Here is a 56,482-nt window from a genome sequence, read left to right as displayed (position 1 = left end):
AGCACGCGTCGCAGCTCCTCCACAAGCCGGGGTGCAAGAGCTTCCGCCATCGGAGCGGACAGGTGGTGCGCGTCCCTGTAGGCCAGGATGTCACCGATGATCACGGGACAATCGTCTGTGCACAGGTACTTGTTCAGGTCCACAAAGAGTGCGCCGGATTCTGCCGCCACTTTCCGCTCGGATGCCGTCCGCACCGGGTCAATAGCATCCCCGCGTTCAGCATCGCAGCTGTCGGCCTGTTCAACATTGCGCGATAGGCAGGAAGCCGGCGCCGAATCATGCGACGGGGTGTCAGCGAGGACAACCACCTCGGTTCCTTCCGGCATAGCGTCGATGGTGTCCTTGAGGCCTCGCTCCCACTGGGTGCGGAGGTCCTGTGATCGGTCGACCGGACTCACTCGGCCGTAATTACTGAGGACAACGAGTCGCGGTGCCAGGTCACGGATTTCTCGCAGCGCGTTTTCGCGCCATTGGTCACAAGCGGTGTATGGCGATCCGTCATTCTCGACCGAGATGGACACCGACGGACAGGAAGACTTGGTGAACGTGTGCAGTCGCAGCGAAGAGTCCTGCGCCAGCAGTTCCACGCCGGCGAACCATTGCTCGGCGTGGGAATCCCCGAAAAGTACAACGTCCCCGGAGGCCTCGGAAGCTCCATAGATGCATTGTTTCTGCAGTTGGGTCTGCTCCGCCTGCGCATGGCAACCGTCCCCGTTGGTGGGCGGCGCGCTTGTGGAAGCGTCCTCAAGCAACGGAGTGACGTTGGACGGTACGAAGGTGGTGCCTGTCGGGTAGGGCGTGCCGGCTTCCCGCTGCGCAGGTTCGCTCGCGGTGATAGGCACACGGTCAATATGCACCCCCATGCCATACGCCGAACCCGCGATCGCAAGCGAACTCGCCGTTGCCAACGCAATCGCCGGAATCCCGCGGTGGGATGCCGTATGCGGTGTGGCCGGGCCGTCAACCCCGGTGACCTTCGGACGGCGGAAAGGATCCTCCACGAATCGATGAAGAACGGCAGCAAGCGGCACACTGAGTACGCCGAGCGCGAGAGTGAGGGGAAGCGGCAGCTCATTCTCAACCCCGACAGCGAGTTGGGGAATCGTCAGCAGGGGCCAGTGCACAAGATAGATCGAGTAGGACCAGCGACCGAGCGCCTGCATCGGCCGGTTGGTAAGCACCGGCGGGTGGAGGCCGCCAATTCCTCCCACCACAACAGCGGTGGTCGAAAGGACCGGAAGCAGTGCTGCCACCCCTGGAAAGGCTGTCGACGATGTCAGGAGCACGAAACTTGCGAGAATGCCGGCGAGGCCGCCCCACACGAGAAGCCGCTCCGCCCATACCGGAGGTTTGCGGGTGGCGCTGTGCAGAGCGCACGCTGCGAGAGCGCCTGCGCCCAACTCCCAGGCCCTGCTTGGCAGTGAGAAGAATGCCCAGGCAGGGTAAACCCCGAGGAGCGCCAGACTGCAGATGAACGACGCAACAACCGCCACAATCAGAACGACATGGAACCGTTTCCCCACCCTCCTGGCGAGCAGGAAAGCTCCCAGCAGTACCAGCGGCCAGAGGAGGTAGAACTGCTCCTCGATGCCGAGAGACCAGTAATGCTGGAATGGCGAGGGAGAGGTTTCCGCCAGGTAATCCGTTCCCTGAACAGCGAAGAGCAGGTTAGGTACGTAGAGGGCTGTCGCAGCGGCATCGTGCAACGCCCCGGGTATATCGACCCGGGGCACGAATAACAGCGACGCCACCGCCGTCAGGATCAGTACTGTCAAGGCTGCCGGAAGAATCCTGCGGATACGCCGCGAGTAGAACTGCGCAAAGTGGACCGTGCCATCGGTGCGTAACATCGCCACCAGATGGCTGGTGATCAGGAATCCGGAGATGACAAAGAAGACGTCGACGCCAGCGTAGCCGCCCGGCAGAACGGAAACTCCGGCGTGATAGAGGACCACAGCCAGTACGGCCACCGCACGCAACCCCTGGATGTCCGGCCGGAAGCTGGGCGCGCCTCTTTTCGCCGGAGCCTTCGCGGAGGTTAGTTCTGAGATAGCAGACATTCTATCGAAGATATCAATTCGGTAACGGTGCGCGCATCTTTCCGATCCACGCCTCCGGTTGCGAATGTTTCGACGGATTACCTCAGCCCGCAGGCGTCGTCTGGCTTCGGACGTGACCCCGGTAATAGGGTGGGAGGGCCAAGGCGCACAGGGGCGTCGCTAAGTGATGTGCCCCTGACCATGGGGGCAACCTGCAGATGGAGACTTGATGAGTGCACAAATCGGCGTGACCGGCCTTGCCGTCATGGGAGCAAACCTGGCCCGAAACCTCGCACGGAACGGGTACACCGTAGCCCTTCACAACCGATCAGTTGAGAAGACCGACGCCCTGCTTGAGAAGCACGGTGGCGAGGGCGATTTCATTCGGACGGAGTCCCTCCAGGAACTCGTTGACTCGCTGGAGAAGCCACGCCGGGTGCTCATCATGGTGAAGGCGGGCGCTCCCGTGGACTCCGTCATCGAGCAGCTCGAACCGCTGCTGGAAGCGGGGGACATCATTATTGATGCCGGCAACTCGCACTACGAAGACACGCGCCGCCGGGAAGCGGCGCTTGCTGAGAAGAATCTTCACTTCGTTGGCGTCGGTGTCTCCGGCGGCGAGGAGGGAGCGCTGCTCGGCCCCTCCATCATGCCCGGTGGCTCACGTGAGTCCTATGACTCCCTTGGTCCTATGCTGGAGAAAATCTCAGCCAAGTACAACGGCGAGGCATGCTGCCGGTGGATCGGCACGGACGGCGCCGGACACTTCGTGAAGATGGTGCACAACGGCATCGAGTATGCCGACATGCAGGTTATTGGCGAGGCCTACGATGTTCTTCGCACTGCTGCCGGGATCGAGCCTGCTGACCAGGCGAAGATCTTCACCGAATGGAACACCGGAACACTCTCGTCGTTCCTGATCGAGATCACGGCCGAAGTCCTCGCTCACACCGACGATCGCACCGGCAAGCCGTTCGTCGACGTCGTCGTCGATTCGGCAGGACAGAAGGGTACCGGCCGCTGGACTGTCGTTTCGGCACTTGAACTCGGCAGCCCCACCTCGGGCATCGCGGAATCCGTATTTGCGCGCGGCCTTTCCTCACAGCGGGGCCAGCGTGAGCTTGCACAGGGCATTCTTGAGGGACACGAAGGCACAGTTGAACTGCCCGAGGGTTTCGTCGAAGACGTCCGTCTCGCGCTGTACGCGTCGAAGTTGGTGAGTTACGCGCAGGGCATCGACATGCTGACAGCGGCTGCAACGGAGTACGGCTGGGACCTCAAGCTCGACGAGATCGCTTCACTATGGAGGGCCGGTTGCATCATTCGTGCCGAGCTGCTCGACGACATCATGAAGGCCTACGCGGGAGATGCAAGGCCGGCCAACCTGCTCCTGGCTCCGGCGTTCGCCGAGTCCATTGCCGGGGCGGTTCCCGCATGGCGCCGTGTCGTTGCAACAGCCGTCCAGCTGGGCATCCCGGTTCCGGTCTTTTCCTCATCACTGGCCTACTACGACGGGCTCCGCCGCAAGCGACTGCCTGCCGCACTCACCCAGGGCCTTCGGGATCTCTTCGGGGCCCACACCTATAACCGCGTGGATGCTGAGGGCACATTCCACACTCTCTGGGGCGAAGACCGCTCAGAAGTCGAAGCAGTCGACACGCACTAGACACCTGAACGAAGAAAAAGCGCCTCGGCGGAGCAATCCGCCGAGGCGCTTTCTTGTGTTCTCTGCAGTTCCAGCTAGATGTACAGGGCCGGGTCGATGTACTCGGCGGGATCCACCGCAGGCAATGTCTCCCGTGCGGAGTCGCGGTGCCGGAAGGTAGCGGGGATGCCTGTGATGATCGAGTCCGGCGGCGTGTCCTTCACGACGACGGCGTTGGCACCGACCGCGCTACCCGCGCCGATGGTGATTGGGCCGAGGACCTTGGCGCCGGCTCCGATCGTGACGCGGTCGCCGATGGTTGGGTGCCGCTTGACCTTTTCCAGGGAGCGCCCGCCGAGGGTCACCCCCTGATACATCATGACGTCGTCGCCGATTTCAGCGGTGCCGCCGATGACCACACCCATGCCGTGGTCTATGAAGAACCGTCGGCCGATCGTGGCCTGCGGGTGTATCTCGATGCCCGTAAGGAACCGGGCCGTCTGGGCAAGGATCCGGGCGGGAAACCTCAGCGGGGGAACCTGCCACATACGGTGCGTCAGCCGGTGTACCCAGATGGCGTGCAGCCCTGAGTAGACGATGCCGTTCTCGACGTCCCCGCGGGCTGCCGGATCATGCGCGCGGGCGGCCTCGAGGTCTTCTCGCATTCTCGCTAGGAAGCTCACAGACCACTCTCTGTTGAAGGAATGACTAACCGCGGATGTCGTCGAAGAGCACGGTGGAAATGTAGCGCTCTCCGAAATCGCAGACAATGGCAACAATGAGCTTACCTGCGTTCTCCGGACGCTTGGCCAGCTCCAGGGCGGCCCAGACAATGGCTCCGGAGGAGATGCCGCCGAGAATGCCTTCCTGGGTGCCCAACGCCCGCGCCACGCGTACGGAATCTTCGACGCTGGCGTCCATCACTTCGTCGTAAACGGAGGTATCGAGGATCTCGGGAACGAAGTTGGCGCCGAGCCCCTGGATCTTGTGGGGACCTGGAGCGCCGCCGTTGAGGATTGCGGAGTCAGCCGGTTCCACGGCCACGATCTGCACGCCCGGCTTCCGTTCCTTGAGCACCTGCCCGACGCCGGTCACGGTGCCTCCGGTCCCGACGCCGGCGACGAAGATGTCCACCTTGCCATCGGTGTCATTCCACACTTCCTCGGCAGTGGTTTCACGGTGAATCGCAGGATTCGCTTCATTCGCAAACTGGCGCGCCCAAATGGCATTGTCGCTCGCGGCGACGATTTCCTTGGCGCGATCGACAGCTCCGCGCATACCTTCCGAGCCAGGCGTCAGAACGATCTCAGCACCATAGGCCCGCAGCATCACCCGGCGCTCGGTGGACATGGTCTCCGGCATCGTGAGGACAACCTTGTAGCCGCGGGCAGCACCCACCATGGCCAGCGCGATGCCTGTGTTACCCGAAGTACCCTCGACGATCGTGCCGCCCGGCTTGAGCGCGCCCGCCTTTTCAGCAGCGTCGATGATTGCGACGCCGATGCGGTCCTTGACGCTGTTGGCGGGGTTATAGAACTCAAGCTTGACCGCCACCTCCGCATCCAGTCCCTCGGTCAGGCGGTTCAGGCGCACCAGCGGAGTGCGGCCTACCAACTGGGTGACGTCGTCGTAAATCGGTGCCATGAGATTCCTGTCTAGGGTAGGTAGGGAGTGAAGCAAAACTGTGCTCAGCCTAGCCAGCGGCCAGAAGCAGAACTATGCGGTGAGCCATTCAGCGTAATATTTCCGTGCCTTGGCAAGCTTCGGATTGATAATCACCTGGCAGTATCCCTGCTCCGGGTGTTTGGCGTAGAAGTTCTGGTGATACTCCTCCGCCACGTAGAAGCGCGGAAGGCGCACCACTTCGGTCACGATTGGGTGTGCCCAGTCCTCCTGATGCCGCTCGATGGCACGCTCAAACAGCTCCTTCTGCTGGGCATCCTGGTAGAACATCGATGAGCGGTACTGAGTGCCGACGTCGTAACCCTGACGGTTGAGTGTGGTCGGGTCGTGGGAAGCAAAGAAGATCCCGAGAATCACTTCGACGGGTACGACCGTCTCATCGAAGGTGACTGCAACGACCTCGGCGTGGCCGGTGATACCGGAACACACAGAATCGTAGTTCGGGGCGGGGTCGTGGCCGCCGGTATAGCCCGACACCACCTCCGTTACACCCTGGGTTTTTTGGTAAACGGCATCGAGGCACCAAAAGCAGCCCCCGCCCAGCACGAAAGTCATCATGGTGTTAACAATGCTTCGACCAACGCGATGATTCCCGGCGGGCAGAACCGGACCACAGCGAGTTGTCCCAGGAACCGGACTGAGCTTTTGGAAGCTGGTAGAACTAGGGCTATGGAAGCTGATGAACAACACGCCCCGGCTGTGGACGAGGCGGGTGCATCGATGCCTACGGTCGGCGACGTCCTGCTCGCGATCGAAGAACTGTGGCCTGAATCCCTGGCGGAGGGATGGGACGCGGTCGGCCTCGTGGTGGGTCGTCCGGATCGGGAGGTGTCGACGATTGTCTTTGCTGTGGACCCGTCGGAAGCGGTGATCGCCGATGCCCGTGACTTGGGCGCGGACCTCATCGTCGCGCATCACCCGCTCATGCTGAAGCCCGTGAATTCGGTCGCGGCCACCCATGCGAAAGGTGCCGCCGTGCACGGTCTCATCGAGGCCGGCTGTGCTCTGGTCACTGTGCACACTAACGGGGACAGCGCGGTTGGCGGCGTCTCCGACGTCCTTGCGGACGCATTCGGTCTGAATGACGTGGAGCCGCTCGCGGGCTCAGCGGACGGGCTGCCCGAAGAAGGTATCGGCCGGGTCGGCGATCTGGCGGAGGTGACATCGCTGGGAGAATTCGCGGAACTCGTCTTCGGTCTGCTGCCCGCCGTAGCCGGCGGGATGCGGGTGGCCGGTGATCGTCACGGTCTTGTCCGGCGGGTGGCGGTCTGTGGTGGGGCGGGGGACAACCTGTTCGACCAGGTGCGTGCGAGCCAGGCGGATGTCTACGTCACGGCGGACCTGCGGCATCACCCCGCGCTTGAAGCGCGGGAAGCAGCAGTGAACGGCCGCCCGTACCTCATCGATGTCTCCCATTTCGGGAGTGAATGGCTCTGGCTGACCCCCGCGGCGAACGCGCTGTCCAATGTCCTGTCCGACCAGGGGTTCACCGCTGATGTCCGGGTCAGTACGGTCAATTCAGACCCTTGGGATTTCGTACTCACGCCGGGTGGAAGCTAGCTGGCAATGAAGCCGTTCGACGTGCCTCGTCCTCCAGCGCGTGCCATAAGGTAGACGGACAACGAAATTCGGCGACGGCGGAGGACCATCAGTGGCAAAAGCACCTCAGGCGGAACAACTACGGCTTCTTGACCTGCAGGCCAGTGATTCGAAACTCAATCAGTTGCAGCGGCAGGCGGCCGTCGTCAGTGCTAATCCTGAGTTGGTCGCGCTGTCCGCCCAGGTAGCCGGAGCTGAGTCCGAACTGGTGACCGCAGCCACGAACCTCGGCGACGCTGAGCGGGATCTCACGCGCGCCGAAGATGACGTTCAGGCAGTTGTCACGAGGCTGGAGCGCGATGAGCAGCGTTTGAACAGCGGATCCGGTACGTCCAAGGACCTCACAGCGCTGCAGAGCGAGGTCACATCCCTCACCCGGCGCCGCTCGGATCTCGAGGATATCGAACTCGAGGTGATGGAGCGGGTCGAAACGGCGAAGGCAGCACGGGATGATGCCCGGAAGAGGTCGGAATCGCTCCAGAGCCGGCTCGGCGAACTGGAGGGCGCACGGGACGAGGAACTGGCCCGGATTGACGCCGAGCGCGCAGAGGTTCAAGCAACACGGAATCAGCTTGCCGCTTCCTTCGAGCCGGCCCTTCTCGCAATCTACGAAAAGACCCTGGCCAAGCGCGGGGTCGGTGCCGCCCGGCTCTTCCATGGCCGGTCCGAGGGATCGGGCATGGAGCTCAGCCCCGGTGATCTCGCCGACATCTCCCGCGCCGCGGCGGACGACGTCGTGTTCTGCCCGGACTCCGGGTGCATCCTCGTGCGTTCGGCTGAGTGGGGAAGCTGAGGGTGCACGACTCCGCTGGAACACTGTTCGACGACGCATCGTCCACCGCTATGGAGGAGAACCCTGCAAAATCGGCCCGAGATCTGTTGATCGTCGAAGCTGACGGCGGGTCCCGGGGGAATCCCGGGCATGCGGGCTACGGGGCTCTGGTCCGCGATCCGAAGACCGGGGCCATCCTCGTGGAGAAGGCCGGCTACATCGGAATTGCCTCCAACAACGTCGCGGAATACTCAGGGCTTCTCGCGGGCCTCGAATTAGCGAAGGAAATTGACCCGGACTCCCGGATCCTCGTCAAGCTGGACTCGAAGCTTGTCGTCGAGCAGATGAGCGGACGCTGGAAGATCAAGCATGCGGACATGCAGAAGCTCGCAGCCCAGGCCCGTCGCATCGTGGATTCCCGCCGCGTCCGGTATGAGTGGATTCCCCGCGAGAGAAACAAGGACGCGGACAGGCTCTCCAACGAAGCCATGGATGCAGGAATGGCAGGGGTTGAGTGGGAGCCTAAGACATCCCCGGGCCCCAAGGGACTTGCGAAGCCGAGTGAGGATGGCGCCGTCGATGCTGCCCCGGCAGCTACGGGGATGCTGCACCATGTTGAGCTTTGGGTTCAGGATTTGGATGACGCGCGCAGCAGTATGGGATGGTTGTTCGAGCGGCTGGGATTCCTTCCCAAGGACAGCTGGGAGAACGGCGCGAGCTGGGAAGGCAACGGTACCTACCTTGTGTTGGAGGCCGGCCCGGATGTTCTGCCCGGCCCACACGAACGCCGTCGGCAGGGCGTCAACCATCTCGCCTTCCACGCCGGTACGCGCGCGCAGGTGGACCTGCTTGCGCGTCGGGCTGCAAGCCACGGATGGACCCTGTTGTTCGGCGACCGGCACCCCCACGCAGGTGGGCAGGAGCATTACGCGGCCTACCTCGAGAACGACGAGGGGTTCGAGGTTGAACTCGTTGCAGGCGCGGGCGCCTGAAAGCCTCGCAGGAGGCATACTCAGTCAGGCATCTGCGAGGACGACGTTCAGCTGAGCCGCCTTCCTGCCGGTCGCGGGCACGAGTTCGCAGCTCCACCGTTCCGATGCCGCCCGGAGTAATTGCCCGGCTGTCGCCGGCTGCTTTCCCCTGCGGGTCAACAGATGACGAGCCAGTTCGCCGCGGGTGTGCTTGGCGAAATGGGAAACAACCGTTCGGACTCCGTTCCGTTCCTGGAACACATTCACAGCGACCGTTCGCTCCGGCACTCCGGACCACACCGTGGCGTAAGTGCTTGAGCGGCAGTCAACGATGAGCGAATCGCCGGCGCGATCATCGAGGACGGCGGCCAGCCGCTGCCGCCAGAAGGGTGCCAACCTGCCCGTGTCGGGCAGTTCCACCGACATCGAGAGCCGGTAGGCCGGCAGGGGATCGGCGAACCCGACCGCACCCCACAGTGCTGAAACGACGACGACGGCGGCATCGGCCTTGCGCTTTTGCGTGGGCGTCATGCTGCGGTATCCCAGGGCGTCGTACAGCACTCCGGAGTATATCGCATGTGCCGGGGCGGCGGGAGTTTCGTGCAGTTCGGTGTTGCGGCGCACTTCCTCCGCCAGCGAATCTCCCACTCCGAGAACAGCGTGTGCGTCATGGTGAGCGCTGGCCTTTGCGAGTGCGGCCAGCACTTCCGATCGGGCATCAGTCAACCCGGGAAAGGCCAGCGAAGCCAAATCGAGCCGGCGCCCTTTGACTGCAGCCGTTTTTCCTTCAGAGGGCGGAAGCAGAATAAGCACCTCAACACTTTACCCTCGAAGTGATCAGCGAAGTCCCGCATGCACAGACCATGCCCGCCGCACACCGTGCTTCCTCCGGCACGTAGAATCGGTGTGGATGGGTTGGCCAGGCGGCCGCGTGGGAAGCGCTCTTCGTGCTTCTCCCGAGGAACGTCCGGGCTCCGCACGGCAGGGTGGTGGGTAACGCCCACTCGGGGTAACCCGCAGGCAAGTGCCACAGAAAATAGACCGCCCCGCTGGTTCGTCCAGACGGGGTAAGGGTGAAACGGTGGTGTAAGAGACCACCAGCGCACCGGGTGACCGGAGCGGCTAGGTAAACCCCACCCGGAGCAAGGCCAGACAGGGCACGATCGAGGGCTGCCCGCCCGAGTGTCCGGGTAGGCCGCTGGAGGGCGTCGGCAACGGCGTTCGTAGATGGATGGCCGCCACTGCAGGTCCTCACGGATCCGCAGGACAGAACCCGGCGTATCGGCCAACCCATCCACTTCCCGCAGGTTTTGTTCCGCCGGCTCGGCATGGTCCATCGGTCGCGGTGTTTCGTCAAGAGTGAATGTCCCGTTCCCCACAGGTCATCCACAACCGGGCTTATCACCAGAGACGTTCCATTACGCTAAGTGAATGGCCGAGACGACTGCACCCAGAGGCTCCCTGGTGCGTCGCAATCCGAACTTCAGGGCCCTGTGGTTATCGGCCACGGTCGGCGTGTTCGGCACTGCCGTTGCAGCTGTAGCCCTGCCCATCATCGCCGCGGTGGAGCTCGCCGCCAGCGACTTTGCGGTGGCCGCCCTCGCCGGCATGGCATTCCTGCCCTGGCTGCTCTTCGGGCTGCCCATTGGAGTATGGGTTGACCGCTGGAAGCGCAAGCCTGTCATTGTCTGGTCCCTTGTGGCACGGATAATGTCACTTGCGACGCTGCCTGTTGCCTACTGGTTCGGAATGCTTACGGTCACCCACCTGTTCGTTGTTGCATTCATAGCCGGGTTGTCATCGGTCTTCTTCAGCCTGGCGGATCAGGCGTTGGTGCAGCAGGCGCTCTCCGGGGACGAGCTGGTGGAGGGAAACGGCATCATCACGGCGTCCGGCGCCTCCGCGGATGCCGCGGGAAGGGGCATCGCGGGGTGGCTCGCTGTAGTGATGGGAGCCTCCAACACACTTCTTGTGCAGGTGGGGGCGTCGTTCGCCTCACTGGCGGCAATCTCGTCCTTGCGCATTGAGGAGAAGCCCATCGCTGCGGGGGAGCGGCGCATCTTCGCGGAGATGGTGGACGGGCTGCGGTACACCTTCAGCACGGCGCCGCTTCGGGCAATCCTCTTCAACGCAGCGCTATGGAACCTCGGCGGCAGCATGGTCGCCTCACTGATGGTGCTGTTGGTTGTTCGGGTGCTGCAGGAGTCGGAGATCTGGCTCGGCCTGCTGATGGCTGCAACCTCAGTGGGAGGGGCTGTGGGCGGGCTCAGCGCCAAACGGCTCACCGACCGATTGGGTTCCGGACCGGTGTGGCGGTGGTCAATGGTCCCTGGCGTACTGGGGTACGCGTCGCTGCTCATCATGACTCCGGGTCCGGGAATGGTGATCGGACTGGTCGGGATGTTTGTTATGGGCGTATCGATAGCGCTGAACATCGTCGTTGGCACAAGCTTTCGTCAGCGTGTCTGTCCGCCGGCGATGATGGGACGGCTGGGAGCTGCAACGAGGATGGTCAGTTGGGGCATGCTCGGCGTCGCCAGTATCCTCGGCGGAGTCCTTGCCGAAGTGTTCGGCATAACATCAGCCGTGCTGGTGGGTGTCCTGCTGGCTGCAACAGCACCGATTGTGGCGCTCTTCGGGTCGCTGCGTTCGGTGGATCGCCTCGAAGACCTCGCCCGCGAGCCGCTGCCGGCTGACTAGTGGCCGAACGGGTCCGGATCGACGCCCGGCATCCAGGTCAATCCAGGCTGACCCCACCCGTTGACCTTGGCGGCTTTCCTCGCCTTCCGCGAGTACTGTGCATTCAACCGGTCAACATAGAGCGTGCCGTTCAGGTGATCGAACTCGTGCTGCATGACGCGCGCAAACCATCCGGTTGCCTCGAACTCCACCGGGTTGCCCTCGCCGTCGAACCCGTTGACCTTCACCCACTCTGCACGCTTCAGCGGAAAGGACTCTCCCGGGAAGGAGAGGCATCCCTCCGACTCTTCCTCGTCCGGCTCGGCGCCGGAAACCTTCGTGGAGACCAGTGTGGGATTGACCAGGACCCCACGAGCGGGAACGTCGTCGTCGTTCGCCATGCCGTAGACGAAGATGCGCAGGCCCACCCCGATCTGCGGTGCGGCGAGACCAACACCATTAGCCTCGTCCATCGTCTCGTACATGTCTGAAATGAGGGAGCGCAGCTCATCGTCAAATTGTTCGACGTCGACGGCCCGCTGATGCAGCACGGGTTCGCCGGCGATGGTGATGGGACGGACAGGCATAGGGGACTCTTCCTTGCTCCGGTGACTAGCGGGCGATATGACGGCCGACGGTTTCGCGCATGATCTCACTCGTACCGCCGAAAATGCTCAGGAGACGGACAGCGAGGAACGCCTGTGCGATCGGGTATTCGAGGATATAGCCGTACCCACCGTGCAGTTGGAGGCAGCGATCCGTGATCAACTTCACCCGTTCGCTGGCCCATAGTTTCACCCGGGCGGCGCTGACGGCATCAAGCTGACCTTCATTGAACGTCACGACGGCCCGATCGACATAGGTTTCCAGGACCTCGACCTCGGTCAGGATGTCCGCGAGTTCGAACCGTGTGTTCTGGAAGTCGATGATTCGCTCGCCGAAGGCGTTGCGTTCCTTCGTGTAGTGCACGGTCGCCTCGTACATGGTCCGCGCCACGGCCGAGGATGCGACGGCGATGGCCAGGCGCCCCTGCGGCAACTGTTCGGCCACGTACCGCAGCCCCTGCCCTGCCTGGCCCACGAGGTTCGATTCCGGAACGCGCACGCTGTCGAAGAAAAGCTCGGACGTATCGGAGGCCTTCAGGCCCATCTTGTCCAACTGCTTGCCGGTCTCGTATCCCGGTCCCTTCTCCACCATGAACAGCGAGAAGGAATCCCTGCCGCCGCGACCGGTGGAGCCGTCCGTGCGGGCCAGGACCAACGACGCGTCTGAGCTGATTCCGTTTCCAATAAAAGTCTTCTGTCCGCTGATCAGCCAGTCTTCGCCGTCGCGCACGGCCTTGGTCCGTACTCCCCGCAGGTCGCTGCCGGCGCCAGGCTCGGTCCACGCTACGGAAGTAACCTTCTCCCCGGTGACCATACCGGGCAGCCACTGCTGCTTGAGCTCGTCCGAGCCGTACGCAAGCAGGTGAGGAAGGACCATGTCGTCGTGCAGGTGCAGGGCCAGCCCCGCACCGAGGTGGTTGGCGCGGGCAAACTCTTCGTCGAGGATCACGCGGAAGCGGTAATCGGGCATGCCTGCCCCGCCAAATTCCTCAGGCACAGCCAGCCCCAGAAGTCCCTGTTGCCCTGCGGCGATCCACATGCTGCGCGGCATGATGCGTTCCCGGTCCCACTGGGTGTAGTGCGGGGCGATCTCGCGGGCGTTGAACTCCTGCGCCACGTCGCGGAACAGTTCGTGGTCCTCCTCGAACAACGCCCGTTTCATATGGTCTTCCCTTCTGCTGATCTTCGTTCCGCAAACCTCTGAACGAAGTGAGAAATGCCAATGGCCGCCCCGGGATTCCAGGACGGCCACCGAAGCCTGCGGCTAGTGCCGACGGGCCAAATGGGGTGAGTAACGGGGTTTGAACCCGCGACCTCCTGGACCACAACCAGGCGCTCTGCCAACTGAGCTATACCCACCATGCGACTCGAATAAGCAACCCGTGCGCGGACCGCTCGGAGGCGGGCTTGCTGGGGCTGAACGAGGCAGCGCAGACAATTCTACACACTTTTCAGTCCACTTTTTGCAAGCCCCCGGCGCTCAGGGTCCGTGACCGGTGACCCTCAGCTTTCGGGGAGCAGATCCCGCGCTGCTGTCCGGCTGGTCTCCGAATCGGGTCCGGGAACTGGAACGAAGATGGTGCTGCGGTAATACTGCAGTTCCCGGATCGAATCCCTGATGTCGCCCAGAGCCCTGTGGTTGCCGCGCTTCTCCGGGGACTGGAAGTAGGCCCGTGGATACCAGCGGCGAGCCAACTCCTTGATGGTCGAAACGTCTACCACCCGGTAGTGGAGGTGTTCAACCACCTGGGGCATGTCGCGGGCGAGGAAGACCCGGTCCGTCCCAACCGAGTTGCCCCCCAGTTGAGCGCGCCGCGGTTCCGGAACGTGCGCAGTGATGTACTCCAGGACGCGGTCCTGGGCTTCCTGCATGGTGACTCCGGACGGCAGCTCTTCCAACAGGCCGGACGCGGTATGCATGGTGCGCACGAAGTCGCCCATGGACTCCAGTGCGCCGGGAGGCGGTGCAATGACGACGTCGACGCCCTCGCCGAGCATGTTCAGCTCGGAATCGGTGACTATGACCGCCACCTCAATCAGGGCATCGGCGACGGGATCCAGGCCCGTCATCTCACAGTCGATCCAGACGATGGGTTCACTTGTTATCGGCACCCGACAAATGTACCGGGTTATCGGCGGCCGCCCGTTTACGCTCGCGAAAGGCCGGTTCGGTTCATGGCGTTCTTGTCAGCTGCTGCCCGTCCGCGCCATGCCGCGGCATCAGGGTGCGTGAATGATAAAATCGAGCGACCTCGATTCTTTATTGCACCGCCCTGTCAGACTGACGATCGGACCCACCCGTAATGACCGCCCCCGCGCCTGCTTCTGTTGTGACCGCGCATATCGGGCGCCCCAGGATTGCGATTATCCAGGGCTTCATTGGTTCCATGCTCATGCTTGTTGGATCGTTCGGCGTTGGCTGGCTTTCGCTGGCTTCCAGGGAGCTCCGTCAGGTGCCGGCGATCATCTGGTTACGCTTCGAACCGGTTGGCGCAGTCCTTTCCGTCCTCCTGCTTGCTGTGGGCGGGATGCTCCTCGTCAGGTCATGGCTGAGACTCGGTCAACGCCTGCAGGGATGGGGACCGGAGACGCACCGGACAATTCTGGCGGCAACCCTCGCCTGGGCCGCGCCTATGTGCTTCGCGCTTCCCCTGTTCAGCAGGGATGTTTTCGCGTATATCGCCCAGGGCCAGGTGATGGTCGCAGGGCTCAACCCCTACGAGGACGGCTATTCCCAGATCTCCAACTATCTGCAGATCGGAGCGGATGACCTGTGGGCACAGAGCCCAACTCCGTACGGTCCCATCTTCCTTTGGCTGGAAGAGCTGGTGGTTCGTGCAACCGGAGGGCAGCCGGACCTGTCCATCCTGCTCTTTCGCCTGCTCGCACTCATCGGTGTTGCGTTGTGCGTGTACTACGTGCCGCGGCTCGCCGAACTGCACGGCGTCAATCCGAACCGGGCGTTGTGGCTCACCGTTGCCAACCCGCTCTTCCTGACGAACTTCGTGGCCAGTATTCATAACGACTCCCTGATGGTGGGTCTCGCCGTGGCCGGCCTCTACTTCGCAGCGAAGGGACGTTACGTCACGTCGATCCTGCTGGTCACACTGTCCATCGGCATCAAGCCAATCACGCTGATATTCCTTCCGTTCATCGGACTGATGTGGGCCGGTCGCGACGCGAGTTGGCCACGCAAGTTCCTCTACTGGGCCATCACGGCAGGGATGTCCCTGGGAATCCTGTGGATACTCGGGATCCTGAACGGTTTCGGCTTCGGGTGGGTCGGCGCGCTCAGCACCCCCGGGAGTGTGTGGATCTGGTATGCGCCGGTCGGGTTCCTCGGCATGATCGTTGCTCTCACCGGAGACGCCCTCGGTTTCGACGGCTGGTCGTGGGCGGATGTCGTCCACAGGATCGGCACGGTGGTGTCGCTGGTACTGATCGCCTGGTTCGTTCTCAGGGGGGACCATGCCCACCTGATCCGTCGGCTGGCGCTGTCGCTCACCGCCGTCGTGCTTCTGGCCCCGATGATCCAGTCCTGGTACGTCGTATGGCTGATTCCGCTGTTCGCCGTGACCGGGATCAGGGACGACTGGCAGGTGAAGGTGCTCTACTTCCTCGTCTCCTTTTTCATGATCTACGCGATCTCCGACCAACTGGACATATTCCCCTACATTGAACTGGATCTCGGCACGGCACGTCAGATTGCCGCGGTGGTAGGGGTGGCGTTTGCGGCCTATCTCGTGCTGCTCGATCCGCGGACGAAGACGCTCTTTCGAGGGTCACGGCCAACGGATCAGCTCCCGCTTAGCCGATAGACACCGGTCTCGCGAACATGCGCAGCGCGCCTGATGCCGCAATACTGGGAGGATGAGCGAACTGCAGGAACAGGTTGTACGGGCGGCATTCGATATTTCGCAGTGGGAACCTGAGTCATATTCGGTGGAAGGTGTGGACAGTGAATTGACGCGCGTCCGTGCCACCAAGGAGTTCGCCGGCGATATCGAAGGTTCTTCGGTCGCTGAACTGCTCATGGCCGGCAATAACAGGGGAGCCGGTTATGTGGCATCAGAAGTATTCACTGGCAGCGTGCTTGGCCGGCGCGGAAGCGTGATCGTCCAGCACTGGGGGCTGGCTGAAGGAAACGCAGCGGCCAGTTCCGGACACATCATCCCTGGGTCAGGGACTGATGAGCTGGAGGGAATCGCTGGCCGCGTGGAATACTCGCAGGATGTTGCGGGCCAGCATTATCTTGAACTGCGAGTGACATTCCCGGGATGATCCGGTGCCCCCGGCGCGACTCGAACGCGCAACCTACGGATTAGAAGGCCGTTGCTCTATCCATTGAGCTACGGGGGCCTGGGCGGGCGAACTGCCCACACAAGTTTAGCGGTTCTTAGTCTGCGTTATCTCCTCCACAGCGGACAAATTGCACTGCGGTTTCCCACATAGCCGCATTTGCAGGCTCTGCCTTTTTCAGACCGTCAGAAACTGGACCTAGCCGACGCACCGGTGTCGGTCCTCGTTCTTTGAAGGGATGAATGATGAGCAACTATGTGACCATCCGCGGTTTCGTGGGAACCGAAGTCAAGTGCGCGGTAGCCGGCAGCGGACTGCCGATCGCCAAATTCAGGCTGGGTAGCACTGATCGCTACTTCGACAAGAAGACCAATGCGTGGGTGGATGGCGACACCAACTGGTATTCGGTGTCAATGTTCCGGCAGTTGGCCACCAACGCGGGAGTGAGCCTGCAGAAGGGCGACCGCGTCCTCGTCACGGGCAAGCTTCGGGTTCGAACATGGATCAATGACGAGGGAAAGAGCGGTACTACCGTTGAGATCGATGCAGATTCGGCTGGGCATGATCTCTTGTTCGGCACAGCCAGTTTCCGGAGGTCAAGTGCAGACCGAAATGATCCTGCGGTGCAGGCTGGTGCAGATGACGAGATCGACGGCGTGAACTACGCCACTGGCGAGATGTCCACGCCGGGTTACGGCGCACCGGGAACGGCCGTTGAGGCGTCGCCTGACCCCTCGGATGACCCGGCCGACGCAGAAGCCGGCGGGGAGAGGGAACTGGCCTCGGTACCCTTCTAGATGGTTTCCGGCAGCGTCGTGGCAGAATTACCGCATGCGGGGACATCAGGGAGCGGCGGGGATCGACATCCGGAGAGCACGTTCAGCTGCACTGCTGTGCTTCCTCTGTGTGGGCATCGTGCTCGCCGCGGGTGGCTGCGGCACTGACGCTGCCGGAAGCCCGTCTCAGGCTCTACGAGTGGCACCGGTGGTGCAAAGCCCGGATCCTGCAGTATCGGCTGCTCCCAATCCGTCCACAGTTGATGCTTTCACTGCCGGTCTTGAGGATTCCCTGACTTTGTTGGCGGCCGAGACAGCCAATCCGGAGGCGGAAGCGCTGCGGGCTGCCTTCGAGTCGGCGGGGGCGGACCCGGATTCCGTCGAGGTGTCCATTGACACCACTCCAACTGGTCTTGAGGTGGACGCAATGACTGCGGCCGCGCCGTTTGGAGAGACCTGCGTTTTCGGGCACATCCGTAGCGGCGCCTCGACAGTCACGCAGCTTCCTGTTCTTTCCAACGGCCTGTGCTTCGTCGGGGATCAGCGGTAGCAGCCCCAAGCCGCGGTCAACACCGGGAGCGGTCGAATATGTTCTAGGCGTCTTCACGCCGTAGCCTTGTAGTATGGCGGAATTTATCTACACAATGACCAAGGCCCGCAAGGCTGTTGGCGACAAAGTAATCCTCGACGACGTAAGCATGTCCTTCTACCCGGGCGCCAAGATCGGTGTGGTGGGGCCCAACGGTGCGGGTAAGTCCACCATCCTGAAAATCATGGCTGGTCTGGATACTCCCTCAAATGGCGAGGCGAGGCTGAGTCCTGGGTACACAGTTGGCATCCTCCTCCAGGAACCGCCCCTGAACGAGGAAAAGACGGTTCTCGGGAACGTGCAGGAGGGCGTCGGCGAAATCTATGCCAAGATCCAGCGTTTCAACGAGATCTCCGAAGAAATGGCCAACCCCGACGCCGATTACGAGAAGCTGCTCGACGAAATGGGCAAGCTTCAGGAAGCCATCGATACCGCGGACGCCTGGGACATCGATTCACAGCTGGAACAGGCGATGGATGCCCTCCGCTGCCCGCCTCCGGAGGCCGACGTGTCGATTCTCTCCGGTGGCGAGCGGCGCCGCGTTGCGCTGTGCAAGCTTCTGCTGCAGAAGCCGGACCTGCTGTTGCTGGACGAACCGACCAACCACCTCGACGCCGAGAGCGTGCTGTGGCTCGAACAGCATCTCTCCGCCTACCCCGGTGCAGTTCTCGCGGTTACTCACGACCGCTACTTCCTCGACCACGTTGCTGAATGGATTGCAGAGGTGGACCGCGGACATCTGTATCCCTATGAAGGCAACTACTCCACCTATCTGGAGAAGAAGCGTGCACGCCTCGAGATTCAGGGCAAGAAGGACCAGAAGCTTTCCAAAAGGCTTACTGAAGAGCTTGAATGGGTGCGGTCAAACGCAAAGGGCCGGCAGACCAAGTCCAAGGCGCGCCTTGCCCGTTACGAGGAGATGGCATCCGAAGCGGAGCGAACCAGGAAGCTGGACTTCGAAGAGATCCAGATTCCACCCGGCCCCCGACTAGGCAGCCAGGTCATCGAAGCACACGATCTCCGTAAGGGCTATGACGATCGCATCCTCATCGACGGACTGTCTTTCTCCCTGCCCCGCAATGGGATCGTGGGCGTCATCGGCCCGAACGGCGTCGGCAAGACCACGCTCTTCAAAACAATCGTCGGCCTCGAACCGCTCGACGGCGGAGAACTGAGAATCGGCGACTCCGTCAAGATTTCCTACGTTGACCAGTCCCGAGGCGGAATCGATCCCAACAAGTCGCTGTGGGAAGTGGTGTCCGACGGCCTCGATTACATTCAGGTCGGCCAGGTTGAAATGCCGTCGCGTGCGTACGTCTCCGCGTTCGGATTCAAAGGACCGGACCAGCAGAAGAAGGCGGGAGTGTTGTCCGGCGGTGAGCGTAACCGATTGAATCTCGCCATGACGCTGAAACAGGGTGGCAACCTCCTTCTCCTCGACGAGCCCACCAACGACCTCGACGTCGAGACCCTCTCCAGCCTGGAAAACGCGCTGCTGGAGTTCCCCGGCTGCGCGGTTGTCGTCTCGCACGACCGGTGGTTCCTGGACCGGGTAGCTACCCACATCCTCTCTTACGAGGGCACTGAGGAAGACCCGGCGAACTGGTACTGGTTCGAGGGAAACTTCGAGGCGTATGAGGAAAACAAGATTGAGCGGCTCGGCCCTGATGCGGCCAAGCCCCACCGTGTGACACACCGGCGTCTCACCCGAGACTAGGAGCGGGATACACCACTGACTGAGGGAGCGTGCGGACTGCGCGTTCCCTCCGTCAGTTAAGGCACGGACGTCAGTTCTTCCAGCGACGCATTTTCTGATCCATCAGCTTCTTTTGCACCGCGCCCTTCAGTTTGCTGCCGGCGTCGTCAGGCACGCGGATCATGCCCTCCTGCGCAACAGTTGCAACGAGATCTCCGGTCCGGTTATAGATCTTCCCGAGCGCCAGCCCACGGGCACCCGATGCGCTAGGGGAGGCCTGCACGTACAGCAGCCATTCATCGACGCGCACCGGGCGATGCCACCACATCGCGTGGTCGAGACTCGCCACACTCATTCCCGGATGGATCCAGGTGAGTCCGTGCGGGCGCAGAATCGATTCGAGCAGCGTGTAGTCGCTCGCGTAAGCGAGAGCAGCCTGGTGCATCGCGGGATCGGTGGGCATCGCCCCGAACGTCTTCATCCAGACGGCGTTCACGGGTTCATTCGATCCTGTGTTCTCGACATAGAGCGGGGAGTCGATATGGCGGATGTCGAAAGGGCGATCATAGGCCCACGCTTTCGCGACCGGATGATCGAAACGGCCCAGGAGATCCGCCGTCGAGGGAAGAGACTCCGGCTCCGGAATGCCGGCCGGCATGAGCTCCTGGTGTGTGATTCCGTCGTCTGGTTGCTGGAAGGAAGCGATCATTGACAGAATGGGCACGCCGTTCTGGTACGCGTGGACCCGTCGCGCGGAGAATGAGCGTCCGTCACGCAGTCGCTGGACCCCGAAAGTGATCGGCAGGGTGGCATCGCCGGCCCTCAGGAAGTAGCCGTGCATCGAGTGTACGAAGCGGACCGATTCCACAGTCCGGATCGAAGCCATCAAAGCCTGGGCGAGCACCTGCCCTCCGAAGACGCGCTTGCCCGGCTGCTTCACCGGAGTCGCAACGAAGATCTCCTCATCCGTCTGGGCTCCTGCGGCACCGTCCAGGTCGAGAAGGCTCACAAGGGCGGCGGTGGGATCCTGCGCGGGCTGGACGGACATGGTGATGGTTGGCTCCTTGTACTACACGGCGCTGTGCCTGGGCGGTTCCCGCCTCATCCGGCAGCATGCCTTCAGTGGGACCATCACCGACATTAGACTGCGCGGCGTTCAGCCTCAACCGGGCGGATGAGGGAAGAAGCGTGCGGATGAGAGAATTGCACCATGTCTCAACATTCCACCATGTCCCGCGAACTCTCACTCGCCGATCCGCAGGTGATGCTGGACCTGCGCACTTATGTGGGACGCGCACGCGCTGCCCAGGACGGCGCAGTTCGCCTCCAAGCCAACGGACAGGTACTTGCGGCGTACGTGTGCATCCTCGCCCCGCGCATTCTCGGCGAGGCGACGCCGACGGTCCTCGGCCTGCGCACCATTCCGCTTGAAGAACCGGCACAGTTGGACACCACGGTGGCGCTGGCGTCGGTGTCCGACCGCCTGGCCCGCATGGCCGGGAACGACGCCGTTCTGCCGGTTCCGCCCACAACGGTCACCGAAGTCTGGGCTGGAGTCCTGCCGCCGCGGACCGGCTGGGAATCGAAAGGGTCAGTTCCGACCGATCTCCTGCTCGCCGCTGCCTCGGAGGGCATCCGGGAAGTGGCTCAATCCGTGCCGCAGTCCCCGGGCGCGATCGTCGTCAACAACGCACGCGGCATCATCTGGGGACGCCCGGTTGCAGATGCGCCTGCGGATCTGCCCGCAGGGGCAGCTTTTGGTGCATTCGCCCTCGGCTTCCTGACACCGGGCGAGCGGGCCAGTATCTTCACCAACAGCCGCTGGACGCGGCTGAGCACCGGAACCGGGCACGTCCTCGTGCGTCAGGCCGCTGTTCTCTAGGCCTCCGCAGCGGCGTACTGCACGTCTTAGGCCGAGTTGACCATGGAATGCGCCGCCCGCTCCAGGTAGTCCCATAGCGTTGCCTCGTGCAGGGGTGAAAGCTCGAGGGAATCGACGGCGTCGCGCATGTGCGTCAGCCAGCGGTCGCGGGCAACCGGTGTGACGAGGAAGGGCTGGTGGCGCATCCGCAGACGGGGGTGGCCGCGAGTCTCACCGTAGGTTTTGGGCCCGCCCCAGTACTGCTCAAGAAACAGCAGGAGGCGTTCCTTGGCTGGGCCCAGATCCTCTTCCGGGTACATGGGACGCAGCAGCTCATCGGACGCCACGCCGGAATAGAACACATCGACCAGACGGACGAAGGTGTCGTGCCCGCCGACGGCCTCATAGAAATTGTCGGTATACGAGGGCTGATCGAAGCGCGGCCCCACGGGTGTCAACTGCGCAATGGGTTCACCGAATCTCGACGGGATGGGGATCGGGCCGGGTGTATCACTGCTCATTGGCTTGTTCCACCTTTTCGTCGTCTGCTGCGGGCGGTACATAGTTGCCCTGTGTCCGGTTGCCTACCTTCATGATGTCACCGTTGCGGATATACCAGATCGCACCGTTCTCATCCACCATGCGGGTGATTCGCAGCCCGACCGACTGCACAACCCCGACGGTATCTCCCACCTCGATGACATCGCCGATGCCGTACTGATCTTCAATGGTGATGAAGAATCCCAGAAATGCGTCCCGGATCACTTCCCGGGCTCCGAAGCCAATGGCAATACCGACGATCCCCACGCTTGCGAGGATGGGACCGATATTGACTCCGAGCTGCTCAATTGCCGTCATGAGCGCAATGATCGCGATCGTGACCGCCGTGGTGCTGCGCAGTAGCGCACCGATAGTCTCAGCGCGTTGCATGCGGCGCTTGTGGTCAAGTGTGCGCAGTACCGGCTGAGCCCACCGGAAATGCGGTTTCTTGAACATCTCATAACCGTTCTGCACACGCTTTACCATGCGGTTGACCAGTGCGCGGAGTATGAGCCAGAGGATGAGCGCGGCCAGCAGGATCAGTGCGGCGGCAATGATGTTCCCGCCGTAACCGAGCTGGTCAAGGAACTGCATGAGGGATACCTTTCATCGGGCTGTACGCGTCATCGGCCTGTACGCGGCCGGGGACATTCAGGGCTCGTCGGGCAGCTCAAGATTACCCGTCGTCGACAGGGCGTGAGCGCTGACTTGTTCCCGGCGGCCATTTCGCGCCGTTATTGAGACCTGGCTGGTCAGGCCGTGGCCTTCTCGCGAGGAGGTTCGGCAAGTGGGTTTGCCTTCCCGCCGACCACCACAACCGGCTCATGCAGGACAGGAAAATTCACTGACCGTCCGATGAAGCAGGCCGCAGCAGCGTCGGCGTGGATTGACTGGGCCGTATGTTTGACGGTGCTGTCGGTGATGGTGACGCGGGGCTTCAGCGTCACGCCGGTGAACTCGCCGCTGCCGTCCGCGTTGAGCCGCATGGTGCCCTCAGCCGCGTCTTCATAGGCAGTCACGATGATGCCGCTCTTCACTGCCATATGGAGATAGGACAGCATATGGCACTGCGAGAGCGCAGCGAGGAGGAGCTGCTCCGGGTTCCAGCGATCGGGATTGCCGTGAAAGGTCGGGTCTGCGGACCCGAAGATGACTGGGACGCCGGCTGATGCCACCTCGTGATCGCGGGTGTAGGACCGGTAGGAGGAGGTGCCGTCACCCTGGTTTCCGGTCCACACCACGCGCACCAGATAGTGATGCTCAGAGAGGTTCATAGGCACAAAGTACACCCGTTGGCCAGTAACCGCAGTGTGCGGAGCGGCCAACGGGTGCGACCGGCACAACAGCAGCTACTTGTCTGCTGCCTGTGCCCTGAGAGCGCGTGCCACGCCGTCCCGGTTTTCCAGGGTAAGCCGGCGAAGCGAGGCAAGGTCCGGGTCCAGTGCTGCCAGGAACTCATCGGTGGCGGCAAGGGTGGCTTGCGTTGTCAGGCGGGTCGGGTACAGGCCGACGATGATCTGCTGGGCGATCTCGTGGGTCCGGCTGGCCCAGACATCCTTCGCTGCAGCGAAGTACTTCCCGGCGAAGGGCTCCAGAATTTTCGTGTCATGAACCCGTGTGAAGCCGGCGATCGCCGAACGCTGTGCAGCGTTGGGCATGTCGGAGCGCTCAACGATGGCTCTCCAGGCTTCCTCTTTTGCTTCGGCGGTAGGAATGGCCGCCTTCGCCTGCGCGGCGGCAAGCGCGCCGGTGGCCGTGGCGTCCTGCTCGAGTTCAGCTTCGATGTCCCGCTGGAGTTTCCGGCCGCCGACTACGAGGCTGGTTAACAGCTCCCACCGCAGGTCAGCATCGACAGCGAGGCCCTCCGGTGCTGCTGTTCCGTCAAGGATCCGTTCGATGATGTCCAACTGTGGGCCGGTCTGAGCATGCACAGCGAAGGCCTTCACGAATTGCAGCTGTGAGTCAGACCCGGAGTCAGCGCTTTCCGCCAGCTCCCAGAGGCTGTCTGCGGCAGCGATTTCCATGGGCTGCCGGTCGTCCGGAGTCACATAGAGCGCCAGGGTGGTCGCGAGCTGCCGCAGGAGCACCAGAACCACTGAGGAGTCAGACTCCGAGGCGATGTTCTGAAGGATCAGCTCGACGTAGTTTCGCGCGGGAGTTTCTCCGTCGCGGGCTGCGTCCCAGGCGGATGCCCACACCAGCGTGCGCGGCAGCGATTCGCTGAAGTCTTTCAGGTGCCGTGTAGCGGTTCGCAGTGACCGTTCGTCCAGCCGGATTTTCGCATAGGCGAGATCGTCGTCGTTGAGCAGTACAAGATCCGGCTGCTGCAGCCCGACGAGTTCCTCGACCGCCGTGTGTTCTCCCGCAATATCGAGTTCCACCCGATGGGACCGTTCAAGCTGCCCGTTGCCTGCCAGGTTGTAGAAACCGATCGCCAAGCGGTGGGAACGGATGGTCGGGAAGTCCTCCACCGCAGACTGTTGCACAGCGAAGGAGGTGATGGCGCCGTCGTCGTCGGATTCAATCTCCGGACGGAGCGTGTTGACACCGGCCGTCTCCAGCCACTGGGCTGACCATTCCTTCAGGTCACGCCCGCTTGCTGTCTCAAGCTCGACCAGCAGATCGGAGAGCTCGGTGTTGGACCAGGCGTGCTTGCCGAAGTATTCGCGTACCCCCTGCATGAACTTGTCCTGGCCCACCCACGCCACGAGCTGTTTGAGCACGGAAGCGCCCTTGGCATAGGTGATGCCGTCGAAGTTGACCTGCACATCCTCCAAATCATTGATCGGAGCCACGATGGGGTGGGTGGAGGGCAGCTGGTCCTGGCGGTATGCCCAAGCCTTCTCGAGGGATGCGAACGTAGTCCACGACTGTGTGAACTTTGTTGCCTCCGCGGACGCCAGGGTGGACATGAACTCGGCGAAGGACTCGTTGAGCCACAGGTCGTTCCACCAGCGCATGGTCACCAGGTCACCGAACCACATGTGAGCGAGTTCATGCAGGATCGTGATTGCGCGGCGTTCGACGGTGGCTTCGGTCACCCGCGAACGGAACACATAGCTCTCAAGGAAAGTCACCGCGCCGGCGTTTTCCATCGCCCCAGCGTTGAACTCGGGAACGAACAGCTGATCGTACTTCTCGAACGGATAGGGGGCGCCGAACTGCGCTTCGAAGAACTCGAAGCCCTGGCGGGTCAGCTCGAAGACGTTCTCGGCGTCGAGGTGCTGCATGAGCGACTTGCGCGCAAAGACGCCGAGCGGGATGGTCCGGCCGTCCGAGCTCGTGAGTTCACTGCGCACCGACTGGTAGGGGCCTGCGATGAGGGCCGTGACGTAGGACGAGAGCACTGGCGTCGGCTTGAAGGCCCAGGTGGAGCGCGCCCCGCCGTCGTCCGCGGAGCCGGCTGCCAGCGGCTCAGGGGTGGGGGAGTTGGAGATGACGTCCCAGTGCGACGGCGCTGTCACGGTGAAGCGGAAGGTCGCCTTCAGGTCGGGCTGCTCAAAGACGGCAAAGACACGGCGGGAATCCGGAACCTCGAACTGGGTATAGAGGTACACCTCATTGTCGACTGGATCAACGAAGCGGTGCAGGCCCTCGCCGGTGTTCATGTAAAGCATGTCAGCATCAACGACAAGCTCGTTGGACGCGGCGAGGTTGTCCAGACGGATCCGGATGCCGTCGGCGACTTCCGCCACATCGAGGTCCACCCCGTTGAGCGTCACCCGGTGGACGGACGCGGTGACGGCGTCGATGAAGGTGGACGAACCCTGCTCGGCGTCGAAGGACACTACGGTGGTTGACCCGAATATCGAGTCGCCGCGGGTCAGGTCGAGATTGATGGCGTAGCTGTGGACGCTGACTATGGCCGCGCGCTGGCGTGCTTCGTCCCGCGTCAGGTTCATACCTGGCAAGGTGATGCCTCCGAGAGTGGGGAGTGGTACCGCGCGGTAACGCGGTGTGATCCACCTTACGCAGAACGGTGCGCCTTCACCATTTCGTCGATGACCGCAGCACAGTACTCTGGATCCGGCAACCACACTCTCGGAACGGACCCTTACATGCGCGTTCATATCGCAACCGACCACGCCGGCATGGAGCTCAGCGCGCACCTCGTCGCGCACCTGAGCACGAAGGGCTATGAACTGATCGACCACGGTCCCTCCGTCTACGACGCAGAAGACGATTACCCTTCCTTCTGCATCAATGCGGCGCTGGCAGTGGTTGACGATCAGCTTTCGGGTGCCGAGGCGCTCGGCATTGTGCTCGGCGGTTCAGGCAACGGGGAGCAGATTGCGGCGAACAAGGTCCGTGGGGTACGCGCCGCACTGGCCTGGAACCTGGACACCGCGAGACTCGCGCGTGAACACAATGACGCGAACGTCGTGGCGCTAGGCGGGCGCCAGCACTCCCTCGAGGAGGCCACCGCCATCGTCGAAGCCTTTCTCGAGGAGCCTTTCAGCGGTGCTGAGCGGCACGTACGGCGCATCAGCAAGATCGCTGTCTACGAGACCACCGGCGAGATTCTTCCGTAGTGCCGGAGGGCCATTCGATCCACCGGCTCGCACGCCAGTTCACATCGGTCTTCGCCGGTGAGGCGCTGAGGGCGAGCAGCCCGCAGGGCCGTTTCGCCGAGGGTGCGGAACGGATCGACGGAGCTGTCCTGACGCGCGCCCGCGCGCACGGCAAGCAGTTGTTCCTCGAATTCGACAATGACCTGGTAATGCGTGTCCACCTCGGTCTGTACGGTGCCTGGAGCTTCGGCGGCGACAGCCGGTTCCGGGGAGCGTCCAGCATCGGCGCACCCCGGCGCGTGGGGGAGAGGGAAACCGCCGACGACGACGACCCCGCCGCCTATGCCGGCCCACCACCGCCCGTGGGAGCGGTACGGGTGAGACTGGTTGCCACGCACGGCTGGGCAGACCTGCGCGGACCGACAGCCTGCGAAGTCATAACGGCTGCGGAGCGGGATGCGATCATCGCCAGGCTTGGACCGGATCCGTTGGACGCAGACACCGCTCCGGCGGAATTCGTCGCACGGCTGCAGCGGACCCGGACCGCCGTCGGTCTCTCGCTGATGAACCAGGCGGTGATCGCCGGAGTCGGCAACGTCTACCGCGCCGAGGTGCTCTTCCGGCGTCGGGTGCACCCGTGGCGTCCGGGCGTTGCGCTCGGGGACATTACCGCGCTGGCACTGTGGGAAGACCTCGTCCTCCTGATGAACGACGGAGTGCGTATCGGGCGCATTATTACGACGACGCCTGATCACCGGTCTCCCGGCGTGGGGAACGGCTCCGCCGTTCCGGTGGAGGAGGCACACTATGTCTACAAAAGGACCGGCCAGGAATGCCGGATCTGTGGCACGGCGGTGGCGATGGCAGAGATGGGTGCACGCAAGCTGTACTGGTGTCCGTACTGCCAGGCGGCCTGATTCAGGCGAGCACTACTGTGCGGAAGGGCAGTGTCGGAGAAGTGGAGGGGATGACGGGAATCGAACCCGCGTAATCAGTTTGGAAGACTGAGGCTTTACCATTAAGCTACATCCCCGCGACCAGCCGAAAGCGCGTCCCGGTGGAACCGCGCGATTCCCGGCTGGGCTGGAACGCATATAACTACACCATAAGGGCGTCGAATTCTCAAAATGTGCAACCTTGCGGTTTCTTTCGTAGACTTGCCTCTGCACTCAACGGGGTGTAGCTCAGCTTGGTAGAGCGCCTGCTTTGGGAGCAGGAAGTCGCAGGTTCAACTCCTGTCACCCCGACTCTGTGATCAACGGTGCAGAAACCTGTATCAAACGGTGCAGACATGATCCTTCGCGGGATACGTATACCCGGTGCAGAACCGATCCCTATCATTCAGGAGAACCAGGCTGTGAAGAGCGCTGTCGAAAACCTCACTCCCACGCGAGTGAAGCTCAACGTGGAGGTCCCTTTCGAGGAACTCAAGCCGAACATCGAAGCTGCCTACAAGACCATCGCCACCCAGGTGCAGGTTCCGGGTTTCCGTAAGGGCAAGGTTCCCAACAAGCTGATTGACCAGCGGGTAGGGCGCGGTTACGTCATTGAGACAGCCATCAACGACGGCCTCAACGGCTTTTACCAGAGCGCTGTCCAGGACACGAAGATCCGCCCGCTGAGCCGGCCCGAGGTGGAGATCACCGAGGTTCCCGATCCCGCCGCGCAGGATGGCCAGCTCCTCTTCACGGTTGAGCTCGACGTCCGTCCCGAAATCGACCTTCCGGAGTACTCCGGCCTCGAAGTGACCGTTGAAGCTGCGAAAGCCTCTGACGACGACGTCGTGAAGTCACTTGACGAGCTGCGCGGACGCTTCGGCACGCTGAAGGATGTGGACCGCCCCGCCACCGACGGCGACTTCCTCACCCTCGATCTGACTGCGAAAGTCGACGGCGAGGAAGTGGACTCCGCTGTTGACATCTCTTACCAGGTGGGCTCGGGCACCATGCTGGAAGGCATGGATGAAGCGGTGACCGGCCTGAGCGCTGACGAGTCGTCGACCTTCGAGACCACGCTCGCCGGCGGCGAGCACACGGGCAAGGCTGCCGAGGTCACGGTTTCAGTGAAGGCAGTGAAAGAGCGCGAGCTTCCTGACGCCAACGATGATTTCGCTCAGCTCGCAAGCGAGTTCGACACCATTGATGAGCTGCGCGCCGATCTGGCCAAGCGGTCTTCCGAGGACAAGCTCGTTGAGCAGGGCGTGGAAGCGCGCGACAAGGTGCTTGAGAAGCTGTTGGAGCTCGTAGAGGTTCCGGTGCCTGAGTCCGTCGTCGAGGAACAGTTGGAGCAGCACTTCAATTCGGAGAGCAGCCATTCGGCCGGTGCGGACCACGACACCGAAGAGCACCGTGCAGAAGTTCGCGGGAACACCGAGCAGGCATTCCGGAACGAGATCGTTCTGGACGCTGTCGCCGAGAAGGAAGAAATCGGTGTCAGCCAGAACGAGCTGATCGATTACATCGTGACGTCCGCAAGCCAGTACGGCATGGAACCGAACCAGTTCGCGCAGATGCTCGACCAGAGCGGTCAGGTGCCGATGATTGTTGGTGAAGTTCGCCGTCGCAAGGCTTTGGCCAAGGTTCTGGAGCTCGCAGTGGTCACCGATACCAACGGCGAAACAGTCGACCTTTCGGATTTCGTTCGCCCAGCCGGGGACGTCGAGCAGGCAGAGAGCGACGCACCCGTTGAGGACGCCTCCAGCGAGGCGGTCGACGCGTCGGGTGCCGGCTCCGATGCTCCCGCTGCAGGGACCGGGGAAGCGGACGCGGAGTCCACGAAGGCGTAGTTCCTCCTAGCGTGAACAGATGCCGTCAGCAGCTTGCTGGCGGCATCTGACGTTAAGCCTCCTGCTTCCTAACGCCGTCAGCGAACAGCTCACGGCGCGGGAGCAAAACAGTACGCAAACAGGTTAGTGTCCAGTGAGAGAAAAACCTGAGTGAGAGGTCAATCAGCAATGGCATCCGAATCCACCACACCGACCATGGCAACCGTTGATCCTGCCAGCCGCGACGACTACATCTACAACCGGCTCCTGAAGGAGCGGATCATCTGGCTCGGCTCCGAGGTTCGGGACGAGAACGCGAACGCGATCTGCTCGCAGCTGCTCCTGTTGTCGGCGGAAGACCCTGAGAAGGACATCTTCCTCTATATCAACTCTCCCGGCGGCTCGGTGACTGCGGGCATGGCCATTTATGACACCATGCAGTTCATCCCGAATGACGTCGTTACTGTCGCCACAGGCCTCGCAGCCTCGATGGGCCAGTTCCTTCTGTCCTCCGGCACCAAGGGGAAGCGCTACGCCACCCCGCATGCCCGCATCCTGATGCACCAGCCGTCCGGTGGAATCGGAGGCACCGCCTCTGACATCAAGATTCAGGCCGAGCTGATCCTGCATATGAAGCGCGTCATGGCCGAGCTCACCGCCGAGCAGACCGGGCAGTCGGTCGAGACTATCCTCAAGGACAATGACCGGGACAAGTGGTTCACGGCGCAGGGTGCCCTGGAATACGGCTTCTTCGATCACATTTCGGCGCATGCAGGATCCGTCTCCGGCGGCGGCGGAACCCAGCGCGACTGACCCGCACCAAGCCCACTCCCATAGACCTGCCCACACAGGAGGCACCATGAACCACGATTTTCAGGCCGCGGCCGGCGGCCGGGCTCCCCAGCTGCCGACAAACCGTTATGTCCTTCCCCAGTTCGAAGAGCGCACACCCTACGGTTTCAAGCGCCAGGACCCATACACAAAGTTGTTCGAGGACAGGATCATCTTCCTTGGCGTCCAGGTTGATGACGCCTCCGCGGATGATGTGATGGCGCAGCTGCTCGTTCTTGAGTCCACCGATCCCGAGCGCGACATCACGCTGTACATCAACTCTCCCGGTGGGTCGTTCACTGCGATGACCGCCATCTACGACACGATGCAGTTCATTCGTCCCGAGATCCAGACTGTCTGCCTCGGTCAGGCTGCCAGCGCGGCAGCCGTGCTGCTGGCCGCCGGTGCACCCGACAAGCGCCTCGCGCTCCCCAATGCGCGCGTGCTTATTCACCAGCCGGCGCTCGGCGGTGGCCAGGGCGGCCAGGCCTCGGACCTCGAGATCCAGGCCAACGAAGTCATGCGTATGCGGGCCTGGCTTGAGGACACCCTCGCACTGCACAGCGGAAAGACGTCCGAGCAGGTCAACATTGATATCGAGCGGGACAAGATTCTGACCGCCGAGGATGCAAAGGCCTACGGCCTCGTGGATGAGGTACTCACCTCACGCAAAATCACCCCGCCGAAGATCAACAAGCCGTAGCTGGTGCCATCGGCGCCCGTGGTCCCTCCACACGGGGCAGGACCACGGGCGCTATATTGCTGATTCAGGGCACCAAGTGGCCTAGAGTGGAACGTAGTCGACGCATGGAGACCGTCCCATTGCAGCAGTTGGCAGCGGCCGAATACTCAGGCGGAACACTCCAGGACCACGTTAGGGGACTGACACATGGCTCGCATTGGTGAGAGCACCGATCTACTCAAGTGCTCTTTCTGTGGCAAAAGCCAGAAGCAGGTCCGGAAGCTCATCGCGGGCCCGGGCGTGTATATCTGCGACGAATGCATAGAACTGTGCAATGAGATCATCGAGGAAGAGCTCTCCGAAGTCGCCGACCTCGGTACGTTCGAGCTGCCGAAGCCCCGTGAGATTTTCGACTTTCTGCAGGAATATGTCATCGGACAGGAGCCTGCCAAGCGATCGCTCGCTGTGGCTGTCTACAACCACTACAAGCGGATCCAGTCCGGCCACACGCCGCGGGCATCGGCCAACCTGTCGGACGCGTCTCCTGCTGAAGACGTCGAGATTGCCAAGTCGAACATCCTGCTGATCGGGCCTACGGGTTGCGGCAAGACCTACCTTGCGCAGACCCTCGCGCGGCGGCTGAACGTGCCGTTTGCTGTTGCTGACGCCACTGCACTGACCGAAGCCGGCTACGTCGGTGAAGACGTAGAGAACATTCTGTTGAAGCTCATCCAAGCAGCTGACTATGACGTCAAGAAGGCTGAGCAGGGCATTATCTACATCGATGAGATCGACAAGATCTCGCGTAAGAGTGAGAACCCATCAATCACCCGGGATGTCTCGGGTGAGGGTGTTCAGCAGGCGCTGCTGAAAATACTGGAGGGAACGGTCGCGTCCGTACCACCGCAGGGTGGACGGAAACACCCTCACCAGGAGTTCATCCAGATAGACACCACCAACGTCCTCTTCATCGTCGCAGGCGCTTTCGCGGGGCTGGAAGAGATCATCGGCTCGCGGGCCGGGCGGAAGGGTATCGGCTTCGGCGCACCGCTCAGCTCGCTCACAAACGAGGAAGTCAGTTACGGCGACGTCATGCCGGAGGATCTCCTCAAGTTTGGCCTGATCCCCGAGTTCATTGGACGCCTTCCGGTAATCACCACCGTCACGCACCTCGACCGGCCGGCGCTGATGCAGATTTTGACGGAGCCCAAGAACGCACTGATCAAGCAGTATCAGAAGATGTTCGCGCTGGACGGTGTGGAACTCGTCTTCGAACCTCAGGCACTGGAGGCGATCGCCGACCAGGCACTCGAGCGCGGAACCGGCGCCCGGGGACTACGTGCCATCATGGAGGAGGTCCTGCTTCCAGTGATGTTCGACCTTCCAAGCCGGGAAGACATCGCAACCGTGGTCATCAGCGGCGCTGTCGTCGACAAGACGGCCGAGCCCACGCTGATCTCGCACGACGTCGTGGCCAAGCGCCGCAACAAGTCCGCGTAGCCCGAACCAAGGAGACTGTTTATGACTGCTGCCATCGAACCCGGGAAGAAAGCCGACTTCTGGTTTGACCCCGTGTGCCCGTTCGCTTGGATCACCTCTCGCTGGATGGGAGAGGTCGAGAAAGTTCGCGAGGTTTCAGTCGATTGGCACGTGATGAGCTTGTCCGTACTCAATGAAGGCAGGGATCTGCCCGAGGAGTATAAGGAGGGCATGAAGCAAGCATGGGGCCCTGTCCGCGTAATCATCGCGGCCGCCGAACTGCACGGCCCCGAAAACATCAAGAAGCTTTATGATGCGATGGGCGTGCGTATTCACAACGGTGGAAACGATGACTACGTGGCAGTCATCCGCGAGGCGCTTGAAGAGACGGGGCTGCCCACTTCTCTTGCTGATTACGCCACCACTGATGAGTACGACGCGCAGTTGCGGGCATCGCATCAGGAAGGCATCGACAGGGTTGGCGACGAAGTCGGTACCCCGGTGGTTGCATTCGACGGAACGGCCTTCTTCGGCCCGGTTCTCACCCGCATTCCCCGCGGCGAGGAAGCCGGACGCATCTTCGACGGTGCGGTGATGATGGCGGAATTCCCCGAGTTCTTCGAGCTGAAGCGGTCCCGCACATCCAGTCCGTCATTCGAGTAGGGCTAGAACCAAGGATCAGCAAAAGGGAGCCCCATCAGCGCGATGCTGATGGGGCTCCTTTTTCTGCCGTTGAGTCAGGACGGGGTGACGGGCTCTTCCGGAGGCGCCAGACGGACGTCGCTCACCAAGAGGTCACCGTCCGAAACCCGGAGCTCAAGGCCGCTGGCATTGCCGGCAGCGCTCAGATCGGAAAGTGCTGCCTCAAGCTGTCGGACCTGCGCTTCTGAGCCGCTGATGACCGCCGACAGCACCTGCGTGCGCTGCTTGACCTTTGCTTCCGACTTGGCCTTCCGAAGACCACCCAACGCAGCGCCGACGGTTCCGAGCATTCCGGTATCTGCGTCAAGGGCCGCGGAGGTCAGCATGCCTGTTGCGGGCCAGGCCGACCGGTGGACGGATCCGTGACGCCACCAGCTCCACACCTCCTCTGTGGCGAACGGAAGAACTGGGGCGAAGAGGCGAAGCAGCCGGTCAAGGGCTGTTGCCAGGGCAGCGAGCACCGATGCTTTCTCGGATTCTCCCGCACTACCGTACGCGCGGTCCTTGATGAGTTCGACGTAGTCGTCGGTGAATGACCAGAAGAACGTCTCGGTGAGCTGCAGAGCCCGAGCATAGTCATACTTCTCAAAGGCAGCTGTGGCCTGTTGAACCACGTCATCGAGGGAGGCGAGGAGTGAACGGTCGAGCGGATTGGTGACCGTCGTTACGTCCTCCGAGATGATGTCTGCTTCCGTGGCACCAAGGTTGAGCACGAACTTGGACGCGTTCAGCAGCTTGATGGCGAGTCGGCGGCCGATTTTCATCTGCGCGATTTCATAGGCGGTGTCCGCACCGAGCTTGGCCGACGCTGCCCAGTAGCGGACGGCGTCCGAGCCAAACTGATCGAGTGCATCCGTGGGAACAACGACATTGCCCTTGGACTTTGACATCTTCTTACGGTCAGGATCGAGAATCCAGCCAGAAATGGCGGCGTGCTTCCACGGCGCGGAGTCGAGCAGCGCGTCCGCGCGAACCACGGACGAGAACATCCAGGTGCGGATGATGTCGTGTCCCTGCGGGCGCAGATCGAAAGGATAGACCTTGGCGAACAGATCCTCGTCCCGTGACCAGCCCCCGATGATCTGCGGCGAGAGCGACGACGTCGCCCACGTGTCCAGAACGTCGGGATCTCCCATGAAGCCGCCCGGCTGGTCCCGCTGCGCTTCGTCGAACCCCGGCGCCGGCTCTGCGGCCGGATCAACCGGCAGCATGTCATCGGACGGGATGACCGGGTTTTCGTAGTCAGGCGTCCCGTGCTCATCCAACGGGTACCAGACCGGGAACGGCACACCGAAGAACCGCTGGCGGGAAATCAGCCAGTCACCGTTGAGGCCCTCGATCCAGTTCTCATACCTGCTGCGCATGAACGAGGGGTGGAAGTCGATCTCGCGGCCGCGTGCAATGAGGCGTTCACGGCGGTCGGCATCCCTGCCGCCGTTGCGGATGTACCACTGTCGGCTGGTGACCACTTCGAGTGGCTTGTCGCCCTTTTCGAAGAAGTTCACCGGGTGGGTGATCTTCTTGGGCTCGCCGTCGAGCAGGTCTGCCTCGGCGAGCATCTCCGCTACCACTTCCTTCGCGGAGAAGACCGTCTTGCCGGCGATGCGGGAGTAATTGTCCCGGCCCGCCGTCGTCGTAATCCAGTCCGGGGTGTCCGCAAGGATGCGGCCGTCGCGGCCCACGATCGCGCGGGTCGGCAGTTCGAGCTCGCGCCACCAGGTGACGTCGGTGAGGTCGCCGAAAGTGCAGACCATCGCAATGCCGGCGCCCTTGTCCGGCTTGGCCAGGGGATGTGCCTTGACCTCGACATCCACACCGAAGAGGGGAGAGGTGACCGTTGTGCCGAAGTACGGCTTGAAACGCTCATCATCCGGGTGGGCCACCAGAGCGACGCACGCGGCGAGAAGCTCGGGGCGGGTGGTCTCGATGTGGATCTGCGTGCCGTCCTCGGCCGCGAAGGGGTAACGGTAATAGGCGCCGGGAACCTCGCGGTCCTCGAGCTCGGCCTGCGCAACCGCGGTACGGAAGGTCACATCCCAGAGCGTGGGCGCCTCAGCGAGGTAGGCGTCGCCCTGCTTGAGGTTGGCGAGGAAGGCACGCTGGGAGACGGCCCGGGAGGTTGAATCGATGGTGCGGTACGTCAGGTTCCAGTCCACGGACAGGCCGAGGGACAGGAAGAGGTTTTCGAAGACCTTCTCGTCCTCGACGGCGAGCTCCTCGCAGAGTTCGATGAAGTTCCGGCGGGAGACGACGTCGAAATCGCGCTGGTTCTTCGCGGGCTGGGCAGGCGCGCGGTAACCGGGGTTGTACGGCACGGATGGATCGCAGCGCACGCCGTAATAGTTCTGCACGCGCCGTTCGGTGGGCAGGCCGTTGTCATCCCAGCCCATCGGGTAGAACACGTTCTTGCCGGTCATGCGCTGATAGCGCGCCAGGACGTCGGTCTGCGTGTAGGAGAAGACGTGGCCCACATGCAGGGAACCGGAAGCTGTTGGCGGCGGCGTGTCGATGGAGTAGACGTCTTCGCGAGACGTCTCAGGATTGAAGGTGTATGTTCCCTCGGAGCGCCAGCGCTCGTTCAGCGCGGCTTCCAGGCCCTCAAGGGCGGGCTTGTCGGGAACATTGATGGGGGCCGGTGTGGGCGTGTCTGTACCCTCGTTGATGTGTGCCATGAATCGATTGTTTCATGCTGGCCGGATGCACCTGCTTCGGGGGCTCCATGGGCTAGTTTGGGTCAATGACTTCTCGACAGCACAGGGCCGCGGTTGTAACAGGAGCAAGCTCCGGCATCGGTGAGGCAACCGCACGCCGGTTGGCGGCGGATGGCTGGCGTGTCTGGGCGGTTGCCCGCCGTGAGGATCGACTGGCGGCGCTCGGCGAGGAGACCGGAGCAGTGCCGGTAGCGCTGGACATCACCGACGACGACGGCGTTGCCCGCCTGGTCCGCGACGTCACCGAAGCAGGCGGCATCGACACCCTGATCAATATTGCCGGCGGCGCACGCGGCACAGACTGGGTGGCGGATGCGCGCACCGAGGACTGGGAGTGGATGTACGGCGCCAACGTTATCGGCAGCATGTTGCTGATCCGAGCGTTCCTGCCGATGCTGCGCGCGCACGGTGAGGGCACCGTCGTGAACCTGACATCAACGGCGGCCCTGGTTGCCTACGAGGGCGGCGCCGGTTACAACGCCGCGAAAGCAGCCCAGCGCGCCATGACCCGGGCGCTGCGCCTTGAAGAGGTTGAGCACAATGTGCGCGTCGTCGAGGTTCTTCCCGGCATGGTGCAGACAGAGGAGTTCTCGTTGAACCGGCTCGGCAACGAGGAAGCGGCAGAAAGAGTGTACGCCGGTATCGAAAAGCCGCTGACGGCTGCCGACGTCGCGGATGTCGTGTCCTATGCCGTGTCAGTGCCGCACCACGTGAACCTTGATGAAATTGTGGTGCGACCGCTGGCTCAGGCCGCGGCGCACAAGGTGATCCGCCGAAGCTGAGCGGCGGGAGGCTGTGCAGGTGCGGGATGGTTCGCCCAATTGAGCGCCGCCCGTTAGAATTGGTGCAGCAGCAGTGACCCGGCTATCACCGGTGAGCTTCCGGAAGAACACCAGCATCCGCGGGTCAGTAGAACCGGACGGGTAAGCCCGTGACAGCAGACATGAAGCGGCCTGTACTGCTCCGCCCGTATCCGGGTGGTGGAGGGCAGGCAAGCGAGGTGGTACCGCGGATTTTCTCACCGGGCTTTCATCGCCGGCGAGGAACTCGTCCTTGCAGATTGATAGTCACTGCCCGCCGAACCCGCCAGCTTCAGGACACACCTCATGTCACAGATCTATCCCAAGGCCTCCGCCGCGGATCCGGCTGTCTCCGGCTCTGCCTCGCCCAGGTTCCCCGAACTCGAGGAACGCGTCCTGTCGTACTGGGACGAGGACGGCACTTTCCAGGCATCCATTGATCAGCGCGACGCCGGTGAGAATGGGACCAACGAGTTCGTGTTCTACGACGGACCCCCCTTCGCCAATGGCCTGCCGCATTACGGACACCTGCTGACCGGCTACGCGAAGGATCTCGTGGGTCGCTACCAAACCCAGCGCGGCCGCCGTGTTGAGCGGCGTTTCGGCTGGGACACGCACGGGCTCCCCGCTGAGCTTGAGGCCATGAAGCAGCTCGGTATGAGCGACAAGCAGCAGATCGAAGCCATGGGCATCGACAAGTTCAACGACGCCTGCCGGGCTTCAGTGATGAAGTACGCGGGGGAGTGGCGTGACTACGTCACCCGCCAGGCGCGCTGGGTGGACTTCGAGAATGACTACAAAACCCTGAACGTCGAGTACATGGAATCGGTGCTCTGGGCCTTCAAGACCCTGCACACAAAGGGCCTGACCTACAACGGGTACCGCGTGCTGCCGTATTGCTGGAAGGACGAGACTCCGCTGTCCAACCATGAGCTGCGCATGGATGATGACGTCTATCAGGACCGTCAGGACCAGACAGTCACTGTGACGTTCCCGATCATCGCCGCGGAGTCCACCCTGTCGCAGGAGCTCGCCGGCGTCGAGGCCCTTGCATGGACCACCACCCCCTGGACCCTGCCTACCAATGCGGCCCTCGCGGTCGGGCCGGAGATCCACTACGTCGTCATCCCGGGCGGGGCGACGGGAGCCGGGAATCTGGAAGGACGCCGTTTCCTCATCGCCGAGGAACTGCTGTCCGGGTATGCAAAGGACCTGGGATACTCCTCCGCTGAAGAGGCGCGTGCCGCCGTCGTCGGAACACACCGCGGTACGGAGCTGGGCGGACTGCAGTATGAGCCGCTCTGGGACTACTTCGTCGATCCTGAACGCGGCGGCTACCGCAATGCGTTCCGGTTCCTCGTTGCCGACTACGTCACGACGACGGACGGCACCGGTATTGTGCACCAGTCGCCGGCGTACGGCGAAGAGGACCAGAAGATCTGCGAGGACGCCGGAATTCAGGTGATCCTCTCGGTCGACGAGGGCGCGCGCTTCCTGCGTACCTTCGAGGACGGCCCCCTGGCGGACATCGTCGGGCTGCAGGTCTTCGAAGCCAACAAATCCATCACCCGCGTGCTGCGTGAGAGCGGCCGGCTGGTGAGGCAGGCGAGCTACGTGCACAGCTACCCGCACTGCTGGCGCTGCCGTAATCCGCTCATCTACCGCGCTGTTTCGTCCTGGTTCGTCGAGGTGACGAAGATCAAGGACCGCATGGTCGAGCTGAACCAGCAGATCAATTGGATCCCGGACAACGTCAAGGACGGCCAGTTCGGCAAGTGGCTCGAGAACGCCCGGGACTGGTCGATCAGCCGCAACCGCTACTGGGGCAGCCCAATCCCGGTCTGGGTCTCGGATGATCCCGGCTACCCGCGGACCGATGTCTACGGCTCGCTGGCGGAGATCGAGCGCGATTTCGGTCGTCTGCCGCGCAACGCTACCGGCGAAGTGGACCTGCACCGGCCCTTCATCGACGAGTTGATGAGGCCCAACCCGGATGATCCCCGCACGCCGGCTGAGGGCCAGTCCACCATGCGCCGCGTGGCGGACGTTCTTGACGTGTGGTTCGACTCCGGTTCCATGCCGTATGCGCAGGTTCATTACCCCATGCAGAACCAGGACTGGTTCGAGTCCCACAATCCTGCCGACTTCATTGTCGAGTACATCGGCCAGACGCGCGGTTGGTTCTACACCCTGCACGTCCTGGCCACCGCATTGTTCGACCGGCCGACGTTCAAGAACGTCATCAGCCACGGCATCGTGCTCGGTTCGGACGGCCAGAAGATGTCCAAGAGCCTGCAGAACTATCCCGACGTCTCCGAGGTCCTGGACCGCGACGGATCGGATGCCATGCGCTGGTTCCTGATGGCCTCGCCGATCCTGCGCGGCGGCAACCTCGTGGTGACCGAGCAGGGCATCCGGGACGGAGTCCGGCAGGTCATCCTGCCGCTGTGGAACGTCTGGCACTTCTTCCGCCTCTACACGAATGCCGCAGCAGGTGGAGCAGGATATGAGGCCAGGACTGTGACTGCCGAGACGGCTGAAATCCTGGCAGACCCGCTGGACCGCTATATCCTCGCCTACACGGGGAACCTGGTGGAGGACATGACGGCCTCCCTCGATGCGTTCAACATCAGCGACGCCTGCGAGTCGCTGCGACGCTACCTGGACACGCTGACCAACTGGTACGTCCGCCGCGGCAGGCAGCGGTTCTTCGACGAGGACACAGCTGCCTTCGACGTCCTCTTCACCTGCCTGGAAACGGTCAGCCGCGTCTCCGCGCCGCTGCTGCCGCTTGTCACCGAAGAGATCTGGCGCGGCCTGACCGGAGGCCGTTCTGTGCACCTGACGGACTGGGCGTGGTCGTCGTCGTTTGCTGCAGCGCCGGCACTGGTGGAGCGGATGGAACGGACACGGCAGATCTGCTCTACAGGTTCCAGCCTGCGGAAGGCGGCAAACCTCCGCGTCCGCCTGCCGCTTGCCGAGCTGACGGTAGTGGCGCCGCAGGCCGGGGAGCTGGAGGGCCAGTACCGGGCAATCATCGCCGATGAGCTGAACATCAAGTCGGTGCGGCTGATCGATTCCGCGGATGTCTCACCGGAAGAGTTCGGCATCTCCCAACGGCTCGTTGTCAACGCCCGCGCCGCCGGTCCGCGGCTGGGCAAAAACGTACAGACCGCCATCAAGGCAGCGAAGGCAGGGGATTGGTCCGTGGACGACGCCGGTGCCGTCACCGCTGGCGGCCTGGCTCTGGAGCCCAGCGAATACACCCTTGAGACGGTGGTCGACAGCAACGACGACGCCGGGGCAACCACCGCTGTCACGGTGCTGCCGGGCGGTGGCTTCCTTGTCCTCAACACCGAAGTCACGCCCGAGCTCGCAGCGGAAGGCACAGCCCGGGACGTCATCCGGTCCATCCAGCAGGCGCGCCGGGATGCTGATCTTCATATCAGTGACCGGGTGGTCACCACGGTGGAGGCGGACGAGGAAACCCTGTCGGCTCTCGAAGCTCACGCTGAGCTGGTCAAACAGGAAACGTTGACAAACGAACTGGAACTCGTTGCTGTGGCCTCATCGCAGGCGGATGGAGTATCGGTAAAGGTGGAGAGGCAGGCATGAACGCTGATATGAACGCTGACAGCTTCCCGGCCGGAGGCGAACGGGGGATCGATCAGTTCTCCGTGGAGAGCGTGTACGCGGAACTGCTGAGCCGTGCACCGGAGAGCAGGATGGAGCCGCGGATGGCCCCCTTGTTCCGCGCGATGGAAATCCTGGGCGAACCCAACAGGGCAGTTCCGATCATCCACATCACCGGGACGAACGGGAAAACCTCCACGGCACGGATGATCGAGGGCCTGCTGCGGGCGCACGATCTACGTACCGGCCGCTACACCAGTCCGCACCTGGCACGGGTGACGGAGCGGATCAGCATCGACGGGGAACCCGTTTCGGACGAGACGTTCGTACGGGTTTGGGACGAGATCCGGCCCTACCTCGAGATCGTCGACGCTGAGCTCGATGCTGCCGGCGAACCGAGGCTGACCTACTTTGAGTGTGTCACCATCCTTGCCTTTGCGGTCTTCGCAGACGAGCCCGTCGATGTGGCAGTCATCGAAGTTGGACTCGGCGGAATCACGGACGCCACCAACGTGGGTGACGGCGTGGTTGCTGTCGTCACACCGATCTCCCTCGACCACACCGAGCTCCTCGGTAATACTCCGGGGGACATAGCGCTTGAGAAGGCCGGCATCATCAAGCCCGGCGGGTTCCTGGTCAGCGCTGCCCAGCCGGCGGATGCCGCGCAGGTGCTCCTGGAGAAGGCGCGTGATACCGGCGTCGACTTCCGTTTCGAAGGGGTGGAATTCGGGGTCGAGGAGCGGCGCATCGCCGTCGGCGGGCAACAGCTCACGGTGGCAGGAATCGCCGGTCGCTACGAGGACGTGCTCCTGCCGCTCCATGGGGAGCATCAGGCGCAGAATGCGGCTGTCGCCGTGGCGGCCGTCGAAGCGTTTCTTGGCGGCGGGTCACGGGAACTGGATAGCGACGTCGTCCGCGATGGGCTGAGCGCCGTCACCTCACCCGGCAGGCTGGAACTGGTAAGGACCGCCCCCAGCATCCTGGTGGATGCGGCACACAACGCGGCCGGTGCCCGTGCTGCAGCCAAAGCGATCAACGAAGCCTTCGAATTCACCAAGCTCGTGCTCGTCATCGGCGTCCTCAGGGACAAGGACGCCGGAGCGATCCTCAGCGAGCTGCACGAGGAACTCGGCGGAGTGCTCGAGGACGTGTGCCTTACCCAATCCACCTCGCCGCGAGCCATCCCGGCGGAGGAACTGCGGCGGCTGGCGCTGAGCGCGGGATTCGCGGACAATCGCGTTCACGTTGCTGAGCGGCTGGACGATGCCCTCGAGTGGGCCGTCCTGACCGCTGAGGAGGGTAGCGAGCTCGGCGGCGCAGGTGTCCTCGTCACAGGTTCAATCACTGTGGTGGGCGAAGCCCGCACGCTGCTGGGAAAGTAGAGGGAGGGCAGATGGCTCGCCAGACAAAAGCGCAGCGTGAATGGCGTCCGGGCATGCCGAAGAAGCGGCGCTCGGTCAAGGTCATGTTCGCGTCAACGGTGCTGTTGCTCGAAGCCTTCGTTGTGCTGTTCGCCACACTCGTCGTTTTCGGCCTGCGTTCGGACACCATCCCGGTAGGCGTGATCCTTGGCGTCGGGCTTACCCTGAGCGCGGTTCTCATCCTGTCCTGCGCTTTCCTCACCAAGCCGTACGGGATTCTGCTCGGATGGGTCCTGCAGGTGCTCATTATCGCCACCGGCATAGCGGAACCGATGATGTTCCTCGTGGGTATCCTGTTCGCTCTCACCTGGCTGTATGGAATTCGCACCGGCGCCCGGCTCGACCGGGAGAACGCGCAGCGGGATCGTGAGCAGGCTGAATGGGAGCGGGCAAACCAGCCGGACGGCGACGGCGGCCAGCAATCCCTTGGGTAGAGTCGACGGTGGACCTGGCCGGTTATCCGGCCCAACAGACGTTAATCGGAGGTAGAACATGAGTGCTGAACGGACCCTGATACTGGTCAAGCCCGACGGCGTTGCCCGCGGACTGAGTGGAACGATCCTCGCCCGCGTTGAGGCGAAGGGCTACAAGCTTGTTGATATGAAGTTGGTGCACGCCACCCGGGAGATTCTGGAGGCTCACTATGCCGAGCATGTAGGCAAGCCGTTCTACGAACCGCTCGTCGAATTCATGTTGAGCGGCCCGGTGGTGGCAGCCGTCTTCGAGGGAGAGCGTGTCATTGAGGGCTTCCGTTCGCTGGCAGGAACAACAGAACCGACGACGGCGGCGCCCGGCACGATCCGCGGCGACTATGGTCGGGACTGGGGATTGAAGGTGCAGCAGAATCTCGTGCACGGCTCGGATTCGGTCGAGTCTGCTGAGAAAGAAATGTCGATCTGGTTCAGCTGAACCTCCGGCGCTGATTCTTGGCTCCCAGGGTTGATAGCCTTGGGCAATGACTGAATATCGCAGACTCGGCACATCAGGACTGAGCGTTTCGGTGATCGGCCTGGGGTGCAACAACCTGGGCCGGCCCGGAACCGCTTCCGAATCGCAGCGCGGTGCCGCTGCAGTGGTCAGTGCCGCACTGGATGCAGGAATCACCCTGTTCGATGTCGCGGATTCCTACGGCCGGTCTCCCGGTGTCAGCGAAGAACTTCTCGGCCGGGCGCTGGGGAGGAACCGCGACGACGTTGTTGTGGCCACCAAGTTCGGACTCGACCTCAAGGGGGTCAATGGTCCGGACTGGGGCGCGCGTGGATCACGTCGCTACATCCTGAAGGCAGTGGAATCCTCGCTCAAGCGGCTTAACACGGACTGGATTGATCTGTACCAATACCACGCGCCGGATCCCTCCACTCCGATCGACGAGACACTCGCAGCGCTGGACCAGCTCGTGCAGAGCGGCAAAGTGCGTTATATCGGGCACTCAAATTTCGCCGGCTGGCAAGTTGCGGAAGCCGAGTATGTCGCCCGCCAGCTAGGCTCGACGCGTTTCATCGCGGCCCAGAATCATTACAATCTCCTCGAGCGGGCTCTCGAGCGGGAGGTGGTTCCGGCCGCACAGTCCTATGGGCTCGGCATCCTTCCGTACTTCCCGCTGGCCAACGGTCTGTTGACCGGAAAGTACGCAGCAGGGCACGCTCCGGCGGGGAGCCGTTTGACGCACTCGCGCACCAACCTGCTCGATCAGGCTGATTGGGAACAGCTCGCTAACTTCAGCGCCTACGCGCGTGCACGCTCCCTCACAGAGTTGGAGGTCGCGTTCTCCTGGCTGGCCAGCCGTCCCGCCGTTTCAAGCGTCATCGCGGGGGCAACCAAGCCGGAGCAGGTCAGGCAGAACGCAGAAGCGGCCCGCTGGATTCCGTCTGAGGCCGACCTCGAGGAACTCGATCACATTTTTCCGGCACGGGGCTAAGCGGGGCCGAGGCCCACAAGCAGTACCGGGCGGGCACTGCCCGCTCGATGCGGGTGCGATGGATCAGTGGAACGGTTTCCCGTTGACCCGTGTTGATGCGCCCACCCTGTCCAGGTAGGGCGTGATGCCGCCGAGATGCATCGGCCAACCGGCACCAAGGATCATGCACAGGTCGATGTCCTCCGGCGCAGCGACAACTTCCTCCGCGAGCATGCGGCCGATCTCATCGGCGAGGGCGTCCTGCGTACGCCGCAGCACTTCCTCGCTGGAGGATGGCGACGTGCCGAAACTGAGGAGCGCAAGGGTGGAGTCCGGCACCCCGTCCCTGCCGGCGTCGTCCTGCTCCCATAGTCCTTTTGTGCCCGCGTCGATCAGGATTTGCTGATTCTTTGACAGGTAGAACCGGTCGCCGAAGGCGGTGTGCAGCGACTCCTGCACGTGCTGACCCACCGGCAGACCCACCAGCGCGAGCAGCTTGAAGGGTGTCATCGGCAGGCCCATGGGCCGCAGCGCCTGGTCTGCCGTGGCAGCGTCAGTTCCCTCATCGAAAGCCGCAGTGATCTCGCCGAACATGCGCCCCAGTATCCGGTTTACGACGAAGGCGGGAGCGTCCCTGACCAGGACTGCGTTCTTTTTGAGTTCCTTGCCGACCGCGAAGGCTGTTGCAAGGACCTCATCGGCGGTGCGCGGTGCCTTCACAATCTCCAGCAGCGGCATGGCAGCGACCGGATTGAAGAAGTGGAAGCCGACGACGCGCTCGGGGTGCAGGAGATCCTCAGCCATGGCGGCGACCGAGAGCGACGAGGTGTTGGTCGCGAGGATGCATTCCGCTGAGACCACCTGCTCGACCTCTGCGAACACCGACTTCTTGACGTTCAGTTCCTCGAAGACTGCTTCAATCACGAAATCGGCGTCGGCGAATGCGTCCTTCGAAACCGAGCCGGAGACGAGTGCCTTGATGCGGTTTGCCTTGTCCGGGGAGAGCCGCTTCTTCGCCAGCATCTTGTCAACTTCTGCGTGGACCCACCCGACGCCCTTGTCCACGCGCGACTGATCAATGTCTGTGAGGACAACGGGGACGCTCAGCTGGCGGGCGAACAGGAGTGCGAGCTGGCCGGCCATCAGGCCTGCACCCACCACACCCACCTTTGTTACCGGACGGGCAAGCGATCTGTCCGGTGCGCCTGCCGGGCGCTTGGCCCGCTTCTGCACGAGATCGAGGAATGCGTAGACGGTGTCATGGAACTGCGGTGTGAGCATCAGCTCGGTCAGTGCGGCACATTCGGCCGCGGCAGATTCCGCCTGGGTCCGGGTCCGGGCAGACTCGAAGAGGTCCAGAACTTTCCCGGGTGCGGGCGCAGCGTTCGAGGTTTTCGCCTCGACGAACGCACGGCCGGCCGCGGCAGCGGCTTCCCAATCGCCGTCGTCGTGCCGTGACAGGGCAGAACGGCGGTCATGGATGCCGGACGGATCCTCCAGCACATCTGCCGCCCAGCGGATTGACTGCTCAAGGAAATCGGCGGGTTCGAAGAGCGCGTCAGCGATGCCGATCCCGTAGGCCGCCCGCCCATCGAGCGTGCGGTTGTTGCTGAGCGGGTTCTCGATCATGACTTTCACGGCGTCGCGTGGACCGGTCAGCCTCGGCAGGCGGTAGACCCCTCCCCAGCCGGGAACCAGCCCGATGAACGCTTCGGGCAGGCCGATGCCGTTTGCGCCGGTGGAGACCGTCCGGTAGTCGGCAGCGAGTGCGATCTCAAGTCCGCCGCCGAGGGCCACTCCATTGATGAAAGCGAAGCTGGGAACGCCGAGGGACCCAAGGAGGTTGTAGGCGGCATGGCCGAGCTCAGCCATCAGGCGGCCATGTTCGGCTGCCTTCAAGGACTTGACCGTGGAGAGGTCGGCGCCCGCCGCGAGGAAGTAGGGCTTCCCGGTCAACGCTACGGCAGTGATCTCACCCTTCGCTGCGCGGCTTTTCAGGGTCTCAAGGGTGCGGCCGAATTCGATGAGCGTGGCCGGTCCAAGCGTGGTGGGCCGGCTGTGGTCCAGCCCATTGTCGAGGGTGATCAGTGCCATGGTCCCTGCGCCGCCGGGAAGCGACACATCTTCCACGAGTGAGTGCGTGACGACCTCGCCCGGCACCAGCGCGGACAGTTCCTCGAAGCGATCGAAACTCATGCTGCCTCCTCCGTGGTGTGTGCTGAATAGTCTGCGTGGTGCGGGTTTTCCCAGATGACGGTTCCACCCATGCCCAGGCCCACGCACATGGTGGTGATGCCGTACCGGACCTGCGGGTCTTCCTCGAACTGCCGGGCCAACTGCGTCATGAGGCGCACTCCGGACGAGGCCAGGGGGTGACCTACGGCAATGGCTCCGCCATAGCGGTTGACGCGCGGATCATCATCGGCAATGCCGAAGTGGTCGAGGAAAGACAGCACCTGAACCGCGAATGCTTCGTTGATCTCGAAAAGGCCGATGTCGTCGATGGTGAGGCCGGCTTGGCGCAGGGCTTTTTCGGTAGCCGGCACGGGGCCGATGCCCATGACCTCCGGCTCCACCCCGGCGAACGAGTAGGCGACGAGGCGCATCTTGGCAGGAAGTCCCAGTTCCTGTGCGACGTCAGCGGAAGCAAGCAGTGCGACCGTAGCGCCGTCATTGAGGCCGGCCGCGTTCCCGGCCGTTACCCGCCCGTGCGGCCGGAAGGGCGTGCGAAGCGCCGCGAGGTCCTCGAGTGTGGTGCCCGGCCGCGGTGGCTCGTCCTGCTGGTTGAGCGTCCAGCCTGCTTCCGGCTTCCTTCCGGCGACGGGGACGAGATCCGGCTGGATCTGATTCCGCCCGTACGCTGCAGCAAGCTTCGCCTGGCTCGCGACGGCATAGGAATCCGCGCGTTCCTTGGTGATGGCGGGAAAGCGGTCATGAAGGTTCTCGGCTGTGTTGCCCATATTCAGCGCGGCGGGATCCACGAGACGCTCCGAAAGGAAACGGGGATTGGGATCGGTGCCCGAGCCCATGGGGTGATTGCCCATGTGTTCCACGCCGCCGGCGACAACAACGTCATAGGCACCGAACGCAATGCCCGACGCGGTGGTTGTCACTGCGGTCATGGCACCTGCGCACATCCGGTCGATGGCGAAGCCCGGGACCGTTCGCGGCAGGCCTGCCAGTAGGGCGGCGGTTCGCCCGATGGTGAGCCCCTGATCCCCCGCCTGCGTGGTCGCGGCGATGGCTACGTCGTCGATCCGCTCCGGCGGAAGGGAAGGATTGCGGCGCATCAGTTCGCGGATGCACTTGACGATCAGGTCATCGGCCCGTGTACCGGCGTGAATCCCTTTGTCTCCGGCCTTGCCGAAGGGTGTCCGGACGCCGTCGACGAAGACGACGTCCCTGATGTGTTGCCGTGCTGCTGTGGCTGGTGTGGGCACGATCGCTCCTCATTGAGATTGGGAATCCGACGCTTATGTTACTCGCGGGTAACATTGTGCCGCAACATGTCCGGGCTTTTACTGCTTCGGCGCCCGTGGCTGCTTCGGTTGGAGCGGATCGGGATCAAGGAACGCTACGGTGAGCACTGCCGCAACATGCTCAATCTGCCAGCGGCGTGCCCCGAGATCAGCGAGGGCGGCGGCAACCGCGTCAAGGTCGAGCGGCTCGGGCGGACGCCACGCCACCCGGCGCAGGAAGTCGGGAGTGAGCAGGTTCTCCACCGGCATAGCAAGCTTCTCCGCCACAGCGGCGATCCGGGGTTTGGCTGTTTGGAGTCGCGAGGCCGCCGCCGGGTCTCTTTCAGGCCAGACGCGAGGGGGCGGAGGAGCGTTCGTGGGTAGCTGGAGCTCGGGAAGGTCGCGGCTGGTCCGTGCCACCGAAAGACACCGAAGCCACCGTGGGGCCTCGCGTTGCGCCGCCCGACCATGGAAACCGTTGACGGCCAGCAGCTGGGGGACCGTTTGAGGCATTGCTTTTGCGGCTGCCACGATTGCAGCGTCGGGAATCAGGCGGCCGGGCGCGACGTCGCGTTTTTGGGCCAGCATTTCCCTTTCAACCCACAGTTCGCGGACAGCAGCCAGCTGCCGTCGGTCACGAATCTGGTGGACCCCGGACGTCCGCCGCCACGGATCGGTTTTCGGGGGTGCCGGCGGGCTGGAGCGAATGTACTCGAACTCTTCCTCGGCGAAGCGGAGTTTGCCGTCCTCGCTGAGCAGCTCAATGAGGCGGTCGCGCAGCTCAACCAGGACTTCGACGTCAAGGGCGGCATAGCGGAGCCATGGTTCAGGCAGTGGACGCTGGGACCAGTCTGCCGCCGAATGTTCCTTGGCCAGCGTGAAGCCGAGCAGGTGTTCGATGACGGCGGCCAGCCCGACCCGCGGAAGTCCGGCGAGCCGGGCTGCGAGTTCGGTGTCGAAAAGTTTGTCCGGCCACATTCCCCGCTCCGACAGGCAGGGAAGGTCCTGTGTTGCCGCGTGCAGGATCCACTCCACTCCAGAAAGGGCCTCGTTGATGATGTGCAGATCAGGAAACGGCTCCGGATCGATCAGCCAGGTTCCCGCGCCTTCGCGGCGAATCTGCACGAGGAAAGCCCGCTGCCCGTACCGGAAGCCCGAGGCACGCTCTGCATCCACCGCCGCGGGTCCGGTGCCGGAAGCAAGCGCACGGGCGGCGCGTTCCAACCCTGCAGGCGTGTCGATAACGAAGGGGACGCCGTCTCGCGGCTCGTCAAGAAGCGGAAGGACTGCGACGGAGCCCTGGTCGGATGCGCCGTCGCTTGGGGTGCGGCTGTCAGGCTCGGATTGCACGGTCATGATGATTCCAGTCTAACCGGGCACTTTCCGGGGTGCCGGGAGGGGGGAGTTCCGGTGTCCGAAGCGGCTTCCGGCACGTACTGAAAGCGATCCGAGACTAGTTCCGGCGCCGGTTCGGTAGTGCTGCCACGCCCTCTGGAAGGGGCGGCAGGCCGGCAAACGTGCACACCATGTCTGCCCATGCTTCCAGGTGTTTCTGAACACTGTCCGAATCCGGTGTCCAGGACGCGCGCAGCTCGATGTCGATGGTGTCTACGCGGTCGGCGAGAGAGCCGTAGCTTTCCGAGAGAATGCGCGTGGCCGTGCCGCCTGCGGACCGGTACCCGGCGTCGTGCGTCTGGAGTGCCTCCACCAGCCATGTCCATGCCACGGATCCGAGGAGGGCGTCGTTGCCCATGTCGGGTTCGAGCTGGGCGCGGATATAGGTAACGATGCGAAAGGTGCCGTCCCAGACCTCGGAGCCGTCCGGGTCATACAGAAGTATGAAGCGGCCGGTGGCTAGTTCTTCCCCGTGATCGTCCCGGAAAGCTGCCCGGGCAGGTCCGTGCACGGGCAGGGGGCCCGGCTGGGCGCCCTGCAGCACTTCGGCTCCGAGCGCCACCGCATAGGGCGCAAGACGGGAGGGAGCCGGAATCTCGTCGAGACGAAGCTCATTACGGCATCTCGCCTGCCGCAGTCCGGCCAGGGCGTTCAGGAATTCAGGGGGAACCTGCGAGAGGTCACCAATTGCACTCACCCTCGCAGGTTATGCCCCAATCACCCCTACGGCCGGACAGCCACGCCGCGCATAGGGGCAATCCGCTGCCCCGCTGGAGTCGTCAGGAAGATCCGGTCTCGCGTCGGATGGCCTCCGCGAAGGCGTCGACGTCTTCGGCGGTCGTGTCGAAAGTGCACATCCAGCGCACCTCTCCGGTCGACTGGTCCCAGTCGTAGAAGCGGAAGTGTTCGCGGATCCGGTCCGCCGCTCCGGGAGCGAGGATCGCGAACACGGCGTTCGCCGCCGTCGGCTGGGTGAGCTGTACGCCGTCGATCCCGGACACCGCCGCGGTGAGCCGTGCAGCCATGGCGTTTGCATGGCTCGCAGAACGCAGCCACAGGCCGTCTTCAAGCAGTGCCACGAGCTGAGCGGACACAAACCGCATCTTCGAGGCAAGCTGCATGTTCATCTTCCGGAGGTATTCCAGGCCGGCGGCAGCAGCGGGGTTCAGGACGACAACGCACTCGCCGAACATGAGCCCGTTCTTGGTCCCCCCGAACGAGAGAACGTCGACGCCGGCGTCGCGGGTGAAGGCGCGCAGGGGCAGGCCGAGAGCGGCTGCCGCGTTGGCGATTCGTGCTCCGTCCATATGCAGATGCATGCCCCGGGCGTGAACGTGATCAGCGATGGCGCGGATCTCGTCCGGATTGTAGAGCGTCCCCAGCTCGGTGGTCTGGGTGATCGACACGGCGAGCGGCTGTGCCCGGTGCTCATCGCCCCAGCCCCAGGCTTCCTGATCAATCAGCTCGGGCGTCAGCTTCCCGTCCGGCGTAGGAACAGCAAGGAGCTTCATCCCGCCGATGCGCTCGGGGGCTCCATTCTCGTCGACGTTGATGTGCGCGGTCTTGGCACAGACGACTGCGCCCCAACGGGGGAGGAGTGATTGGAGACTGAGTACGTTGGCGCCGGTTCCGTTGAACACCGGGTAGGCGATGGTGCCATCCCCGAAGTGCTCCTGCATCAGCTCCTGCAGCCTGCGGGTGTAGACGTCCTCCCCGTAGGCAACCTGGTGGCCCTCATTGGCGGCTGCCAGCGCGGTGAGTATTTCGGGATGCACGCCGGAATAGTTGTCCGAGGCGAAACCGCGTACCTGGGGATCATGGAGACGGGCGGGAGCGGAGATGGTGTCAGTCACTGGTCCAGTATCTCGTATCGGGAAGCAGGGGAAGTTGTCAGGACGCGGGGTAGACCCGCTGTCCGTTGATTGCGGCCGCATCCTGTCCGAACAGGCCGGCCAGTGTCGCGGCGAGGTCACGAACATGGGTGTACCCAGGGAACCGGCGTTCGGGACTCTCGGCACGCATTTTGTTATCGAGGAGTGCCTTGACCACCACGATGGAGGCAGCGGCACGGGCTTGTCCGTCCGGCTGCGCCGCTGCGAACTCCTGCGCTACAGCGCGCACCCACGTTTCTGCCGCCGCTTTGACCGCGGCATACGAAGCGCTGGAGGCGGTAGGTGAATCGACCGCCGTCGCCGACACGATCGCAAGCCTGCCGCGCTGCGACCGCGCCAGGTCGCCGGCGAACGCCCTCGAGGTGTTGCGAAGGGTGGTGAGAACCGAATGGTGAAGGAAGTCGTAGTCTTCGTCGGTTTGCCCGGCGATCCCCGAGCCGCCGCGCCAGCCTCCCACCAGATGGATCAGCCCATCCACGTTCGTACCAGCCACGCGCAGGTCGTTCGACAGCGAAAGGACAGCGCTGAAATCCGCGAGATCGCAGGTTCGCAGCTCGACATCCTGCAGATGGCCAAGCGAGAGTTCCAGCCGTGCGGAGTCGGATCCCACTGCTATGACGCGGGCGCCGGCAGAGGTGAAGGCCTCGGCCGCCGCTACGCCCGCCTGACTCGTGGCTCCGGCAACGAGAATGTTCAGACCCGGCAGGCCAGATGAGTCCGTCATGCAGAAGCCCCGGTGATGCCTGCGGTCGACGCGATGACGTCCTTCATTTTCTTGTCCAGCGCCTCGAAGAACATCGACAGCGGAAATTCATCATCGAGAACGGCGTCGGTCAGTCCGCGTGGAGGACCGTCCAGCGGCAACGCGTCCGCTCCCTTGGCCCACACTGACGCCGGGTGTGGCGTCACCGTGTCTGAGACCAGTTCGTAGGCTGCGAGCCAGTGTGCGATCTTCGGCCGGTCGATCGACCGCCAGTAAAGTTGCTGGATCTTCTCACCGAGTGCAATAACGACGCCGGGGACTTCCTCCCAGTCGATCGTCAGTGTGGTGTCGGTCCAGTGGAGAACGTGGTTCTGGTGTAACCAGGCGAACAGCAATTGTCCGCCCAGGCCATCGTAGTTCCGCACCCGGCTGCCGGTGATCGCGAAGCGGAAGATGCGGTCGAAAATGACCGCGTACTGCACGAGGCGTGCGTGCCGTCGTGCCTCGTCGGAGGCGTCGTCGTCGGCTGCTAGCCTCACCGATTCACGGAACGCGGTGAGATCACATCGCAGCTCCTCGAGTGAATACAGGAAGTACGGCATGCGCTGCTTGATCATGAAGGGGTCGAAGGGGAGATCGCCGCGCATGTGGGTGCGGTCATGAATGAGGTCCCACATGACGAAGGTCTCCTCCGCCAGCTGCTGATCCTCAACGAGCTGCCGGGCTTCTTCCGGCAGGTGAAGGCGCGTGATCTCCGCTGCTGCGGTGACGACGCGACGGAAGCGTGCCGCTTCCCGGTCCGCGAAGATGGCGCCCCAGGTGAACTGCGGCGTCTGCCGTACCGCAACGGTCTCCGGGAACAGGACCGCGGAGTTTGTGTCGTAGCCCGGCGTGAAGTCGAGGAACCGGATCGGAACGAACAGCTTGTTCGAGTAGTCCCCGGCCTCGAGCTCAGCAATGAAGTCCGGCCACACAACTTCGATCAGCACTGCTTCAACGAAGCGGTTGGAGCTGCCGTTCTGCGTGTACATCGGGAAGACCACGAGATGCTTTCGGCCGTCCACCCGCTCCAGCTGGGGTTGGAACTCAACCAGGGAATCGAGGAAATCGGGTATTCCCATTCCTGTAGCTTTCCACCGGCCGAAGTCTTCCATCAGAGCCTCGTGGTAGGCGGCATCATGCGGGAAGAAGGGAGCGAGTTCCTTGATGGATTGCACGATTGCATCGACGTATGTTCCGGCTGCTGCCACGTCCGCCGGATCGGGAATTGATCCGTCCTTGGCCTGCAGGTGCTGCAGCGAGTCGGCCGCGCTTTTGAGCGCCGCCCAGCTATCAAGGTGTTCCGGGCTTTCACGAGCGGGGAGACGTACATCGGAGTCGAGGGTCTGGGTCATGATTCCTCCTCAGGGTGCTGTTGTGTTTCCCCGAGCGTAACAACGGAACAGCACGCCTGATCCTCAAGTTGCCGTTACCTAAGAATCTCTAACGCTCAGACTGGCCAGCGCACCGAGGAGGCCCAGCAGCGCTTGACTCCTGTCGTCTCGACGACGGTCGCTGAGGCGTGCCGTCAGTCCTTGGGAACCAGCCGCATCGATACGGAATTTATGCAATACCGCTGATCGGTGGGAGTGCCATAGCCCTCGCCCTCAAAAACGTGCCCGAGATGGGAGTCGCAGCGTCCGCAGCGAACCTCGATCCGTTCCATACCTAAGGCACGGTCCTTGATGTACCGGACCCTCTCTTCCGCCAGCGGTGCCCAGAAGGACGGCCAACCGCAGTGGGAATCAAACTTCTCGTTGCTGGTGAACAGTTCATGGCCGCACGCCCTGCACTGGTAGACGCCCGGTGCGTGGGTGTCGTGGTACTCGCCGGTGAAGGGACGTTCGGTGCCCGCCTGTCGAAGCACGTAGAACTCTTCAGGCGTCAGTTCCCGGCGCCATTCCTCATCAGTTTTTTCGATCGGGAAGTTGTCAACATGGGGTAGCGATTCTGATGTGCTCATGATTCCTTCAACGCCTAGGAGTCGCCGATAAATCCCGAGCCTGCATAAAGGTGGAGAACAGGGACGCCGAGCTTCTCCTGGGCACGATTGGCCCAGTCCCTGTGGAATGTGTCAGCAACCGCATGCGGCCGGGTGATGACCACGGCCTGATGTGCTCCGCGTTCCCTGACGGTAGTCACCATCGTCTCCACCGCGTTGCCCCGGGCAGTGAAACCATCGGCTCTCAGGCCGGCCCCCCTCAGGGCGTCAAGGGAACTTTGAAGGGCCTGATCGGCTGAGATACGGACTTCCTCCTCACTGGGCCGGTGGGAGAGTCCCTGCACTGCCTCGCTGAATTCCAAAAGGCTCAGGTGGTGGAGGAACTCGCCGAGTACGTTCGTGTGCCGGTCCTCCGGAATGACCACCGTGTACGTGGAGTCACCTCCGTCGACAAGCGAGGACAGATGGGCGGCGTCAGCACCTGTGAGCGGCACCTCAGCGAGTACAACGATTGTTTCCTCCATGTGCCAACACTAGTCCCGGACACGCCCGCCAGCCAGGCGGTTCGACACTCCACGCAGCGGGTATCCGCTCCTGTGCCGTTCGCGTGGGCAAGAATAGAGCCATGCCTCTCAGCTCCCCTCCGGCCGTAGCAGACCGTCAGCCATGGCTTCGTTGGGCAGTGCTCGGACTTGGTTCCGGCGTCGCCGTCAGTTCTGTCATTGCGGGCGCCACCTCCGCACTGGCGGCACACTTCGCGAAAGAGGTGGTTACTCCGCGGAAACGGGACGAGAACCTCGAGATTCTCGCCGTGGTTCAGACGGGTGAAGGCATGGAGGTGATTCTTCCGGCGAACGAGGACACCACTGTTGACGGCACCTACAGCCTCTACTTCGACGGCGGCCGCGGGCACGCCCGGATAGGAGCGATCCGCTCGTTCGTGCCACGGGAGGGAACCGTCCAGCGCGAGGTCGAGGCGGTCTACTCAGGCGACATCAGATCGGCCGTCCGCGGCTGGTGGAGCGGTGCCGTCTACCCCACGCCCTCTACCCTTGGCTTCGCCGATGAACATGTGGATGTACCGGTCGCCGGGGGTTCTGCGCCCGCCTGGCTGGTGCGTGCAGAGAATCCCGCCGCTACGTGGGCAATCATGGTGCACGGCAGGGGGGTGCAGCGCTCCGAAGGTCTCCGCGCAGTGCGGACAGCTCGCGAACTCGGCATGACCAGTCTGCTGGTCTCGTACCGCAACGACGGCGAGGCCCCCTTCGCTGCGGACGGCAGGTACGGGCTGGGAATGACCGAATGGCAGGACATCGAGTCCGCGATGGATTATGCGTTCGCCCACGGAGCACACGACGTGGTGTTGTTCGGCTGGTCCATGGGAGGCGCCATCTGCCTGCAGGCGGCGGATGTCTCCGGGTACCGCTCGCGCATTCGGGCGCTGGTGCTTGACGGTCCGGTGATCGACTGGATGAATGTCCTCACCCATCAGGCAGAGCTGAATCGCATCCCCGCACCGGCCGGCAGGCTCGGTCAGTGGCTCATCTCGAACAGCTTCGGAAGGTTTGTAACCGGATTGTCCACGCCTGTGGATCTGAAAAGCATGGACTGGGTCTCGCGGGCGGACCAGGTGACCCTCCCCGTCCTGATCCTGCACAGCGAGGATGACGAGTTTGTTCCGGTAGGACCCTCCGCTGAGCTGGCCGCACGCAATCCCGGCTTCGTCACCTTCGAACGGTTCTACCGTGCACGCCATACCAAGGAGTGGAACGTCGACCCCGGGCGTTGGCACTCCGTGACAGCTGACTGGCTCCGGCGCGAGGTGTTTGGCCGCGTGGAACCGAAGCGGGCGCTAAGCCGCCCCTGATTCCCGGATCTTGCGCTTGATCCGCCCCAGCATCGCTGCCATGCCGCGCATACGCAACGGCGTGATGGCACGCGTGAGGCCAAGCTGTTCAGGGACGTCATCAGGGACAGCGAGGATCTGTGCTGCAGGCAGACCGCCCAGGCCTTCCTGCAGCACGCCGGCGAAACCACGGGTAGTGGGCGCTTCCTGAGGCGCAGAGAAGAACAGGGACACTGACTTCTCCGCGTCGTCGGCAATGTCGAGTGTCAAAAAGAGCGGGCTCTGACATTCCACTACCTGCTCCAGAAGCTCGGGATGGTCAGTGAATCGTTCCGGCAGCGGAGGCAGTCCCCGGGAGAACTCAAGGAGCAACTGGAGCCGGTCCGGTTCGGACAGTGCCTGGAAATCGTCCACGATCTCGGCGAGCTGTTGGGGTAATGCGCTTGTCTCCACTGTCATCCTCACGATTGCCCCGGGACCGTGCCCGGGGCGCTTGGGTTGATCTATCGCTGCCAGGCGGGAACCGGTGCCACACCGGGTTCCGAGCCTTTAACGATCGGTACACGTACTACGTTGCCCCACTCTGTCCATGACCCGTCGTAGTTGCGCACATTCTCGAAGCCGAGGAGGTGTTGAAGGACAAACCAGGTATGGCTGGAACGCTCACCGATACGGCAGTAGGCAACGACGTCGTCCCCTTCGCTCAACCCTGCCTCGCCGCGGTAGATCGCGTCGAGTTCATCGCGTGTGCGGAAAGTTCCGTCCTCGGCAGCGGCACGTGCCCACGGCACGGACACCGCTGATGGAATATGCCCGCCGCGCAAAGCGCCTTCTTCCGGATATGCAGGCATGTGGGTGCGTGCGCCGGTGTACTCATCAGCGGACCTGACATCGATCAGCGGGTTACCGAAGTGACCCAGAACATCCGTCAGGTACGCCCGGATGGGAGCGTCATCGCGCTCGACCACGGGATATTCAGTTGCTTCGGGCTGCGGCACGTCCGTGGTGAGGGTGCGACCCTCCGCAATCCACTTGTCGCGTCCGCCGTCGAGCAGGCGCACGTCCTCGTGTCCGAACAAACTGAAGACCCACAATGCGTAGGCGGCCCACCAGTTCGATTTGTCACCGTAGATGACGATCGTGCTGTCCCGGGAGATGCCCTTGGCAGACATCAGGCGGGCAAAACCTTCGCCATCGACATAGTCGCGGGTAACCTCATCATTCAGGTCCGTATGCCAGTCGACTTTCACGGCCCCTTCAATGTGGCCTGTCTCATAAAGGAGCACGTCCTCATCCGATTCGACAACCACGAGCCCCGGCGTTCCGAGGTTCTCCGCAAGCCACTGGGTTGAGACCAGGCGCTCGGGGTGGGCGTACTGGTCAAACTTCTCATTCGAATCTGTTGCGACACTCATCCGTTGGAGCCTTCCTGCATTGGCGATAGCTCTTTCCTATCTAGCCTAACCACGGGTTCTACCGATTACTTCCGGGCAGGTCACAGGGCGCCATATAAATCAGACGCTGCTGGCGTATCCTTGCGTAGCACGGCTGCGAATAGCCTGCTCCTTAGATTGCCGACGAAAGACGCACTCATCTGTGGCCACCATTGAGCACCTGACCCAACGATCACCGCGGGTATCTGTGGATGAACTGCTGGACAATTTTTTCCCGTCGCAGCGCTTCGGGGCCGTATCCTTTGACTCCTATCGACCGGATCCGGGGCAGCCGTCGCAGGCCGCAGCAGTCAAGGCGCTCCGCCACTTCGCCGCAGCCGTGAACACTCCCAAGCCAAGCGGCCTTCGCAAATTCTTCGGGGCGAAGCGCGAGGAGAGCCGCGCGGGCATCTATCTCGACGGTGGGTTCGGAGTGGGCAAAACCCACCTCCTTGCTTCCCTCTGGCACGCCACCGAAGGCAAGAAGGCTTTCGGAACCTTCGTGGAGTACACGAATCTGGTCGGTGCCCTGTCTTTCAGGCGCACAGTGGATGCGTTGAGCACGTACCAGCTCGTCTGCATCGACGAG

The 56,482-nt window shown here is 62.9% G+C and carries 51 protein-coding genes, 4 tRNA genes and 1 other RNA gene (2 of these 56 only partly in view); 28 read left to right on the top strand and 28 right to left on the bottom strand.

Translation table 11 applies throughout. The features are described from left to right. On the bottom strand, window positions 1-2,060 hold the 5' portion of the coding sequence (locus JOD47_RS17245) for an acyltransferase family protein (protein WP_204536216.1). It extends 4 nt beyond the left edge of the window; 2,060 of the gene's 2,064 nt are visible here — the first part of the coding sequence; it begins with the start codon at window positions 2,058-2,060; the stop codon falls past the left edge of the window. Window positions 2,061-2,268: 208 nt separating this feature from the next. On the opposite strand from JOD47_RS17245, the gene gnd reads away from it, so the two are divergent. Further along, complete coding sequence (gene gnd, locus JOD47_RS17240) at window positions 2,269-3,705, top strand: NADP-dependent phosphogluconate dehydrogenase (RefSeq protein ID WP_204536214.1); 1,437 nt, start codon at window positions 2,269-2,271, stop codon at window positions 3,703-3,705. A gap of 74 nt (window positions 3,706-3,779) precedes the next feature. On the opposite strand, the gene epsC is transcribed toward gnd, so the two are convergent. From epsC to msrA, 3 genes are all read right to left on the bottom strand, one after another. Next, entirely contained in the window at window positions 3,780-4,367 is a 588-nt protein-coding gene (gene epsC / locus JOD47_RS17235; protein ID WP_204536212.1) for a serine O-acetyltransferase EpsC, read from the bottom strand. 25 nt (window positions 4,368-4,392) lie between these two features. Next, window positions 4,393-5,328, bottom strand: a complete 936-nt coding sequence (gene cysK / locus JOD47_RS17230) for a cysteine synthase A (protein ID WP_204536210.1) — start codon at window positions 5,326-5,328, stop codon at window positions 4,393-4,395. A 72-nt stretch (window positions 5,329-5,400) separates the two neighbouring features. Next, window positions 5,401-5,925: a peptide-methionine (S)-S-oxide reductase MsrA gene (gene msrA, locus JOD47_RS17225; RefSeq protein WP_204536208.1), complete on the bottom strand. Its 525-nt coding sequence runs from the start codon at window positions 5,923-5,925 to the stop codon at window positions 5,401-5,403. 111 nt (window positions 5,926-6,036) lie between these two features. On the opposite strand from msrA, the gene JOD47_RS17220 reads away from it, so the two are divergent. The 3 genes from JOD47_RS17220 to JOD47_RS17210 all read left to right on the top strand — a co-directional run bounded on the left by JOD47_RS17220 (window position 6,037) and on the right by JOD47_RS17210 (window position 8,730). Next, on the top strand, window positions 6,037-6,927 hold the full coding sequence (locus tag JOD47_RS17220; protein ID WP_204536206.1) for a Nif3-like dinuclear metal center hexameric protein: 891 nt from the start codon (window positions 6,037-6,039) through the stop codon (window positions 6,925-6,927). A gap of 91 nt (window positions 6,928-7,018) precedes the next feature. Further along, on the top strand, window positions 7,019-7,759 hold the full coding sequence (locus tag JOD47_RS17215) for a zinc ribbon domain-containing protein (RefSeq protein WP_204536204.1): 741 nt from the start codon (window positions 7,019-7,021) through the stop codon (window positions 7,757-7,759). Window positions 7,760-7,761: 2 nt separating this feature from the next. Continuing rightward, window positions 7,762-8,730: a reverse transcriptase-like protein gene (locus tag JOD47_RS17210; protein WP_307836374.1), complete on the top strand. Its 969-nt coding sequence runs from the start codon at window positions 7,762-7,764 to the stop codon at window positions 8,728-8,730. 24 nt (window positions 8,731-8,754) lie between these two features. On the opposite strand, the gene JOD47_RS17205 is transcribed toward JOD47_RS17210, so the two are convergent. Further along, window positions 8,755-9,522 (bottom strand): YaaA family protein, encoded by a 768-nt coding sequence (locus tag JOD47_RS17205; RefSeq protein ID WP_204536202.1) that lies wholly within the window; start codon window positions 9,520-9,522, stop codon window positions 8,755-8,757. A gap of 98 nt (window positions 9,523-9,620) precedes the next feature. Between JOD47_RS17205 and rnpB the strand changes: the two genes are divergently transcribed. Further along, an RNA gene (rnpB, locus tag JOD47_RS17200) (RNase P RNA component class A) lies at window positions 9,621-10,006 on the top strand. A gap of 134 nt (window positions 10,007-10,140) precedes the next feature. Next, on the top strand, window positions 10,141-11,409 hold the full coding sequence (locus JOD47_RS17195) for an MFS transporter (RefSeq protein WP_204536200.1): 1,269 nt from the start codon (window positions 10,141-10,143) through the stop codon (window positions 11,407-11,409). Here JOD47_RS17195 and def read toward each other — a convergent pair. From def to orn, 4 genes are all read right to left on the bottom strand, one after another. After that, complete coding sequence (def, locus tag JOD47_RS17190) at window positions 11,406-11,975, bottom strand: peptide deformylase (RefSeq protein WP_204536198.1); 570 nt, start codon at window positions 11,973-11,975, stop codon at window positions 11,406-11,408. The two genes, JOD47_RS17195 and def, sit on opposite strands and share 4 nt — an antisense overlap. A gap of 25 nt (window positions 11,976-12,000) precedes the next feature. Continuing rightward, window positions 12,001-13,155 (bottom strand): acyl-CoA dehydrogenase family protein, encoded by a 1,155-nt coding sequence (locus JOD47_RS17185; RefSeq protein WP_204536196.1) that lies wholly within the window; start codon window positions 13,153-13,155, stop codon window positions 12,001-12,003. A gap of 121 nt (window positions 13,156-13,276) precedes the next feature. Beyond that, a tRNA-His gene (locus JOD47_RS17180) sits at window positions 13,277-13,352 on the bottom strand. 144 nt (window positions 13,353-13,496) lie between these two features. Further along, the gene (gene orn / locus JOD47_RS17175; protein ID WP_204536194.1) at window positions 13,497-14,105 is read right to left on the bottom strand and encodes an oligoribonuclease; all 609 of its coding nucleotides are present in this window, start codon (window positions 14,103-14,105) and stop codon (window positions 13,497-13,499) included. A 191-nt stretch (window positions 14,106-14,296) separates the two neighbouring features. Here orn and mptB point away from each other — a divergent pair, with 191 nt between their 5' ends. Together mptB and JOD47_RS17165 are read left to right on the top strand one after the other, a co-directional pair. After that, window positions 14,297-15,811, top strand: a complete 1,515-nt coding sequence (mptB, locus tag JOD47_RS17170) for a polyprenol phosphomannose-dependent alpha 1,6 mannosyltransferase MptB (RefSeq protein WP_204536192.1) — start codon at window positions 14,297-14,299, stop codon at window positions 15,809-15,811. A 52-nt stretch (window positions 15,812-15,863) separates the two neighbouring features. Then, window positions 15,864-16,274, top strand: coding sequence for a DUF3224 domain-containing protein (locus JOD47_RS17165; protein WP_204536190.1), 411 nt, complete (start codon window positions 15,864-15,866; stop codon window positions 16,272-16,274). A 5-nt stretch (window positions 16,275-16,279) separates the two neighbouring features. On the opposite strand, the gene JOD47_RS17160 is transcribed toward JOD47_RS17165, so the two are convergent. Then, a tRNA-Arg gene (locus JOD47_RS17160) sits at window positions 16,280-16,352 on the bottom strand. A gap of 182 nt (window positions 16,353-16,534) precedes the next feature. Here JOD47_RS17160 and JOD47_RS17155 point away from each other — a divergent pair. From JOD47_RS17155 to ettA, 3 genes are all read left to right on the top strand, one after another. After that, complete coding sequence (locus tag JOD47_RS17155) at window positions 16,535-17,089, top strand: single-stranded DNA-binding protein (RefSeq protein ID WP_204536188.1); 555 nt, start codon at window positions 16,535-16,537, stop codon at window positions 17,087-17,089. 34 nt (window positions 17,090-17,123) lie between these two features. Further along, window positions 17,124-17,618 (top strand): DUF6993 domain-containing protein, encoded by a 495-nt coding sequence (locus JOD47_RS17615; RefSeq protein ID WP_239548151.1) that lies wholly within the window; start codon window positions 17,124-17,126, stop codon window positions 17,616-17,618. Between the two features lie 73 nt (window positions 17,619-17,691). Beyond that, window positions 17,692-19,374, top strand: a complete 1,683-nt coding sequence (gene ettA / locus JOD47_RS17145) for an energy-dependent translational throttle protein EttA (protein ID WP_204536186.1) — start codon at window positions 17,692-17,694, stop codon at window positions 19,372-19,374. Between the two features lie 70 nt (window positions 19,375-19,444). Here ettA and JOD47_RS17140 read toward each other — a convergent pair whose 3' ends face one another. After that, window positions 19,445-20,401: an acyl-CoA thioesterase gene (locus JOD47_RS17140; protein ID WP_204536184.1), complete on the bottom strand. Its 957-nt coding sequence runs from the start codon at window positions 20,399-20,401 to the stop codon at window positions 19,445-19,447. 162 nt (window positions 20,402-20,563) lie between these two features. Between JOD47_RS17140 and JOD47_RS17135 the strand changes: the two genes are divergently transcribed. Then, window positions 20,564-21,235 carry a DUF8185 domain-containing protein gene (locus tag JOD47_RS17135; RefSeq protein WP_239548150.1) on the top strand — a complete coding sequence of 224 codons (672 nt, stop codon included), beginning with the start codon at window positions 20,564-20,566 and terminating at the stop codon, window positions 21,233-21,235. Window positions 21,236-21,261: 26 nt separating this feature from the next. Here the strand turns inward: JOD47_RS17135 and JOD47_RS17130 are convergent, their stop codons facing one another. From JOD47_RS17130 to pepN, 4 genes are all read right to left on the bottom strand, one after another. Continuing rightward, a complete protein-coding gene (locus tag JOD47_RS17130; RefSeq protein ID WP_204536182.1) occupies window positions 21,262-21,735 on the bottom strand; it encodes a globin in 474 nt (157 codons plus the stop codon). Continuing rightward, window positions 21,725-22,348, bottom strand: a complete 624-nt coding sequence (locus JOD47_RS17125) for a mechanosensitive ion channel family protein (RefSeq protein ID WP_204536180.1) — start codon at window positions 22,346-22,348, stop codon at window positions 21,725-21,727. Before JOD47_RS17125 ends, JOD47_RS17130 begins: the two co-directional genes overlap by 11 nt. Before the next feature lie 158 nt (window positions 22,349-22,506). Continuing rightward, window positions 22,507-23,028 (bottom strand): OsmC family protein, encoded by a 522-nt coding sequence (locus JOD47_RS17120; protein WP_204536178.1) that lies wholly within the window; start codon window positions 23,026-23,028, stop codon window positions 22,507-22,509. A 75-nt stretch (window positions 23,029-23,103) separates the two neighbouring features. Then, window positions 23,104-25,656 (bottom strand): aminopeptidase N, encoded by a 2,553-nt coding sequence (gene pepN / locus JOD47_RS17115; RefSeq protein ID WP_204536176.1) that lies wholly within the window; start codon window positions 25,654-25,656, stop codon window positions 23,104-23,106. A 156-nt stretch (window positions 25,657-25,812) separates the two neighbouring features. On the opposite strand from pepN, the gene JOD47_RS17110 reads away from it, so the two are divergent. Together JOD47_RS17110 and JOD47_RS17105 are read left to right on the top strand one after the other, a co-directional pair. Next, window positions 25,813-26,286: a ribose-5-phosphate isomerase gene (locus JOD47_RS17110; protein ID WP_204536864.1), complete on the top strand. Its 474-nt coding sequence runs from the start codon at window positions 25,813-25,815 to the stop codon at window positions 26,284-26,286. Beyond that, window positions 26,286-27,182 (top strand): Fpg/Nei family DNA glycosylase, encoded by an 897-nt coding sequence (locus JOD47_RS17105; protein WP_204536174.1) that lies wholly within the window; start codon window positions 26,286-26,288, stop codon window positions 27,180-27,182. Before JOD47_RS17110 ends, JOD47_RS17105 begins: the two co-directional genes overlap by 1 nt. A 42-nt stretch (window positions 27,183-27,224) precedes the next feature. Here JOD47_RS17105 and JOD47_RS17100 read toward each other — a convergent pair. Further along, window positions 27,225-27,298 (bottom strand) — tRNA-Gly (locus tag JOD47_RS17100). Between the two features lie 140 nt (window positions 27,299-27,438). On the opposite strand from JOD47_RS17100, the gene JOD47_RS17095 reads away from it, so the two are divergent. From JOD47_RS17095 to JOD47_RS17070, 6 genes are all read left to right on the top strand, one after another. Further along, window positions 27,439-27,512 (top strand) — tRNA-Pro (locus JOD47_RS17095). 110 nt (window positions 27,513-27,622) lie between these two features. Further along, window positions 27,623-29,050 carry a trigger factor gene (gene tig, locus JOD47_RS17090; protein WP_204536172.1) on the top strand — a complete coding sequence of 476 codons (1,428 nt, stop codon included), beginning with the start codon at window positions 27,623-27,625 and terminating at the stop codon, window positions 29,048-29,050. Window positions 29,051-29,245: 195 nt separating this feature from the next. Beyond that, window positions 29,246-29,842, top strand: a complete 597-nt coding sequence (locus JOD47_RS17085; RefSeq protein ID WP_204536862.1) for an ATP-dependent Clp protease proteolytic subunit — start codon at window positions 29,246-29,248, stop codon at window positions 29,840-29,842. A 46-nt stretch (window positions 29,843-29,888) separates the two neighbouring features. Continuing rightward, window positions 29,889-30,563 (top strand): ATP-dependent Clp protease proteolytic subunit, encoded by a 675-nt coding sequence (locus tag JOD47_RS17080; RefSeq protein WP_204536170.1) that lies wholly within the window; start codon window positions 29,889-29,891, stop codon window positions 30,561-30,563. A gap of 186 nt (window positions 30,564-30,749) precedes the next feature. After that, complete coding sequence (gene clpX / locus JOD47_RS17075) at window positions 30,750-32,042, top strand: ATP-dependent Clp protease ATP-binding subunit ClpX (protein ID WP_204536168.1); 1,293 nt, start codon at window positions 30,750-30,752, stop codon at window positions 32,040-32,042. A gap of 21 nt (window positions 32,043-32,063) precedes the next feature. Then, entirely contained in the window at window positions 32,064-32,684 is a 621-nt protein-coding gene (locus JOD47_RS17070) for a mycothiol-dependent nitroreductase Rv2466c family protein (protein ID WP_204536166.1), read from the top strand. 74 nt (window positions 32,685-32,758) lie between these two features. On the opposite strand, the gene valS is transcribed toward JOD47_RS17070, so the two are convergent. Beyond that, window positions 32,759-35,395 carry a valine--tRNA ligase gene (valS, locus tag JOD47_RS17065; protein ID WP_204536164.1) on the bottom strand — a complete coding sequence of 879 codons (2,637 nt, stop codon included), beginning with the start codon at window positions 35,393-35,395 and terminating at the stop codon, window positions 32,759-32,761. Between the two features lie 65 nt (window positions 35,396-35,460). Between valS and JOD47_RS17060 the strand changes: the two genes are divergently transcribed. The 6 genes from JOD47_RS17060 to JOD47_RS17035 all read left to right on the top strand — a co-directional run bounded on the left by JOD47_RS17060 (window position 35,461) and on the right by JOD47_RS17035 (window position 43,206). After that, window positions 35,461-36,216 carry an SDR family oxidoreductase gene (locus JOD47_RS17060; RefSeq protein ID WP_204536162.1) on the top strand — a complete coding sequence of 252 codons (756 nt, stop codon included), beginning with the start codon at window positions 35,461-35,463 and terminating at the stop codon, window positions 36,214-36,216. A gap of 324 nt (window positions 36,217-36,540) precedes the next feature. After that, window positions 36,541-39,849 carry an isoleucine--tRNA ligase gene (ileS, locus tag JOD47_RS17055; RefSeq protein WP_204536160.1) on the top strand — a complete coding sequence of 1,103 codons (3,309 nt, stop codon included), beginning with the start codon at window positions 36,541-36,543 and terminating at the stop codon, window positions 39,847-39,849. Beyond that, window positions 39,846-41,249 carry a bifunctional folylpolyglutamate synthase/dihydrofolate synthase gene (locus tag JOD47_RS17050; RefSeq protein WP_239548149.1) on the top strand — a complete coding sequence of 468 codons (1,404 nt, stop codon included), beginning with the start codon at window positions 39,846-39,848 and terminating at the stop codon, window positions 41,247-41,249. The genes ileS and JOD47_RS17050 overlap by 4 nt, the downstream gene beginning before the upstream one ends. Before the next feature lie 11 nt (window positions 41,250-41,260). Then, on the top strand, window positions 41,261-41,722 hold the full coding sequence (locus JOD47_RS17045; protein ID WP_204536158.1) for a DUF4233 domain-containing protein: 462 nt from the start codon (window positions 41,261-41,263) through the stop codon (window positions 41,720-41,722). A 58-nt stretch (window positions 41,723-41,780) separates the two neighbouring features. Continuing rightward, window positions 41,781-42,197: a nucleoside-diphosphate kinase gene (ndk, locus tag JOD47_RS17040; RefSeq protein WP_204536156.1), complete on the top strand. Its 417-nt coding sequence runs from the start codon at window positions 41,781-41,783 to the stop codon at window positions 42,195-42,197. A gap of 46 nt (window positions 42,198-42,243) precedes the next feature. Then, on the top strand, window positions 42,244-43,206 hold the full coding sequence (locus JOD47_RS17035) for an aldo/keto reductase (protein ID WP_204536154.1): 963 nt from the start codon (window positions 42,244-42,246) through the stop codon (window positions 43,204-43,206). Between the two features lie 63 nt (window positions 43,207-43,269). Here JOD47_RS17035 and JOD47_RS17030 read toward each other — a convergent pair whose 3' ends face one another. The 9 genes from JOD47_RS17030 to JOD47_RS16990 all read right to left on the bottom strand — a co-directional run bounded on the left by JOD47_RS17030 (window position 43,270) and on the right by JOD47_RS16990 (window position 53,138). Next, a complete protein-coding gene (locus JOD47_RS17030; RefSeq protein WP_204536152.1) occupies window positions 43,270-45,381 on the bottom strand; it encodes a 3-hydroxyacyl-CoA dehydrogenase NAD-binding domain-containing protein in 2,112 nt (703 codons plus the stop codon). Beyond that, window positions 45,378-46,625 (bottom strand): thiolase family protein, encoded by a 1,248-nt coding sequence (locus JOD47_RS17025; protein ID WP_307836371.1) that lies wholly within the window; start codon window positions 46,623-46,625, stop codon window positions 45,378-45,380. Before JOD47_RS17025 ends, JOD47_RS17030 begins: the two co-directional genes overlap by 4 nt. Window positions 46,626-46,703: 78 nt before the next feature. Then, window positions 46,704-47,999: an HRDC domain-containing protein gene (locus JOD47_RS17020; protein ID WP_204536150.1), complete on the bottom strand. Its 1,296-nt coding sequence runs from the start codon at window positions 47,997-47,999 to the stop codon at window positions 46,704-46,706. A gap of 97 nt (window positions 48,000-48,096) precedes the next feature. After that, a complete protein-coding gene (locus JOD47_RS17015; RefSeq protein WP_204536857.1) occupies window positions 48,097-48,726 on the bottom strand; it encodes a DUF3000 domain-containing protein in 630 nt (209 codons plus the stop codon). A 91-nt stretch (window positions 48,727-48,817) separates the two neighbouring features. Further along, window positions 48,818-49,891, bottom strand: coding sequence for a threonine aldolase family protein (locus JOD47_RS17010; RefSeq protein WP_307836370.1), 1,074 nt, complete (start codon window positions 49,889-49,891; stop codon window positions 48,818-48,820). A gap of 37 nt (window positions 49,892-49,928) precedes the next feature. Next, a complete protein-coding gene (locus tag JOD47_RS17005; RefSeq protein WP_204536146.1) occupies window positions 49,929-50,654 on the bottom strand; it encodes an SDR family oxidoreductase in 726 nt (241 codons plus the stop codon). Next, a complete protein-coding gene (locus JOD47_RS17000; protein WP_204536144.1) occupies window positions 50,651-52,027 on the bottom strand; it encodes a DUF6421 family protein in 1,377 nt (458 codons plus the stop codon). Before JOD47_RS17000 ends, JOD47_RS17005 begins: the two co-directional genes overlap by 4 nt. Before the next feature lie 173 nt (window positions 52,028-52,200). Continuing rightward, entirely contained in the window at window positions 52,201-52,635 is a 435-nt protein-coding gene (msrB, locus tag JOD47_RS16995) for a peptide-methionine (R)-S-oxide reductase MsrB (RefSeq protein ID WP_204536142.1), read from the bottom strand. A gap of 14 nt (window positions 52,636-52,649) precedes the next feature. Beyond that, window positions 52,650-53,138: a hypothetical protein gene (locus JOD47_RS16990; protein WP_204536140.1), complete on the bottom strand. Its 489-nt coding sequence runs from the start codon at window positions 53,136-53,138 to the stop codon at window positions 52,650-52,652. A gap of 101 nt (window positions 53,139-53,239) precedes the next feature. On the opposite strand from JOD47_RS16990, the gene JOD47_RS16985 reads away from it, so the two are divergent. After that, complete coding sequence (locus JOD47_RS16985; protein ID WP_204536138.1) at window positions 53,240-54,481, top strand: alpha/beta hydrolase family protein; 1,242 nt, start codon at window positions 53,240-53,242, stop codon at window positions 54,479-54,481. Here the strand turns inward: JOD47_RS16985 and JOD47_RS16980 are convergent. Both JOD47_RS16980 and JOD47_RS16975 read right to left on the bottom strand, forming a co-directional pair. Further along, window positions 54,467-54,913, bottom strand: a complete 447-nt coding sequence (locus JOD47_RS16980) for a SufE family protein (RefSeq protein WP_307836369.1) — start codon at window positions 54,911-54,913, stop codon at window positions 54,467-54,469. The genes JOD47_RS16985 and JOD47_RS16980 overlap by 15 nt on opposite strands. A 50-nt stretch (window positions 54,914-54,963) precedes the next feature. Further along, on the bottom strand, window positions 54,964-55,875 hold the full coding sequence (locus JOD47_RS16975) for a sulfurtransferase (protein WP_204536134.1): 912 nt from the start codon (window positions 55,873-55,875) through the stop codon (window positions 54,964-54,966). 181 nt (window positions 55,876-56,056) lie between these two features. On the opposite strand from JOD47_RS16975, the gene zapE reads away from it, so the two are divergent. Further along, on the top strand, window positions 56,057-56,482 hold the 5' portion of the coding sequence (gene zapE, locus JOD47_RS16970) for a cell division protein ZapE (RefSeq protein WP_204536132.1). 609 nt of this gene lie beyond the right edge of the window; the window shows 426 of its 1,035 coding nt (coding positions 1-426); it begins with the start codon at window positions 56,057-56,059; its stop codon lies beyond the right edge, outside the window.

Origin of the sequence: Arthrobacter tumbae (assembly GCF_016907495.1) — a bacterium.
GTDB lineage: Bacteria > Actinomycetota > Actinomycetes > Actinomycetales > Micrococcaceae > Arthrobacter_D > Arthrobacter_D tumbae.
Note: the sequence above shows the minus strand (reverse complement) of the source record. Positions and strands in the feature narration are given on the sequence as shown.

What these genes read in the sequence shown, in the direction of transcription:
- JOD47_RS17050 (WP_239548149.1), top strand. Translation starts at nt 39,846, where the DNA reads ATGAACGCTGATATGAACGCTGACAGCTTCCCGGCCGGAGGCGAACGG.
- JOD47_RS17125 (WP_204536180.1), bottom strand. Translation starts at nt 22,348, where the DNA reads ATGCAGTTCCTTGACCAGCTCGGTTACGGCGGGAACATCATTGCCGCC.
- JOD47_RS17195 (WP_204536200.1), top strand. Translation starts at nt 10,141, where the DNA reads ATGGCCGAGACGACTGCACCCAGAGGCTCCCTGGTGCGTCGCAATCCG.
- JOD47_RS16985 (WP_204536138.1), top strand. Translation starts at nt 53,240, where the DNA reads ATGCCTCTCAGCTCCCCTCCGGCCGTAGCAGACCGTCAGCCATGGCTT.
- valS (WP_204536164.1), bottom strand. Translation starts at nt 35,395, where the DNA reads ATGGCACACATCAACGAGGGTACAGACACGCCCACACCGGCCCCCATC.
- JOD47_RS17005 (WP_204536146.1), bottom strand. Translation starts at nt 50,654, where the DNA reads ATGACGGACTCATCTGGCCTGCCGGGTCTGAACATTCTCGTTGCCGGA.
- JOD47_RS17140 (WP_204536184.1), bottom strand. Translation starts at nt 20,401, where the DNA reads ATGTCCGTCCAGCCCGCGCAGGATCCCACCGCCGCCCTTGTGAGCCTT.
- JOD47_RS17155 (WP_204536188.1), top strand. Translation starts at nt 16,535, where the DNA reads ATGATGAGCAACTATGTGACCATCCGCGGTTTCGTGGGAACCGAAGTC.
- JOD47_RS17080 (WP_204536170.1), top strand. Translation starts at nt 29,889, where the DNA reads ATGAACCACGATTTTCAGGCCGCGGCCGGCGGCCGGGCTCCCCAGCTG.
- ettA (WP_204536186.1), top strand. Translation starts at nt 17,692, where the DNA reads ATGGCGGAATTTATCTACACAATGACCAAGGCCCGCAAGGCTGTTGGC.
- JOD47_RS17085 (WP_204536862.1), top strand. Translation starts at nt 29,246, where the DNA reads ATGGCAACCGTTGATCCTGCCAGCCGCGACGACTACATCTACAACCGG.
- JOD47_RS17020 (WP_204536150.1), bottom strand. Translation starts at nt 47,999, where the DNA reads ATGACCGTGCAATCCGAGCCTGACAGCCGCACCCCAAGCGACGGCGCA.
- JOD47_RS16975 (WP_204536134.1), bottom strand. Translation starts at nt 55,875, where the DNA reads ATGAGTGTCGCAACAGATTCGAATGAGAAGTTTGACCAGTACGCCCAC.
- JOD47_RS17030 (WP_204536152.1), bottom strand. Translation starts at nt 45,381, where the DNA reads ATGAGTTTCGATCGCTTCGAGGAACTGTCCGCGCTGGTGCCGGGCGAG.
- JOD47_RS17185 (WP_204536196.1), bottom strand. Translation starts at nt 13,155, where the DNA reads ATGAAACGGGCGTTGTTCGAGGAGGACCACGAACTGTTCCGCGACGTG.
- def (WP_204536198.1), bottom strand. Translation starts at nt 11,975, where the DNA reads ATGCCTGTCCGTCCCATCACCATCGCCGGCGAACCCGTGCTGCATCAG.
- JOD47_RS16990 (WP_204536140.1), bottom strand. Translation starts at nt 53,138, where the DNA reads ATGGAGGAAACAATCGTTGTACTCGCTGAGGTGCCGCTCACAGGTGCT.
- JOD47_RS17120 (WP_204536178.1), bottom strand. Translation starts at nt 23,028, where the DNA reads ATGAACCTCTCTGAGCATCACTATCTGGTGCGCGTGGTGTGGACCGGA.
- JOD47_RS17070 (WP_204536166.1), top strand. Translation starts at nt 32,064, where the DNA reads ATGACTGCTGCCATCGAACCCGGGAAGAAAGCCGACTTCTGGTTTGAC.
- JOD47_RS17615 (WP_239548151.1), top strand. Translation starts at nt 17,124, where the DNA reads ATGCGGGGACATCAGGGAGCGGCGGGGATCGACATCCGGAGAGCACGT.
- cysK (WP_204536210.1), bottom strand. Translation starts at nt 5,328, where the DNA reads ATGGCACCGATTTACGACGACGTCACCCAGTTGGTAGGCCGCACTCCG.
- msrB (WP_204536142.1), bottom strand. Translation starts at nt 52,635, where the DNA reads ATGAGCACATCAGAATCGCTACCCCATGTTGACAACTTCCCGATCGAA.
- JOD47_RS17045 (WP_204536158.1), top strand. Translation starts at nt 41,261, where the DNA reads ATGGCTCGCCAGACAAAAGCGCAGCGTGAATGGCGTCCGGGCATGCCG.
- clpX (WP_204536168.1), top strand. Translation starts at nt 30,750, where the DNA reads ATGGCTCGCATTGGTGAGAGCACCGATCTACTCAAGTGCTCTTTCTGT.
- JOD47_RS17060 (WP_204536162.1), top strand. Translation starts at nt 35,461, where the DNA reads ATGACTTCTCGACAGCACAGGGCCGCGGTTGTAACAGGAGCAAGCTCC.
- JOD47_RS17165 (WP_204536190.1), top strand. Translation starts at nt 15,864, where the DNA reads ATGAGCGAACTGCAGGAACAGGTTGTACGGGCGGCATTCGATATTTCG.
- msrA (WP_204536208.1), bottom strand. Translation starts at nt 5,925, where the DNA reads ATGATGACTTTCGTGCTGGGCGGGGGCTGCTTTTGGTGCCTCGATGCC.
- mptB (WP_204536192.1), top strand. Translation starts at nt 14,297, where the DNA reads ATGACCGCCCCCGCGCCTGCTTCTGTTGTGACCGCGCATATCGGGCGC.
- JOD47_RS17220 (WP_204536206.1), top strand. Translation starts at nt 6,037, where the DNA reads ATGGAAGCTGATGAACAACACGCCCCGGCTGTGGACGAGGCGGGTGCA.
- JOD47_RS17130 (WP_204536182.1), bottom strand. Translation starts at nt 21,735, where the DNA reads ATGAGCAGTGATACACCCGGCCCGATCCCCATCCCGTCGAGATTCGGT.
- ndk (WP_204536156.1), top strand. Translation starts at nt 41,781, where the DNA reads ATGAGTGCTGAACGGACCCTGATACTGGTCAAGCCCGACGGCGTTGCC.
- gnd (WP_204536214.1), top strand. Translation starts at nt 2,269, where the DNA reads ATGAGTGCACAAATCGGCGTGACCGGCCTTGCCGTCATGGGAGCAAAC.
- JOD47_RS17000 (WP_204536144.1), bottom strand. Translation starts at nt 52,027, where the DNA reads ATGACCCAGACCCTCGACTCCGATGTACGTCTCCCCGCTCGTGAAAGC.
- JOD47_RS17135 (WP_239548150.1), top strand. Translation starts at nt 20,564, where the DNA reads ATGTCTCAACATTCCACCATGTCCCGCGAACTCTCACTCGCCGATCCG.
- JOD47_RS17035 (WP_204536154.1), top strand. Translation starts at nt 42,244, where the DNA reads ATGACTGAATATCGCAGACTCGGCACATCAGGACTGAGCGTTTCGGTG.
- ileS (WP_204536160.1), top strand. Translation starts at nt 36,541, where the DNA reads ATGTCACAGATCTATCCCAAGGCCTCCGCCGCGGATCCGGCTGTCTCC.
- pepN (WP_204536176.1), bottom strand. Translation starts at nt 25,656, where the DNA reads ATGAACCTGACGCGGGACGAAGCACGCCAGCGCGCGGCCATAGTCAGC.
- JOD47_RS17110 (WP_204536864.1), top strand. Translation starts at nt 25,813, where the DNA reads ATGCGCGTTCATATCGCAACCGACCACGCCGGCATGGAGCTCAGCGCG.